49 protein-coding genes and 1 riboswitch (2 of these 50 cut by a window edge) are annotated in these 57,671 nt (G+C 54.9%); of the genes, 20 read left to right on the top strand and 29 right to left on the bottom strand.

Translation table 11 applies throughout. From position 1 onward, the window contains the following. Positions 1-1,155: the 3' portion of a type II secretion system protein GspE gene (gene gspE, locus NMC31_RS06395; protein WP_253897343.1), read on the top strand. 231 nt of this gene lie to the left of the window's left edge; only the last 1,155 of its 1,386 coding nucleotides appear in the window; its start codon lies off the left edge, out of view; the stop codon is at positions 1,153-1,155. Continuing rightward, complete coding sequence (hofC, locus tag NMC31_RS06400; RefSeq protein ID WP_253897344.1) at positions 1,145-2,347, top strand: protein transport protein HofC; 1,203 nt, start codon at positions 1,145-1,147, stop codon at positions 2,345-2,347. Before gspE ends, hofC begins: the two co-directional genes overlap by 11 nt. A gap of 31 nt (positions 2,348-2,378) precedes the next feature. Here hofC and NMC31_RS06405 read toward each other — a convergent pair whose 3' ends face one another. Then, positions 2,379-3,422: a GMP reductase gene (locus NMC31_RS06405; RefSeq protein ID WP_253897345.1), complete on the bottom strand. Its 1,044-nt coding sequence runs from the start codon at positions 3,420-3,422 to the stop codon at positions 2,379-2,381. A 228-nt stretch (positions 3,423-3,650) separates the two neighbouring features. On the opposite strand from NMC31_RS06405, the gene coaE reads away from it, so the two are divergent. From coaE to yacG, 3 genes are read left to right on the top strand one after another with little or no spacing between them, the layout of a single operon-like run. Beyond that, positions 3,651-4,271: a dephospho-CoA kinase gene (coaE, locus tag NMC31_RS06410; protein ID WP_253897346.1), complete on the top strand. Its 621-nt coding sequence runs from the start codon at positions 3,651-3,653 to the stop codon at positions 4,269-4,271. Then, the gene (zapD, locus tag NMC31_RS06415; protein ID WP_149463113.1) at positions 4,271-5,014 is read left to right on the top strand and encodes a cell division protein ZapD; all 744 of its coding nucleotides are present in this window, start codon (positions 4,271-4,273) and stop codon (positions 5,012-5,014) included. The genes coaE and zapD overlap by 1 nt, the downstream gene beginning before the upstream one ends. 9 nt (positions 5,015-5,023) lie before the next feature. Then, positions 5,024-5,218 (top strand): DNA gyrase inhibitor YacG, encoded by a 195-nt coding sequence (gene yacG / locus NMC31_RS06420; protein ID WP_015965911.1) that lies wholly within the window; start codon positions 5,024-5,026, stop codon positions 5,216-5,218. 91 nt (positions 5,219-5,309) lie between these two features. Here the strand turns inward: yacG and mutT are convergent, their stop codons facing one another. The 23 genes from mutT to leuO all read right to left on the bottom strand — a co-directional run bounded on the left by mutT (position 5,310) and on the right by leuO (position 32,505). Continuing rightward, positions 5,310-5,702: an 8-oxo-dGTP diphosphatase MutT gene (mutT, locus tag NMC31_RS06425; RefSeq protein ID WP_253897347.1), complete on the bottom strand. Its 393-nt coding sequence runs from the start codon at positions 5,700-5,702 to the stop codon at positions 5,310-5,312. 58 nt (positions 5,703-5,760) lie between these two features. Beyond that, on the bottom strand, positions 5,761-8,466 hold the full coding sequence (gene secA / locus NMC31_RS06430) for a preprotein translocase subunit SecA (RefSeq protein ID WP_253897348.1): 2,706 nt from the start codon (positions 8,464-8,466) through the stop codon (positions 5,761-5,763). A gap of 60 nt (positions 8,467-8,526) precedes the next feature. Then, complete coding sequence (gene secM / locus NMC31_RS06435) at positions 8,527-9,039, bottom strand: secA translation cis-regulator SecM (RefSeq protein WP_149463110.1); 513 nt, start codon at positions 9,037-9,039, stop codon at positions 8,527-8,529. 214 nt (positions 9,040-9,253) lie between these two features. After that, positions 9,254-10,171, bottom strand: coding sequence for a UDP-3-O-acyl-N-acetylglucosamine deacetylase (gene lpxC, locus NMC31_RS06440; RefSeq protein ID WP_015965915.1), 918 nt, complete (start codon positions 10,169-10,171; stop codon positions 9,254-9,256). A 100-nt stretch (positions 10,172-10,271) separates the two neighbouring features. Continuing rightward, on the bottom strand, positions 10,272-11,423 hold the full coding sequence (gene ftsZ, locus NMC31_RS06445; RefSeq protein ID WP_015965916.1) for a cell division protein FtsZ: 1,152 nt from the start codon (positions 11,421-11,423) through the stop codon (positions 10,272-10,274). 115 nt (positions 11,424-11,538) lie between these two features. Then, on the bottom strand, positions 11,539-12,801 hold the full coding sequence (gene ftsA, locus NMC31_RS06450) for a cell division protein FtsA (protein WP_015965917.1): 1,263 nt from the start codon (positions 12,799-12,801) through the stop codon (positions 11,539-11,541). Next, positions 12,798-13,631: a cell division protein FtsQ gene (gene ftsQ / locus NMC31_RS06455; protein ID WP_149463109.1), complete on the bottom strand. Its 834-nt coding sequence runs from the start codon at positions 13,629-13,631 to the stop codon at positions 12,798-12,800. The genes ftsA and ftsQ overlap by 4 nt, the downstream gene beginning before the upstream one ends. A gap of 1 nt (position 13,632) precedes the next feature. After that, a complete protein-coding gene (locus tag NMC31_RS06460; RefSeq protein ID WP_253897349.1) occupies positions 13,633-14,553 on the bottom strand; it encodes a D-alanine--D-alanine ligase in 921 nt (306 codons plus the stop codon). Then, the gene (gene murC, locus NMC31_RS06465; protein WP_149463107.1) at positions 14,546-16,021 is read right to left on the bottom strand and encodes a UDP-N-acetylmuramate--L-alanine ligase; all 1,476 of its coding nucleotides are present in this window, start codon (positions 16,019-16,021) and stop codon (positions 14,546-14,548) included. Before murC ends, NMC31_RS06460 begins: the two co-directional genes overlap by 8 nt. A gap of 55 nt (positions 16,022-16,076) precedes the next feature. Continuing rightward, positions 16,077-17,144: an undecaprenyldiphospho-muramoylpentapeptide beta-N-acetylglucosaminyltransferase gene (gene murG, locus NMC31_RS06470; protein WP_149463106.1), complete on the bottom strand. Its 1,068-nt coding sequence runs from the start codon at positions 17,142-17,144 to the stop codon at positions 16,077-16,079. Then, positions 17,141-18,385 (bottom strand): cell division protein FtsW, encoded by a 1,245-nt coding sequence (gene ftsW, locus NMC31_RS06475; RefSeq protein WP_149463105.1) that lies wholly within the window; start codon positions 18,383-18,385, stop codon positions 17,141-17,143. The genes murG and ftsW overlap by 4 nt, the downstream gene beginning before the upstream one ends. Next, positions 18,385-19,701 (bottom strand): UDP-N-acetylmuramoyl-L-alanine--D-glutamate ligase, encoded by a 1,317-nt coding sequence (gene murD, locus NMC31_RS06480; protein ID WP_253897350.1) that lies wholly within the window; start codon positions 19,699-19,701, stop codon positions 18,385-18,387. Before murD ends, ftsW begins: the two co-directional genes overlap by 1 nt. A gap of 2 nt (positions 19,702-19,703) precedes the next feature. Next, the gene (gene mraY, locus NMC31_RS06485; RefSeq protein WP_015965924.1) at positions 19,704-20,786 is read right to left on the bottom strand and encodes a phospho-N-acetylmuramoyl-pentapeptide-transferase; all 1,083 of its coding nucleotides are present in this window, start codon (positions 20,784-20,786) and stop codon (positions 19,704-19,706) included. Continuing rightward, on the bottom strand, positions 20,780-22,138 hold the full coding sequence (gene murF, locus NMC31_RS06490) for a UDP-N-acetylmuramoyl-tripeptide--D-alanyl-D-alanine ligase (protein WP_253897351.1): 1,359 nt from the start codon (positions 22,136-22,138) through the stop codon (positions 20,780-20,782). The genes mraY and murF overlap by 7 nt, the downstream gene beginning before the upstream one ends. Then, positions 22,135-23,622: a UDP-N-acetylmuramoyl-L-alanyl-D-glutamate--2,6-diaminopimelate ligase gene (gene murE, locus NMC31_RS06495; protein WP_253897352.1), complete on the bottom strand. Its 1,488-nt coding sequence runs from the start codon at positions 23,620-23,622 to the stop codon at positions 22,135-22,137. Before murE ends, murF begins: the two co-directional genes overlap by 4 nt. Further along, positions 23,609-25,375 carry a peptidoglycan glycosyltransferase FtsI gene (ftsI, locus tag NMC31_RS06500; protein ID WP_149463100.1) on the bottom strand — a complete coding sequence of 589 codons (1,767 nt, stop codon included), beginning with the start codon at positions 25,373-25,375 and terminating at the stop codon, positions 23,609-23,611. Before ftsI ends, murE begins: the two co-directional genes overlap by 14 nt. Before the next feature lie 15 nt (positions 25,376-25,390). Continuing rightward, positions 25,391-25,756: a cell division protein FtsL gene (gene ftsL, locus NMC31_RS06505; RefSeq protein ID WP_149463099.1), complete on the bottom strand. Its 366-nt coding sequence runs from the start codon at positions 25,754-25,756 to the stop codon at positions 25,391-25,393. Next, entirely contained in the window at positions 25,753-26,694 is a 942-nt protein-coding gene (rsmH, locus tag NMC31_RS06510; protein ID WP_149463098.1) for a 16S rRNA (cytosine(1402)-N(4))-methyltransferase RsmH, read from the bottom strand. Before rsmH ends, ftsL begins: the two co-directional genes overlap by 4 nt. A 1-nt stretch (position 26,695) precedes the next feature. Then, positions 26,696-27,154: a division/cell wall cluster transcriptional repressor MraZ gene (gene mraZ / locus NMC31_RS06515; protein WP_149463213.1), complete on the bottom strand. Its 459-nt coding sequence runs from the start codon at positions 27,152-27,154 to the stop codon at positions 26,696-26,698. Between the two features lie 591 nt (positions 27,155-27,745). Then, on the bottom strand, positions 27,746-28,750 hold the full coding sequence (cra, locus tag NMC31_RS06520; RefSeq protein WP_015965931.1) for a catabolite repressor/activator: 1,005 nt from the start codon (positions 28,748-28,750) through the stop codon (positions 27,746-27,748). A gap of 177 nt (positions 28,751-28,927) precedes the next feature. Further along, entirely contained in the window at positions 28,928-29,419 is a 492-nt protein-coding gene (ilvN, locus tag NMC31_RS06525; protein ID WP_149463097.1) for an acetolactate synthase small subunit, read from the bottom strand. A gap of 2 nt (positions 29,420-29,421) precedes the next feature. Beyond that, entirely contained in the window at positions 29,422-31,146 is a 1,725-nt protein-coding gene (gene ilvI, locus NMC31_RS06530) for an acetolactate synthase 3 large subunit (protein WP_253897353.1), read from the bottom strand. 387 nt (positions 31,147-31,533) lie between these two features. Beyond that, a complete protein-coding gene (gene leuO / locus NMC31_RS06535; RefSeq protein WP_253897354.1) occupies positions 31,534-32,505 on the bottom strand; it encodes a transcriptional regulator LeuO in 972 nt (323 codons plus the stop codon). A 600-nt stretch (positions 32,506-33,105) separates the two neighbouring features. On the opposite strand from leuO, the gene leuL reads away from it, so the two are divergent. The 5 genes from leuL to leuD all read left to right on the top strand — a co-directional run bounded on the left by leuL (position 33,106) and on the right by leuD (position 37,966). Further along, complete coding sequence (gene leuL / locus NMC31_RS26150; RefSeq protein ID WP_366938216.1) at positions 33,106-33,192, top strand: leu operon leader peptide; 87 nt, start codon at positions 33,106-33,108, stop codon at positions 33,190-33,192. A 92-nt stretch (positions 33,193-33,284) separates the two neighbouring features. After that, positions 33,285-34,856 (top strand): 2-isopropylmalate synthase, encoded by a 1,572-nt coding sequence (gene leuA / locus NMC31_RS06540; RefSeq protein ID WP_149463094.1) that lies wholly within the window; start codon positions 33,285-33,287, stop codon positions 34,854-34,856. Next, positions 34,856-35,947 (top strand): 3-isopropylmalate dehydrogenase, encoded by a 1,092-nt coding sequence (gene leuB / locus NMC31_RS06545; protein WP_015965936.1) that lies wholly within the window; start codon positions 34,856-34,858, stop codon positions 35,945-35,947. Before leuA ends, leuB begins: the two co-directional genes overlap by 1 nt. 2 nt (positions 35,948-35,949) lie before the next feature. Further along, positions 35,950-37,350, top strand: coding sequence for a 3-isopropylmalate dehydratase large subunit (gene leuC, locus NMC31_RS06550; protein ID WP_149463093.1), 1,401 nt, complete (start codon positions 35,950-35,952; stop codon positions 37,348-37,350). Between the two features lie 10 nt (positions 37,351-37,360). Further along, a complete protein-coding gene (gene leuD / locus NMC31_RS06555; protein WP_253897355.1) occupies positions 37,361-37,966 on the top strand; it encodes a 3-isopropylmalate dehydratase small subunit in 606 nt (201 codons plus the stop codon). 221 nt (positions 37,967-38,187) lie between these two features. Here the strand turns inward: leuD and NMC31_RS06560 are convergent, their stop codons facing one another. From NMC31_RS06560 to sgrT, 3 genes are all read right to left on the bottom strand, one after another. Beyond that, complete coding sequence (locus NMC31_RS06560; protein ID WP_253897356.1) at positions 38,188-38,469, bottom strand: DUF5339 domain-containing protein; 282 nt, start codon at positions 38,467-38,469, stop codon at positions 38,188-38,190. 308 nt (positions 38,470-38,777) lie between these two features. After that, positions 38,778-39,956, bottom strand: a complete 1,179-nt coding sequence (locus NMC31_RS06565; RefSeq protein WP_149463090.1) for a sugar efflux transporter — start codon at positions 39,954-39,956, stop codon at positions 38,778-38,780. 85 nt (positions 39,957-40,041) lie between these two features. Next, positions 40,042-40,194 (bottom strand): glucose uptake inhibitor SgrT, encoded by a 153-nt coding sequence (gene sgrT / locus NMC31_RS06570; RefSeq protein ID WP_149463089.1) that lies wholly within the window; start codon positions 40,192-40,194, stop codon positions 40,042-40,044. An 87-nt stretch (positions 40,195-40,281) separates the two neighbouring features. Here sgrT and sgrR point away from each other — a divergent pair, with 87 nt between their 5' ends. From sgrR to thiQ, 4 genes are all read left to right on the top strand, one after another. After that, positions 40,282-41,937 (top strand): HTH-type transcriptional regulator SgrR, encoded by a 1,656-nt coding sequence (sgrR, locus tag NMC31_RS06575; protein WP_149463088.1) that lies wholly within the window; start codon positions 40,282-40,284, stop codon positions 41,935-41,937. A gap of 36 nt (positions 41,938-41,973) precedes the next feature. Next, positions 41,974-42,066, top strand: a riboswitch (TPP riboswitch). Between the two features lie 30 nt (positions 42,067-42,096). Beyond that, positions 42,097-43,080 (top strand): thiamine ABC transporter substrate binding subunit, encoded by a 984-nt coding sequence (thiB, locus tag NMC31_RS06580; RefSeq protein ID WP_253897357.1) that lies wholly within the window; start codon positions 42,097-42,099, stop codon positions 43,078-43,080. Then, entirely contained in the window at positions 43,056-44,663 is a 1,608-nt protein-coding gene (thiP, locus tag NMC31_RS06585; protein WP_253897358.1) for a thiamine/thiamine pyrophosphate ABC transporter permease ThiP, read from the top strand. Before thiB ends, thiP begins: the two co-directional genes overlap by 25 nt. Further along, a complete protein-coding gene (gene thiQ / locus NMC31_RS06590) occupies positions 44,650-45,396 on the top strand; it encodes a thiamine ABC transporter ATP-binding protein ThiQ (RefSeq protein WP_253897359.1) in 747 nt (248 codons plus the stop codon). The genes thiP and thiQ overlap by 14 nt, the downstream gene beginning before the upstream one ends. 39 nt (positions 45,397-45,435) lie before the next feature. Here thiQ and NMC31_RS06595 read toward each other — a convergent pair whose 3' ends face one another. Together NMC31_RS06595 and araC are read right to left on the bottom strand one after the other, a co-directional pair. After that, positions 45,436-46,203 carry a DedA family protein gene (locus tag NMC31_RS06595; protein ID WP_253897360.1) on the bottom strand — a complete coding sequence of 256 codons (768 nt, stop codon included), beginning with the start codon at positions 46,201-46,203 and terminating at the stop codon, positions 45,436-45,438. Positions 46,204-46,332: 129 nt separating this feature from the next. Then, the gene (gene araC / locus NMC31_RS06600; RefSeq protein ID WP_015965945.1) at positions 46,333-47,178 is read right to left on the bottom strand and encodes an arabinose operon transcriptional regulator AraC; all 846 of its coding nucleotides are present in this window, start codon (positions 47,176-47,178) and stop codon (positions 46,333-46,335) included. A 338-nt stretch (positions 47,179-47,516) separates the two neighbouring features. Here araC and araB point away from each other — a divergent pair, with 338 nt between their 5' ends. The 6 genes from araB to rapA form a co-directional block, all read left to right on the top strand. Further along, a complete protein-coding gene (araB, locus tag NMC31_RS06605; RefSeq protein ID WP_253897361.1) occupies positions 47,517-49,226 on the top strand; it encodes a ribulokinase in 1,710 nt (569 codons plus the stop codon). Between the two features lie 10 nt (positions 49,227-49,236). Next, on the top strand, positions 49,237-50,739 hold the full coding sequence (gene araA, locus NMC31_RS06610; protein WP_253897362.1) for an L-arabinose isomerase: 1,503 nt from the start codon (positions 49,237-49,239) through the stop codon (positions 50,737-50,739). 120 nt (positions 50,740-50,859) lie between these two features. After that, on the top strand, positions 50,860-51,555 hold the full coding sequence (gene araD, locus NMC31_RS06615; RefSeq protein WP_253897363.1) for an L-ribulose-5-phosphate 4-epimerase: 696 nt from the start codon (positions 50,860-50,862) through the stop codon (positions 51,553-51,555). A 142-nt stretch (positions 51,556-51,697) separates the two neighbouring features. Continuing rightward, positions 51,698-52,210 carry a hypothetical protein gene (locus tag NMC31_RS06620; protein WP_253897364.1) on the top strand — a complete coding sequence of 171 codons (513 nt, stop codon included), beginning with the start codon at positions 51,698-51,700 and terminating at the stop codon, positions 52,208-52,210. An 81-nt stretch (positions 52,211-52,291) separates the two neighbouring features. After that, the gene (polB, locus tag NMC31_RS06625; protein ID WP_253897365.1) at positions 52,292-54,649 is read left to right on the top strand and encodes a DNA polymerase II; all 2,358 of its coding nucleotides are present in this window, start codon (positions 52,292-52,294) and stop codon (positions 54,647-54,649) included. Between the two features lie 132 nt (positions 54,650-54,781). Next, positions 54,782-57,671 carry the 5' portion of an RNA polymerase-associated protein RapA gene (gene rapA / locus NMC31_RS06630; protein ID WP_149463077.1) on the top strand. 17 nt of this gene lie beyond the right edge of the window, so the window shows 2,890 of its 2,907 coding nt (coding positions 1-2,890); the start codon lies at positions 54,782-54,784; its stop codon lies off the right edge, out of view.

Here is a 57,671-nt window from a genome sequence, read left to right on the forward strand (position 1 = left end):
TCTCGCAGCGCGGTTGATCTGCTGAACCGCTCGCTGGAGCAGGCGTTGCTACAGCGGGCATCAGATATCCATTTTGAACCCGATGCGCATCACCTGCGTCTCAGGCTACGCGTAGACGGCGTACTCCATGTTTTTTCTACGCTACCGCTTTCGCTGGCGGCAACGCTCACCGCACGTTTAAAGGTACTGGGTAATCTCGATATTGCCGAACGTCGCATACCGCAGGATGGTCAATTTACCGTGGAGATCGCCGGCCAGTCCGTCTCTTTTCGTATCGCGACGCTGCCGTGTCGTTACGGTGAAAAGGTGGTTCTGCGCCTGTTGCACAACGTTGAGCAGGCGCTGGATATCACTCAACTCGGCATGAACGACGATCAACTGGCGCTGTTTGGCGATGCGCTCAATCAACCTCAGGGGCTGATCCTTGTGACCGGGCCGACGGGCAGCGGTAAAACCGTAACGCTGTATAGCGCCCTGCAACGCCGTAATCACAGCGACGTTAATATTTGCAGCGTGGAAGACCCGATTGAAATTCCCATCGAAGGGCTGAATCAAACGCAAATCAACCCGCGCGCCGGACTGACGTTTCAGAGCGTTCTGCGCGCCCTGCTGCGGCAGGACCCGGATATTGTGATGGTTGGTGAGATTCGCGATGGCGAAACAGCAGAAATTGCCATCAAAGCCGCGCAAACCGGACACCTGGTGCTCTCTACGCTGCACACCAACTCAACCGTTGAAACGCTGGTGCGCCTGGAACAAATGGGCGTGGCGCGCTGGATGATCTCATCGGCGCTCCAGCTTGTCGTCGCCCAGCGGCTGGTGCGTAAGCTGTGCCCGCACTGCCGGGAGAAAAACGGCATGGAAGCGCCACTGCCACAATCGCTCTGGCCCCGTGCATTGCCACACTGGCTGGCAGCAGGTTGCCAGCATTGCTATCACGGTTATCTTGGTCGGGCGGCGATCTTCGAGATCCTGCCACTTAACAACGATCTCCGCCACGCCATTGCCGCCGGTCGCGGGACCGTAGAACTGGTGCAGAAAGCGCGTCTGGCGGGAATGACTACCCTGTTTGAGAACGGCTGTATGGCCGTGGAACGCGGGCTTACCACGCAGGAAGAGTTACTGCGCGTGATGGGGCTTGCGCATGGCGACTAATCAACTCTGGCGCTGGCGCGGCCTGACGCTTCACGCCGAAGAACGGCACGGCACGCTATGGGCACTTAATCGTCCGGAAGCGCTGATGTCCTTGCAGCAGCAGGGCATCACCGCCCTGTCGCTACGCTGCTGTACCGTCAGGGCCGCCTACTGGCATTCAAACTGGCGCTGCGAAATTATCGAACAGTTGGCGACACTGCTGCATGCCGGGCTCACGCTCTCGGATGGGCTGGAGATGCTTGCTAGCCAGCATCCTGTTCCACAGTGGCAGGCGCTGCTCGCCACGCTCTCTCAACGGCTGGCGGAAGGCGTTTCGCTTTCCGACTCGTTGCGACAGTGGCCGGAAGCCTTTCCGCCGCTCTATCTGGCGATGATTCGCACCGGGGAGGTAACGGGCAAGCTGGATATCTGCTGCCGCGCACTGGCACAACAGCAAAAAGCGCAGCAGGCTATGATGCAGAAAGTGAAAAAAGCGCTGCGCTATCCGTGCATCATTTTGCTGCTGGCTATCGCGGTGGTAGTGGCAATGCTGGGTTTTGTGCTGCCCGAATTCACGGCAATTTACCGCACCTTTAATACGCCGCTGCCCCTGCTCACGCAGGTCGTGATGAACATGGCGGATGCCGTGAAATTGCATTACGGGCTGATTGCGCTGTTCCTGACGCTACCTGTTCTTCCCGGAATATTGCTGAAAAAAAATCCGCGCTGGCAGCGGCTTCAGGCTCGGGTAGCACTGTCACTGCCGGTGATGGGCACTCTTGTTCGCGGGCAAATGCTGAGCCACATTTTTACCGTGCTTTCACTGACGCAAAGCGCAGGCATCGCCTTCCTGCAGGGGCTGGAAACCGTCGAGGAAACCTTCGCTCAGCCGTTCTGGCGGGAAGTCATTAGCAGGCTTCATCATGACATTTCGCAGGGAAGCCCCATCTGGCAGGCGATGGAAAATGGCCAGGTTTTCACGCCGCTGTGTATTCAACTGGTACGAACCGGGGAAGCGTCCGGCGCGCTGGACCAGATGCTGCAAAATCTGGCGGGCTACCACAGTGAGAAGACGCACCAGTTGGCGGAAAATCTGACATCACTGCTGGAACCCATGTTACTGGTGGTGACAGGCGTCATCATCGGCACGCTGGTTGTCGCGATGTATCTGCCGATATTTCATTTGGGGGATGCAATTAGCGGAGCGGGATAAGCGCTGGCGCAGGAAGCGCCAGCGCGAAACATTACAGGCTGTTGAACACGCGGTTCTCTTGTTCCTGCACGCGGATAAAGGTGGTGCGTTTGGTCAGTTCTTTCAGGCGAGAAGCACCGACGTAGGTGCACGCTGAACGCAGGCCGCCAAGGATGTCGCGCGCGGTGTTATCTACCGGGCCACGCAGCGGCAGCTTAACGGTTTTCCCTTCTGCTGCGCGATACTGAGCAACGCCGCCAACGTGACGATTCATCGCAGATTCAGAGCTCATGCCGTAGAAGAGCATGAATTTTTCACCGTTCTCTTCAACCACAGTGCCGCCGCTCTCTTCGTGGCCTGCCAGCATGCCACCGAGCATCACGAAGTCTGCGCCGCCGCCAAAGGCTTTCGCCACATCGCCAGGAACCGTACAACCGCCATCGCTGACGATTTGACCGCCCAGGCCGTGCGCGGCATCAGCACACTCAATCACAGCGGAAAGCTGCGGATAACCGACACCGGTTTTTACACGCGTGGTGCAAACGGAACCCGGGCCAATGCCCACTTTTACGATATCCGCACCGGAAAGAATCAGCTCTTCGCACATCTCGCCGGTTACCACGTTACCCGCGCAGATAGTTTTGGTCGGCCAGGCCTGACGTGCTTTCGCCACGAACTGAACGAAGTGCTCAGAGTAGCCGTTTGCGACGTCGATGCACACGAAGTTCAGCATCGGGTGCAGCGCCAGAATCTGTTTGGTTTTCTCGAAATCGGCGTCAGAGGTACCAGTCGACACCATCACGTGTTTCAGAACCTCTTCAGATTCGTTCTGAGCGAAAACTTTCCAGTCTTCAACGGTATAGTGTTTATGCACTGCTGTCAGAATATCGAAAGACGCCAGCGCTTTTGCCATTGCGAAGGTCCCCACGGAATCCATATTCGCGGCGATAACCGGCACACCGGACCAGCGTTGGCCAGAATGTTTAAAGGTGAATTCGCGTTCCAGTTCAACATCGGAACGGCTTTTAAGAGTAGAGCGTTTAGGGCGGATAAGAACGTCTTTGAAACCTAACTTCAGATCTTCTTCGATACGCATGTGCGGATTCCTGGGGTTAATGGCATTAATTATAAGAGCACAACTCCAGTAACGTTATCATACGCACTAATCAGGGCTTCGCAAGACTGCGATTTTCACTTTTTTTACGCTACAATCCTATAAATTTACCATTAGTTCGGTGAACATGAGCGCACGCAAACAGGCGCTGAAGTGTTTTGTTTTTAACCAATTGATTTATCTAATCAATTCTTATCAGGATTCACAGGAATGGCATATACCGTAGCGTTAACGGGTGGCATTGGCAGTGGCAAAAGTACCGTCGCTGATGCATTTTCTCACCTGGGAATTAACGTTATTGATGCCGATATCCTCGCCCGTCAGGTTGTCGAACCGGGAACCCCGGCTTTACATGCTATTGTGGAACACTTTGGCCCTCAAACCCTGACGCCGGATGGCGCTCTTAATCGCCGCGTGTTACGCGAACGCATTTTCGCAAACCCTGATGAAAAAGCCTGGCTTAACGCCTTGCTTCACCCGCTTATTCAGCGCGAAACCCAGCAACAAATGCGGCAGGCCACTTCGCCGTACGTTCTGTGGGTGGTCCCCCTGCTGGTGGAAAACAATCTCGCCTCTCGCGCCGATCGCGTGCTGGTGGTGGATGTTACACGCGATACGCAAATTCTTCGTACCATGCAGCGCGACCGCGTGTCGCGAGAGCATGCTGAGCACATACTTGCCGCCCAGGCGACGCGCGAACAGCGGCTTGCGGTGGCTGATGACGTCATTGATAACAACGGCACACCAGAAGCGATTACTTCGGATGTTGCCCGCCTTCACGCACGCTATCTTGAACTCGCGGCGCAGGCTGTATCACAGGAAAAACCTTAATGCACACCCACATCCTTTTTGAGCACCCCCTGAACGAAAAAATGCGTACCTGGCTGCGTATTGAATTTCTCAACCAGCAGCTTCGCACTCAGCTGCCCATCACGGATCACGCCAGCGCATTACACTTTTTTCGTAATTTAGGGGATTTACTCGATGTGTTTGAACGTGGCGATGTTCGCACTGAGATGCTCAAAGAGCTGGAACGGCAACAACGTAAATTGCAGGCCTGGAATGAAGTGCCGGGCGTTGACCAGGGTCGCATTGACGCGGTGCGTCAGCAACTGAAAAACAGCGGCAGCATTCTGATGGCCGCGCCACGCATCGGTCAGTTTCTGCGCGAAGATCGCCTGATTGCCCTTGTGCGTCAGCGTTTAAGTATTCCCGGCGGCTGTTGCAGTTTCGATCTGCCGACGCTGCATATGTGGTTGCATGCGCCACAACAGCAGCGCGATGCGCAGGTAGAAATCTGGCTTGCCAGCCTCGAGCCGCTGAATCAGGCGCTGGATCTGATCCTCGATTTGATTCGTAACTCCGCGCCTTTCCGCAAGCAGACCAGCCTGAACGGTTTCTACCAGGATAACGGCGAAGATGCCGATCTGCTGCGCTTACAGCTGGATCTCTCCTCGCAGCTTTACCCGCAAATTTCCGGGCATAAAAGCCGCTTTGCCATCCGCTTTGTGCCGCTGGACAGCGAGAATGGCGTCATTCCTGAACGTCTGGATTTCGAACTGGCTTGTTGCTAAGGAGACACTATGTCTGAAGAAACTATCGTGAACTGCCCCACCTGCCAGAAGCCGGTCGTCTGGGGCGAACAAAGCCCGTACCGTCCGTTTTGCTCTAAACGCTGCCAGTTGATTGATTTAGGTGAATGGGCGGCAGAAGAGAAGCGTATTCCGAGCGCGGGAGATTTATCCGATAGCGACGACTGGAGTGAAACCCCGCAGTAATTCTGCGCACTTAACTGTAGGTCGGATAAGGCGCTTGCGCCGCATCCGACACTTAACGCGCACAATGCCTGATGCGCTTCGCTTATCAGGCCTACAGGTTTTGCACTAATTTTTCGATAACCGGTGCATTCGCCGGGGGAAATTCATCGGCAATCAGCGCATTCTGCGCCACCCATCGTCCCGGTTGCCCCTCTTTTCCCCACGGCTCACCCTGCCAGCTTTCCACCAGCCAGAACCACAGCGTGATATGGCGATCGGGAAATTCATACTCCAGCTTATCAAAAAGCTGCGGCTCACTGGCGGTAATGCCAACTTCTTCCTCAAGCTCGCGGATCATCGCCTCTTCAGCTGTTTCACCCGCTTCGATTTTACCGCCCGGAAATTCCCATTTATTTGCCATGTGGGCATCAGCGGCGCGTTGGGTAATGTAAATCTCCCCCGCGTCGTTGCGAATAATGCCGACGGCGATTTGCAGTATTTTCATAATGTCTCATCCAAAAAAAAGGCGCAGAGATCTGCGCCTTTTGCTCTTTTATCAGACCTTAGCTCAGACGGCCATGGCACTGTTTGTATTTTTTACCGGAACCACATGGGCACGGATCGTTACGGCCGATTTTACGTTCGCCCGTTTGCGCTGCCAGTTCCTGCGCGGCAGCAGTATTTTCGTCCTGATGGCTAAGCTGCTGCATCTGTGCAAGGCGCTCGGCCTCTTCACGACGCTGCTGTTCCATCTCTTCCACTTCTTCCGGCATGCGAACCTGTACTTTGCTCAGGGTGCTGATCACTTCATATTTCAGTGATTCCAGCATCGCCGCGAACATAGAGAAGGATTCGCGTTTGTACTCCTGCTTCGGATCCTTCTGCGCATAGCCACGCAGATGGATACCCTGACGCAGGTAGTCCATCGCCGCCAGGTGTTCTTTCCACAGGGAGTCGAGGGTTTGCAGCATCACGCCTTTTTCGAAGTGGCGCATCATCTCAGCACCAACCACTTCTTCTTTACGCTGGTAGACTTCAATTGCGCTCTGCAGAATACGCTCGCGCAGAGTTTCTTCATGCAGTTCCGGCTCTTTGTCCAGCCATTCGGAGATCGGCAGTTCAAGGTCGAAGTCGTTTTTCAGACGTTCCTGCAACCCTGGCACGTCCCACATCTCTTCCAGCGACTGCGGCGGAATGTGCGCATCAATGGTCGCTTTAAAGACATCTTCACGAATGCTGTTGATGGTTTCGCTTACGTCGCTCACATCCAGCAGTTCGTTACGCTGGGTGTAAATAGCGCGACGCTGGTCGTTGGCAACGTCATCGTATTCCAGCAATTGCTTACGAATATCGAAGTTGCGGCTTTCCACTTTACGCTGTGCGTTGGCAATCGCTTTGGTCACCCATGGGTGTTCAATGGCTTCGCCTTCTTTCATACCCAGTTTACGCATCATGCCGGAAACGCGGTCAGAGGCAAAAATACGCATCAGCGCATCTTCCATCGACAGGTAGAAACGGGAAGAACCGGCATCACCCTGACGACCAGAACGGCCACGCAGCTGGTTATCGATACGGCGAGATTCGTGTCGTTCGGTACCGATGATATGCAGCCCGCCTGCCGCCAGTACTGCGTCATGACGTACCTGCCAGTCAGCTTTGATCTGCGCAATTTGCTCTTCAGTTGGGTTTTCAAGCGCGGCAACTTCTGCCTGCCAGCTACCACCAAGCATAATATCGGTACCACGGCCGGCCATGTTGGTCGCGATGGTTACCGCTGCCGGATAACCCGCCTGTGCAACAATCGCCGCTTCGTTGGCGTGGAATTTGGCGTTCAGAACGTTATGCTTGATGCCCGCTTTTACCAGCTCGTTAGAAACCACTTCGGATTTCTCGATGGAGATAGTACCTACCAGCACCGGCTGGCCATTGGCAGTACGCTCTTTAATATCGCCAATGATAGCCTGAATTTTTTCCGCTTCAGTCATGTAGACCAGGTCCGGCATATCTTTACGGATCATCGGACGGTTGGTCGGTACTACCACGGTATCAAGCTTGTAGATGGAGCTGAATTCGAAGGCTTCGGTGTCTGCGGTACCAGTCATACCGGCCAGTTTTTCGTACAGACGGAAGTAGTTCTGGAAGGTGATGGAAGCCAGCGTCTGGTTCTCGTTCTGGATTTCCACGCCTTCTTTGGCTTCCACGGCCTGGTGCAGACCATCGGACCAGCGGCGCCCCTGCATGGTACGGCCCGTATGTTCATCGACGATGATGACTTCGCCATCTTTCACGATGTAATCAACGTCGCGGGTGAACAGCACGTGCGCACGCAGCGCAGCAGTAACGTGGTGCATCATCATGATGTTGCCTGGTGAATACAGCGACTCACCTTCTTCCATGATGCCTTCTTTAACCAGCAACTCTTCAATCAGAACCAGGCCGCGTTCTGTCAGGTTGACCTGACGTGCTTTCTCATCAACAGAGAAGTGGCCTTCGCCCTGGAAAGTGTCGGAGTCTTCTTTCTCCTGACGCACCAGATGCGGAATAATTTTGTTCATTTTCTTATACATTTCCGAGCTGTCTTCAGCCGGGCCGGAAATGATAAGCGGAGTACGGGCTTCATCGATAAGAATGGAGTCGACCTCATCCACCAGCGCATAGTGCAGTTTACGCTGTACGCGCTCTTCAGGGCTGAATGCCATGTTGTCACGCAGGTAGTCAAAGCCGTATTCGTTGTTGGTGCCGTAGGTGATATCTGCCGCATATGCCTCGCGTTTTGCCGGAGCCGGCAGGCCAGACATGTTGATCCCCACGGTCATGCCGAGGAATTCGAACAGCGGACGGTTGTTTTCGGCGTCACGTTGCGCCAGATAGTCGTTGACGGTCACGACGTGAACGCCTTTTCCGGTCAGCGCATTCAGATACGCCGGCAGAGTTGCGGTCAGAGTTTTACCTTCACCGGTACGCATTTCCGCGATGCAACGATCGTTAAGCACCATACCGCCGAGAAGCTGCACGTCGAAGTGACGCATGCCAAAGACGCGTTTGCTGGCCTCACGGACCACCGCGAACGCTTCCGGGAGCAGGCTTTCCAGGCTGGCGCCTTTTTCCAGGCGAGCGCGGAACTCCGCGGTTTTGCTTTTCAGCTCGTCGTCGGAGAGTTTTTCCATCTCCGGTTCCATCGCGTTAATGACGGTAACAGCTTTGCGCATACGGCGCAGGGTACGGTCGTTACGACTACCAAATACTTTCGTTAATAAATTGATTAGCATAATAAAATCTCAAACGCCCCGCTTTGCGGAGTCAGGAAAATAAAAGAAAGACGACTATTTTCAGACGAGGCGCTGCGGCCCGGCGCGAATGCCCTGAACCTGGCTCACCCACGCAGGGATGCTAAATACGGAAGGTGCGACCGACGGGACAACGGCTGCCTGGCGCACAATGGCCGGCGGCTTGCTTTCAACCGTGAGTAACGCATTAAGTGTGTCCAGCAAAGCAAGGTGCTGGGCGGCCTGCAATGGCGTGGTGGCCGTCGCTTCAGCAACGGGCAGCGCTTGTGGCGCCATGGCAAACGAGAGGTGGCGAATCACCGTGCGGATGGCATGCTGATGCCAGTAATCCACGCTAAACGATGGGCGACGATTCGCTTCCAGCAGGGCCAACTGCGTGAAATTGACTTTCGTGGCAGGGTTATGGTTACTGGACGTCTCGCGGGCAGGCGAAGCAGGCTCGGCGTTATTTGCGAGCGCAGGCAGGCCGAAACTGGCAGCAACCATCCCCAACAGGAGATGCGGCCAGAAATAGCGTCTACCTAACTGTCGCCAACGCGTCAGTAACCCACTCACGTAATGTCTACCCCAGAGATTATTATTTTTCGCGCACAGATATTACCATTATTGCTGGACGTCGACAGCATCAATGAAGGGATCGTCGCTGAAAAGTGCGCAAGAAAAAAGCATTTGCACAAAAACAGGAATTTTCGAGGGGAAATAAAAAACGACTGGTTCCCTGACCGGAGAGAGTGCCAGGTTGCCAGTCGAATTTATGAAATGGTCAGGCTTATGCCAGAACCATTGTCGGTGCTTTGAACGCCAGCGGCAGTTCGGCGTCGTCTTCGAAGGTCACATATTCCCAGGCTTCCTGTTTTGCCAGGACCGCCTGCAGAAGTTTGTTATTCAGTGCATGACCGGATTTAAACGCGGTAAATGCACCAATAATGTTGTGACCACACATGAACAAGTCACCGATCGCATCCAGCATTTTGTGACGAACGAATTCATCTTCAAAACGCAGACCGTCTTCGTTCAGTACGCGATAATCGTCAACAACGATGGCACAATCGAAGCTACCGCCCAGGCACAGGCCACGGGACTGCAGATATTCGATATCACGCATGAAACCGAAGGTACGTGCACGACTAATCTGGCGCATAAATGCGTCGGCAGAGAAGTTCATTGCATAGCGCTGGGTACTGGCATCAATCGCCGGATGGTTAAAGTCGATGGTAAAGTCCAACGAAAAACCATTGTACGGTTTGAATTCAGCCCATTTATCGCCATCTTCGACACGTACGGTCTCTTTGATGCGAACAAATTTCTTCGCACAGTTCAGTTCATCAATGCCGGCATCCAGCAGCAGATAAACGAACGGTGCAGCACTGCCGTCCATAATTGGGATTTCTGGCGCATCGACTTCAACAACGATGTTGTCGATACCCAGCCCCGCCAATGCGGCGTTGAGGTGCTCTACGGTCGAAATCCGCACGTCATGCTCGTTCACCAGACAAGTACAGAGCATTGTATCACGCACAGATTTGGCATCGGCCGGAAAATCTACCGGTGGATTCAAGTCGGTGCGACGATAGATGACCCCGGTATTGGCCGGCGCAGGGCGTAAGGTCAGTGTGACTTTCTTGCCGGTGTGTAAACCGACGCCAGTCGCCTGAACGATACGTTTAAGTGTCCTTTGTTTGATCATCGTATAATCTCGCCAAATTAACTATCCAACCGAAGTGTACTATACATTCGGACGGCCAGTTTAGCACAAAGAGCGGGGATTCCCAACTTTGAGCTAATTCTTAATCAGCCTGCTTACGTAAAAACGCCGGGATATCCAGGTAATCTGGTTCCTTGGTGGTCTGCGGCGTATTGTCGTTAACCACTTTAGCGGCTGGTTTCTGCTCCTGCGTCAGCGGCGTCATACCGTGCTGCTGGTAGCGATCCATAACCGGCTGCTGAGTCTGCTTGTTGGTCACCAGGGTAATTTCCGGACGTTTGTCCATACCGATACCGGTTGCAACAACAGTCACGCGCAGTTCGTCGTTCATATCCGGGTCGAGAGAAGTACCGATAACCACGGTCGCGTTATCCGAGGCAAATGCACGGATGGTGTTACCCACAGTTTCGAACTCATCCAGACGCAGGTCAAAGCCAGCGGTGATGTTGACCAGCACGCCACGAGCGCCAGACAGATCGATATCTTCCAGAAGCGGAGAAGAGATCGCCATTTCAGCCGCTTCTTCAGCACGGTCTTCACCGCTTGCCAGGCCAGAGCCCATCATGGCATAGCCCATTTCTGACATCACAGTACGCACGTCAGCAAAGTCGACGTTCATCAGGCCCGGGCGAGTAATCAGCTCGGCGATACCCTGAACCGCGCCCTTCAGTACGTCGTTTGCCGCGCCGAAAGCGTCGAGCAGAGAGATACCGCGACCCAGCACTTTCAGCAGCTTGTCGTTCGGGATGGTGATCAGGGAGTCCACGTGTTTGGACAGTTCAGTGATACCCTGTTCCGCGAATGCCATACGCTTTTTGCCTTCGAAGTTGAAAGGCTTAGTCACGACAGCAACGGTCAGAATACCTAAATCTTTTGCCACTTCAGCCACAACCGGCGCCGCACCCGTACCGGTGCCGCCACCCATGCCTGCAGCGATAAAGACCATGTCTGCGCCATCTAAAGCAGCGCGCAGTGCTTCGCGGTCTTCATCAGCAGCGTTACGGCCCACTTCCGGGTTTGCACCCGCACCCAGACCTTTGGTAATACCGCTACCGATCTGGATAGTCTGGCCAACAGCAGTTTTACGTAACGCCTGAGCGTCAGTATTCACTGCGAAAAATTCAACACCTTCGATGCGCTCGCGCACCATGTGCTCAACGGCATTACCGCCGCCGCCACCGACGCCGATGACTTTAATCACCGCGTCGTTGGTCAGTTCCATAGGTTCAAACATAGTCTCTCTCCGTTTTATACACTTTTTCAATCAGACCGCTCTACCACAGCCTGAAAGACATCGTGTATGTGCCTGTCGCCTGAAAGCGCTAATTTTCTGCGCTCTCTTAAAAAAATTAAAACTCTTTTCGCAGCCAGCTGTTCAATCGCTTAATCCATGAACCAACCGATGCGGTCACACGCTTGTCTACCTCTGCTTCACCACTCAAGTGGGACTCTTTCCCGTAGTGCAGCAGGCCCACTGCCGTTGAGTAATACGGCTCCTGGGCGTAATCCGTCAAACCGGTGATATTCAGCGGTGCGCCAATACGTACCTGCGTATGGAACACACGCTGGGCGCAGGCCGCGAGGCCTTCAATTTGCGCCGCACCACCGGTGAGTACAATCCCCGCCGCAAGATGGTGCTTAACCCCTTGCTGGCGAAGCTGTTCCTGTAACTGCAAAATTTCTTCGTTGACCAGATTGAGCAACTCGGTATAGCGCGGCTCAATGACTTCTGCCAACGTCTGGCGCTGCAGGCTGCGCGGCGGACGCCCACCCACGCTCGGCACTTCAACGCTCTCATCTTTGCCCACGATGGAGCCCAGTGCACAACCATGGCGCACTTTAATCGCTTCGGCATCGCTCGGTGGCGTACCGAAGGCGTAAGCGATATCGCTGGTGACCACGTTCCCCGCATAAGGGATGACTTTGGTGTGACGCAACGCCCCGCCAGTATAAACGGCGATGTCCATTGTACCACCCCCGATATCCACTACGCAGACACCCAGCTCACGTTCATCTTCCGTCAGGACCGAATAACTGGCAGCCAGACCGGCAAATATCAGTTGGTCAACTTTCAGGCCACAACGTTCCACGGCTTTAACAATGTTTTTCGCCATATCGTTGTGGCAGGTAATCAGATGGACCTTGGCCTGCATACGCACGCCAGACAAGCCGACCGGATTTTTGATGCCTTCCTGGTAATCAATCGCGTATTCCTGCGGAATAACGTGCAAAACACGGTGCTCATCGCGGACGCGAACGGATTTCGCCGTATGCACCACGTTTTCGACATCTTCCTGCGTCACTTCTTCTTCTGAGATAGGCACCATGCCAATCTCATTTTGACAGCTTATGTGTTTGCCGGAAAGCGCCAGATATACAGAGGAGATCTGGCAATCCGCCATCAATTCAGCCTGGTCGATAGCGCGCTGTACGCATTTCACTACCGACTCGAGGTCATTTACCCCGCCTTTGTCCATACCTCGCGATGGGCAACTGCCCACGCCGATGATATTGACCATGCCGTCGGGCAGAACTTCCCCTACTAAAGCGGCGACCTTCGCGGTGCCAATCTCCAGTCCAACTACCAGTTTTCTGTCCGTCGCCTTGATCATTGTTGTTCTGCCTGTGCCTGATTCTGTTGTTGACTGGTTTCTTCGACAGGGGCAGGCTCCCAACCTACTGACGCCCCTGAGTCATAGCGCAAATCAACGTAGCTAATCCGATTACCTTCTGTTTGCGCCTGCTGCTGAAGAACCGGATACAGTTCTAAAAAGCGCTCAAGCCGCTTCATGGTGTCACCCCGTCCCAGGTTGAGCTTGATACCATCGCCCAACGTCAACTGCCAGGAACGGCGCGCCGTCATTGCCGCCACTTTTAATGTGAACTTCCCTTTCGCCAGCACGGCCCCCATGTCGCGGTATCCCTGCAAGACTTCGCTTTCGCTGCCTTCAGGGCCGTACAACATGGGCAAACTCTGCTTGTTGGCGCGATCGGCGGGTACGCTGAAGGAGTTGCCTTCGGCATCCACCATATGCTGATCATTCCAACGTGCAATCGGCACATATTCAACCAGATGAATCTTCAATTCGTCTGGCCACTGCTTTCTTACGCTCGCCTGTTTAATCCACGGCAAGCGTTCAATTTGCCCCTGAACGATATTCACGTCCTGAGTCATAAAGGTTCCTGGCGATCCCAGCGCCAGAATAGACTGGCGGATGTCGTCGTTGCGCGTATAGTGCCGCTCGCCGGTGACCACCAGTTTCGAGATAGGCAAACGCTGCGCATCTTCCATCCAGCCCAGCACGACCCAGCCGCTAATCAACACGGTCAACAACACCGCCAGCAGGAAGACAATTCCTGCAAGACGCGTTCCATTATTGCGCCGCGAAGAATTGTACTCTTCTTCTTCACGGTTCCGCGTATTCAGCGCAGCCTGCGACATATCACCCCGCCAGGTCCAGAATTCGTACTACCAGTTGCGAGAAGCTCATTCCCGCCTGACGCGCCGCCATCGGCACCAGACTGTGGCTGGTCATCCCCGGAGACGTATTCGCTTCCAGCAGATAAAGCTGACCATCACGGTCTTGCATCACGTCAATTCGCCCCCAGCCACGACAGCCAAGAACAGTCCACGCTTTTAACACCAGAGACTGCATTGCGGCTTCCTGGACGTTATCTTCACAACCTGGACAGAAATACTTCGTCTCATCAGAGAGATACTTCGCATCATAATCATAGAAGGTTCCGGCAGGTTGGATGCGAATCGACGGTAAAATTTCTTCGCCAAGCACCGCAACGGTGAATTCGGGGCCACTGAGCCATTTCTCCACCAGAACTTCTTCATCATGTTGAAACGCCAGCGTTAACGCCTGGGTCAATTCACCACTCTCGTTAACTTTTGACATCCCAACGCTTGAGCCTTCACGGCTCGGCTTGACGATAAGCGGCAAACCAAGTTCGGTAAGCTGCTGTTTTACTTCGTCATTCAGCCCTAATTCAAATTCTTTGCGCGTGATCGCCACCCATGGTGCGACAGGTAAACCCGCGCCCTGCCACAGTAGTTTGCTGCGCAGTTTATCCATTGAAATGGCTGATGCCATCACGCCGCTGCCGGTGTAGGGCAGTTTTAGCAGTTCCAGTAATCCCTGTAACGTGCCATCTTCCCCGCCTCGACCATGGAGTGCAATAAACGCTTTCTGAAAACCCATATTTTTCAGCTGGGTAACATCGACCTCTTTCGGGTCGACCGGATGCGCATCGACACCCGCCTCACGCAGGCCAGCCAGCACGGCGGCCCCGGAGTTCAGCGAAACCTCACGCTCTGCGGAGGTGCCCCCCAGAAGGACAGCGATTTTATCAGCCATGACGCTCTTCCTCCTGAGTTTGCGGCTTGAGTTTGATTTCAGCTAAGTTACGCGCGATTTTGCCAATATTTCCAGCGCCCTGAATCAACACCAGGTCGTTACCCGTCAGTACCGGCGCCAGCATTTCAGCGACCTGAGCCGGGTCGGAGACCAGAATCGGGTCAACTTTACCGCGACCGCGGATCGTGCGGCACAGCGAGCGGCTGTCTGCGCCCGGAATCGGTGCTTCGCCAGCCGGGTACACATCCAGCATCAGTAACGCGTCAACCTGCGTCAGTACGTTGGCAAAATCATCGTACAGATCGCGCGTGCGAGTATAACGGTGCGGCTGGAACACCATTACCAGATTTTTATCCGGCCAGCCCGCGCGTGCGGCTTTAATGGTGGCGTCCACTTCCGTTGGGTGATGGCCATAGTCATCAACCAGCATCGCAGTACCCGCTTTGCCATTCACCTCGTCCAGCGGATATTCGCCCAGGAAATCGAAGCGGCGGCCTGTGCCCTGGAAGCTTTCCAGCGCGCGCAGAATCGCGTCGTCTTCAATACCCTCTTCTGTGGCGACCGCAACGGCGGCGGCGGCGTTCAGCGCATTATGACGCCCCGGCGCATTCAGCGTAACGTGCAGATTTTCTTTATCCTGACGCACCAGCGTGAAGTGCCCCTGCGGACCCACCTGCTGATAGTCTTCAACGCGCACATCCGCATCATCGCTAAAACCATAAGTGGTGGTTTGACGGCCTACGCGCGGCAGCAGCTCGCGGATCACCGGATCATCCACACACATCACTGCACGACCGTAAAACGGCAGGTTGTGCAGGAAGTTGATAAACGTCTGCTTCAAATTCTCGAAGTCGCCCTGGTAGGTATCCATGTGGTCGGCTTCAATGTTGGTGACAATCGCCACCATCGGCTGCAGATGCAGGAACGACGCATCGCTCTCATCCGCTTCCGCAATCAAGTAACGGCTGTGGCCCAGACGCGCATGCACGCCTGCGGCTTTTACCAGACCGCCGTTAACGAAAGTCGGGTCCAGCCCGGCTTCCGCGTAAATACTGGAGACCATCGCGGTGGTGGTCGTTTTACCGTGTGTCCCGGCGATGGCGATGCCGTGACGAAAACGCATCAGTTCAGCCAGCATTTCGGCGCGGCGGATCACCGGGATACGCGCTTCATGTGCAGCAACAATTTCCGGGTTATCGGCGGCAATCGCCGTCGATACCACAACCACGCTCGCATCGCGGACGTTTTCCGGGCGATGGTTGAAATAGATAGTGGCGCCGAGTTGCGACAATTGCTGCGTCACCGGGTTCGGTGCCAAATCGGAACCGCTGATCTGATAACCTTCGTTGGCCAGAACTTCGGCGATACCGCCCATACCGGCACCGCCGATACCCACAAAGTGAATGTGCCGGACGCGACGCATCTCGGGCACAATGGAACGCAGTTTCGCCAGTTGTTGTGTATTCATTCTCTCAACGCCATCGACTTCTAAAATTCGTGCAGCGCAACGCGCGCCGCGAGGGTTAAGCCTGAGCTGCCAGGCTTACTGCTTTTGCTACTCGCTCGGTCGCATCCGGGATTGCCGTCGCGCGTGCGCGCTCTGCCATTTCCAGCAGGGTTTTGCGATCCCAGAGTTCGAGCGTCGTGGCAACCGCTTCAGCGGTAAACTGCGGTTGCTCATAAATCTTCGCTGCACCAGCTTGTTCCAGCGGCAGCGCATTCCAGTACTGCTGACGGTCTTTATGCTGGAACGGCACAAAGATAGCCGGCAGACCGGCCGCCGCGATTTCGCTGACGGTCAGCGCGCCGGAACGGCACACCACCACATCAGCCCAGGCATACGCGGCAGCCATATCATCGATAAATTCGGTGACTTTATGCTGCGGCTCGCCCGCGTCTTCATACGCCTGCTCGACGGTTTGCTGCGCGCCTTTACCGCTCTGATGCCAGATGGTAATGGTTTCACCCAGCTTCGACGCCACCTGCGGCATGGTCTGGTTCAGGATGCGCGCACCCTGCGAACCGCCAACCACCAGAACGCGAACCGGGCCTTCGCGACCCGCCAGACGCTGTTCCGGCAACGGCAGCGCCAGCACATCGACGCGAACCGGGTTACCTACCACTTCCGCGTTTGGGAATGCACCGGGAAACGCCTGCATCACAGTCTTCGCGATCTTCGCCAGCCATTTGTTGGTCAGGCCAGCAATGCCGTTCTGTTCGTGCAGCACGACAGGAATTCCCAGCGACCACGCCGCCAGACCGCCAGGGCCAGACACATAGCCGCCCATCCCTAGCACCACGTCTGGCTTAAAGCGCTTCATGATAGCGCGTGCCTGACGCCAGGCATTAAAGATACGCAGCGGCGCGAGCAGCAAGGCTTTTACACCTTTGCCACGCAAGCCAGAAATACGAATAAAGTCGATCTCGATACCGTGTTTCGGCACGAGATCCGCTTCCATACGATCAGCGGTACCCAGCCAGCGTACTTGCCAGCCCTGGTCCATTAAATGGTGCGCAACCGCCAGCCCGGGGAACACATGCCCGCCGGTACCGCCTGCCATCACCATTAACCGCTTCGTTTCACCGCTCATCTGGAACCTCGGGTAAACGCCTGGGCTTTTTCCAGACGTGTTTCATAATCTATACGTAACAGGAACATAATCGCCGTCGACATAATCAGCAGACTGGAACCACCGTAACTGATAAGCGGCAGTGTCAGACCTTTGGTCGGCAGCATACCGGCCGCCGCGCCGACGTTAACCAGCGCCTGGAAACTGAACCACACGCCAATGGCGCAGGCCAGAAAACCGGCGAATCGCTGGTTGAGTTCCAGCGCTTTCCGCCCGATGGACATCGCGCGGAAAGCGACGAAGAATACCATTAAAAGCGCCAGTACCACACCGATATAACCGAGTTCCTCGCCGATAATAGCGAAGATGAAGTCGGTATGCGCTTCCGGCAGATACTCCAGTTTTTGCACCGAATTACCCAGCCCTTGCCCCCACATTTCCCCGCGACCAAAAGCCATCAGGGATTGGGTAAGCTGGTAACCGCTACCAAACGGATCTTCCCACGGGTTCCAGAACGAGGTCACACGACGAATACGGTATGGCTCGGCGAGGATCAACAGCACCACCGCTGAAATCCCCATGCCGATAATGGCGATGAACTGCCACAGCTTCGCCCCCGCAAGGAACAGCATCGCAAGCGTAGTGACGAACAGCACCACAACCGTACCGAGGTCCGGCTGCGCCAGGAGTAAAATCGCCAGCACGAAAATAACGCCCATCGGCTTTAAGAAGCCGCGCAGGTTGTTACGCACTTCGTCGGCTTTACGCACCAGATAGTTGGCGATGTAGCAAAACAGCGACAGCTTGGTGAACTCCGCTGGCTGAATACGTAGTGGGCCGAAGGCGATCCAACGCGATGCCCCGTTAACCGAGCTACCCACAACCAGTACAATCAATAGCATGACGATAGACGCAATCAGCATTGAAGTGCTGTAGCGCTGCCAGAACTCCATCGGCAGTCGCAGGGTGATCATCGCCAGCGCAAACGCCAGCACGATATAGAGACCATCACGTTTGGCGAACAGGAAAGGATCGTTCGCCAGACGCTGACCAACCGGCATGGATGCCGAGGTCACCATGATGAAACCGATCGCCGCCAGGCCGAAGGTCAGCCACAGCAGGGTGCGATCGTACATCACCAGACTGTCGTTATCCTGTGCCCGGGAGCCCATCACCCAGCCTTTCAGCGCAGCAAATACCCATGCCAGGATAGCAAACCCTGGCAGGCGAGGCATTTTCAGGCGCGGGAGGGATAAACGCATCAACCTAACTCCTTCGCCAGTCGCGCAAACACGTCGCCACGTTGCTCAAAGCTTTTAAACTGATCAAGGCTGGCGCAGGCCGGTGACAGCAGCACCATATCGCCCGTTTTCAGCTGCGGCGCAATGGCGCGCATCGCCTGTTCCATCGTCTCCGTTTCGGTGGCGATTTCCGGGCGTAACGCGGCAAGCTCGCTGCCGTCGCGGCCAAAGCAGTAAAGACGAATATTATCGCCATTCAGATAGCGCGCAAGCGGGCTGAAATCGGCGGATTTCCCGTCACCGCCCAGCAGCAGCCAGAGCGTGCCATCAACGTGTAAACCGTTGAGCGCTGCTTCCGTACTGCCGACGTTGGTTGCTTTTGAGTCGTTGATCCAACGGACGCCATTGTGATTCAGCACCACCTGGAAGCGATGAGCCAACCCGGCGAAGGTGGTCAATGCCTTCAGGCTGCTGGCGCGCGGCAGGCCTACGGCATCCGCCAGCGCCAGCGCCGCCAGCGCATTACTGTAGTTGTGCTGCCCGGTGAGGGTCATCTCTTTGACGTTGAGGATCTTTTCACCTTTCACACGCAGCCAGGTTTCCCCCTGCTGGCGGTTAAGGTGGTAATCACCGACATCAACACCAAAGCTCACACAGCGCTCATCGGCTCCGCGGATCGGCATGGTCAACGCATCATCAGCGTTCACCACACAGGTTTTAGCATTTTCATAGACGCGCAGTTTGGCAGCACGATACTGCTGCAGGCCAAACGGATAGCGGTCCATATGATCTTCAGTGACGTTAAGAATGGTTGCCGCCGCAGCCTTTAAGCTGGAGGTGGTTTCCAGCTGGAAGCTGGAGAGTTCCAGAACATAGAGTTCGCGCGTCGGGTCGAGTAGCATCAGCGCAGGCAGGCCAATATTGCCGCCAACACCAACATTCACCCCCGCCGCTTTAGCCATTTCACCGACCAGCGTGGTGACGGTACTTTTCCCGTTGGAACCGGTGATCGCCACGATTGGCGCCTGCGCTTCGCGGCAGAAGAGTTCGATATCGCCGACAATCTCGACGCCGGCATCAGCCGCTGCGCTCAGCGACGGATGCGCCAGCGCGATGCCGGGGCTTGCCACAATCAAATCCGCACTCAGCAACCAGTCATCATTTAGACTACCAACGTAACGCTCAACCTCTTCCGGCAGTTTATCCAGCCCAGGGGGAGTGGCTCGCGTATCCATCACGCGCGGCGTTACACCACGCGCCATGAAGAAATCGACGCAGGAGAGCCCGGTCAAACCAAGACCGATAATGACAACATTTTTACCCTGGTAATCTGCCATGATTAACGTACCTTCAGCGTAGCCAGGCCAATCAGCACCAGCATCAGCGAAATAATCCAGAAGCGCACAATGACGCGCGGTTCCGGCCAGCCTTTCAGTTCATAGTGGTGGTGAATCGGCGCCATACGGAAGATGCGCTGACCGCGCAGCTTGAAGGAACCGACCTGCAAAATCACCGACAGCGTTTCAACCACGAATACGCCGCCCATAATCACCAGCAGGAACTCCTGACGCAGCAGCACGGCGATAATGCCCAATGCGCCGCCCAGCGCCAGCGAACCGACATCGCCCATAAAGACTTGTGCCGGATAGGTGTTAAACCACAGGAAGCCCAGCCCTGCCCCGACAATCGCGGTGCAAACAATGACCAGTTCACCTGCGTGCCGCAGATACGGAATATGCAGATAGTTAGCGAAGTTCATGTTACCCGTCGCCCAGGCGACCAGGGCAAAACCCCCGGCAACGAAGACGGTTGGCATAATCGCTAAGCCGTCCAGACCATCGGTCAGGTTCACTGCATTACCGGTACCGACAACAACAAAATAGGCCAACAGAATGTAGAACAGACCCAGTTGAGGCATCACGTCTTTAAAGAACGGCACCACCAGCTGCGTCGCTGGCGTATCTTTACCCGCCAGATAGAGCGCGAACGCCACGCCCAGTGCAATCACCGACATCCAGAAATATTTCCAGCGCGCGATCAGGCCCTTGGTGTCCTTACGGACAACTTTGCGATAGTCATCGACAAAACCAATAATGCCGTAGCCGACCAGCACCACCAGCACGCACCAGACGTACGGGTTGGACGGATAAGCCCACAGCAACACGGAAACCACAATCGCGGTGAGGATCATGATCCCGCCCATTGTCGGCGTACCGCGTTTGCTGAAGTGCGATTCCGGACCGTCGTTACGTACTACCTGACCGAAAGAGAGTTTCTGTAAATGGGCGATCATGCGCGGGCCCATCCACAATGAGATGAACAGCGCGGTCAGCAGGCTGACGATGGCGCGAAACGTCAGATAGGAAAAGACGTTAAAGCCGGAATAATATTTGACCAAATGTTCGGCCAGCCAAACTAACATGTCCCGTTCTCCTGTAATGCGCGTACTACCTCTTCCATGGCGGCACTACGTGATCCTTTCACCAGAATGGTGAGGGTTTGCTGTTCATTAATGAGCGTTTTAAGACGCGCAATGGCTGCTGCTTTGTCGGTGAAATGTTCGCCGACGCCGCTGGCAGAACTGATTGCCTGGCTTAATTTACCTACGCTTAATACTTTATCGATGCCCGCCACTTTCGCAGCTTCGCCAACCTGAATGTGGCAGGATTCGCTTTCTGCACCCAGTTCTGCCATATCGCCAACGACCAGCACCCGATAACCTGGCATCTCTTCGAGCACCTGCACCGCGGCGGTCATCGAACCGACGTTGGCGTTATAGGAGTCGTCGAGCAGCAGTTGGGTGTCGCTCAGGTGAATCGGGAACAAACGCCCCGGAACGGAGGTCAGCTTCGCCAGCCCGCCTTTCACCGCGGTTAAGTCTGCACCCACCGCCATCGCCAGTGCCGTCGCGGCCAGCGCGTTAGCAATGTTGTGGCGACCCGGCAGCGGCAGCAATACGTCTATGTCGCCGGTTGGCGTTTGCAGCGTAAATTCGGTGCCATGGCTGGTAATGTGAATGTTGGTGGCGGTGAAATCACTGTTCGCCGCATTCGGCGAGAAGCGCCACACTTTGCGCGAGCCAATAATCGCTTGCCAGTTCAGCCAGTCGTTATTGTCGGCATTCAGGATCGCGATGCCGTTTAGCGGAAGGCCAGTGAAAATCTCACCTTTGGCTTTTGCCACGCCCGCCAGCGATCCGAACCCTTCCAGATGCGCCGCCGCAAGGTTGTTCACCAGCGCCGCTTCCGGGCGAGTCAGGCTCACCGTCCAGGCGATTTCGCCCTGATGGTTGGCGCCCAGTTCAATCACCGCGTATTCGTGTTCTTTCGTCAGGCGCAGCAATGTCATCGGCACACCGATATCATTATTAAGATTGCCTGCGGTATAAAGCGTATTGCCGCACTGACCCAGAATGGAGGCGGTCATCTCTTTCACCGACGTTTTACCGGAGGAGCCCGTCAGGGCAACCACGCGAGTGGGCACCTGCTGGCGAACCCATGCTGCCAGTTCACCGAACGCCAGACGGGTATCTTTCACCACCAGTTGCGGCAGGTCGATATCCAGTTTACGGCTGACTAACAGTGCACCCGCTCCCCCCTCTTTCGCTTTTTCAACGAAATCATGGGCATCGAAACGCTCGCCTTTCAGGGCCACAAACAGGCAACCCGGCGTTAATTTACGCGTATCGGTGGTGACATCGTCGATACGCAGGTCAGCACCGTTCAGTTCACCGTGCAGGATGCCAGCCAGTTCGCTAAGCGTTACGCTAATCATGCGATCACTCCCAGCAGACGCGCTGCGGTTACACGGTCGGAATAGTCGAGACGTTGAGTGCCGACAATTTGATAATCTTCATGACCTTTACCGGCCAGCAGCACCAGGTCATCAGGCTTCGCCTGCATGATGGCGTTAGTAACCGCTTGCGCACGTCCTTCCACTACTTTGGCGCGGCCGGCGTCAAGCATGCCCGCCAGGATGTCGTTGATGATGGCACGCGGCTCTTCGGTACGCGGGTTGTCATCGGTAACCACGGCGATATCCGCAAACTGCTCGGCAATCGCGCCCATCAGCGGGCGTTTACCTTTATCACGGTCACCGCCGCAGCCAAAGACGCACCACAGTTTGCCTGCGCAGTGCAGACGCGCCGCTTCGAGCGCTTTTTCCAGCGCATCCGGCGTATGAGCGTAATCGACAACGACCGTCGGTTTACCCGGCGCGCTAAACACTTCCATACGGCCACAAACCGGTTGCAGGCGGGAAGCGGTTTTCAGCAGATCCGCCAGCGGATAACCAAGCGCCAGCAGTGTGGCCAGCGCCAGTAACAAGTTGCTGACGTTGAACGCGCCCATGAGACGGCTTTCGATTTCGCCGTCGCCCCAGGTCGAGCTGAAACGGATGGTTGCACCGCTGTCGTGATAATTCACCTCGGTCGCTTTTAACCAGCGTCCGTGGCAGTTCGGATTGATGTGATCTTCCATTGACACCGCAACCGCGTCCGGCAGTTTTGCCAGCCAGCGACGGCCCACTTCATCGTCGGCGTTTACAATCGCCTGGCCGCAGTGGTGCGTGGAGTACAGCAGCCATTTCGCCGCTTCGTAATGTTCCATATCACCATGATAATCAAGGTGATCGCGGCTCAGGTTGGTAAACACGGAAGCCACAAATTTCAGTGCCGCCACGCGGTGCTGTACCAGCCCGTGGGAAGAGACCTCCATTGCCGCCAGCGTCGCGCCCTGGTCTACCAGGCCGGACAGCACGTGCTGAACATCAACCGCTGAACCGGTAGTATTTTCTGTTGGGATCACTTTACCCAGCAGGCCGTTACCGACCGTTCCCATCACCGCGCTGGTTTCGCCAAGCAATTGCCCCCACTGTGCGAGCAGTTGGGTGGTGGTGGTTTTACCGTTGGTGCCGGTTACGCCCACGAGGCGCAAACGGTCAGACGGTTCATGGTAGAAGCGCCCGGCCAGTGCCGATAAGCGTTCATTCAACTGGCTGAGGTAGATAACCGGGACGCCGTGCATTTCACGGATTTCGCCATCGGTCGCTTCATCTTTTGCCTCGGCTATAATGGCAGCTACACCTTGCGCAATTGCCTGCGGGATATAACGACGCCCGTCCGCCTGATGACCAACCACCGCTACGAAGAGATCGCCCGAGGCAGCCACACGGCTGTCGAGTGTCATCTCTCGCAGTGCTCGCTCCGGCGCATTTGGCACCCACGGAGCGAGAAGGTCGCGCAAATTACGATCTGCCACCTGTTCCCTCGCCTTGATTAATCACAAATTCACTTTTTTCGCCCGTTGCCAGCGCATCCGGTTCGATGTTCATGGTGCGCAGAACGCCGCCCATGATGGCACCGAAGACCGGCGCGGAAACGGCGCCGCCGTAGTATTTACCTGCCTGCGGGTCGTTGATGACCACCACCAGCGCAAAACGCGGCTGGCTGGCTGGCGCAACGCCCGCGGTGTAAGCAATATATTTGTTGATGTAACGCCCGTCTGGCCCCACTTTTTTCGCCGTACCGGTTTTGATGGCGATGCGATAGCCTTTGATCGCCGCTTTCACGCCGCCGCCGCCAGGCAGCGCCACGCTTTCCATCATGTGAACCACGGTACGTACGATGGATTCCGGGAAGATACGTTCGCCAGGAACCGGAGGGTCAACTTTGGTTATCGACAGCGGTCGGTAAACCCCGTAGCTGCCTATCGTTGCGTAGACTCGCGCTAACTGTAACGGCGTTACCATTAGCCCGTAGCCGAAAGAGAAGGTGGCCCTCTCTATGTCAGACCACCGTTGTTTTTGAGGATATAAGCCACTGCGTTCTCCGACCAACCCCAAATTGGTCGCTTTTCCCAATCCAAAACGTGAGTAAGTCTCTACTAACGCTGAGGACGGCATCGCTAACGCCAGCTTGGAAACACCGACGTTACTCGACTTCTGTAGTACCCCGGTCAGGGTCAATTCGCTGTAGCGCGCCACGTCTTTAATTTCGTGGCCGTTAATACGGTAAGGAATAGTATTCAGGACGGTATTTTCGCGCACCACGCCCCGCTGCAGGGCGGTCATCACGACCATCGGTTTAACCGTTGAACCGGGTTCAAACACGTCAGTGATGGCGCGGTTACGCATGGTGTCTTTTGCCGTGCCGGAGAAGTTATTCGGGTTATAAGACGGGCTGTTCGCCATCGCCAGCACTTCGCCGGTATTCACATCCACCAGCACCGCACTGCCCGATTCCGCTTTGTTAAACGCCACGGCGTTGTTCAGTTCGCGGTACACCAGCGCCTGTAAGCGCTCATCGATACTCAGCGCAAGGTTGTGCGCCGCCTGGCTGTCCGTTGAGGAGATATCCTCGATAACGCGCCCGTAGCGGTCTTTACGTACAATACGTTCGCCCGGTTGGCCGGTTAGCCACTTATCAAAGCTCTTCTCGACGCCTTCGATCCCCTGGCTATCGACGTTAGTAAAGCCGATGAGGTGAGAGGTGACTTCGCCTGACGGATAGTAACGGCGCGACTCTTCACGCAGATGAATACCCGGCAGTTTGAGTTTTTTGATGTAGTCCGCCATGTCAGGGTTAACCTGGCGAGCAAGATAGATAAAGCGCCCTTTCGGGTTCGCATTGATACGGTTTGCCAGCTGATCCAGCGGCAGATTCAGCGCGGTGGAGAGCGCGTTCCAGCGATCGCCTACGCTCACGCCGCCCGCATCATGCACTTCTTTCGGGTCGGCCCAGATGGCTTTTACCGGTACGCTCACCGCCAGTGGGCGGCCAGAGCGGTCGGTGATCATCCCACGAGACGTGGATACTTCCTGAACACGCAGGGAGCGCATATCACCCTGACGCACCAGCATATCCGGGTTGATTATCTGCAACCAGGCAACACGCCCCAGCAGAAAGCCGAGAGCCACCAGAATACAGCCGCACAGCAACGCAAAACGCCAACTGATAAAGTTGGCCTGTTCTTCCTGACGTTTTGGTTTAAGCGTCTTTCCCGCTGCTTTCATGCGTTGCGATAATCCTTATTTCTGTACAACTATGTTTTCTTTTGACGGATCAACATGTTGCATTTGCAACTTTTCCGTAGCGATACGCTCAACCCGGCTATGATCGCCGAGGGCGTTCTCTTCTAAAATCAGGTTGCGCCATTCGATATCCAGCGCATCACGTTCCAGCACCAGTTGCTCGCGTTGGGCGGTTAACAGACGGGTATGGTGCGCCGTCGTCACCACCGTGACAGCCGTAACAATGATGCAAATGAACAGGCAGAGTGGCAGCTTCCCAAACCGCAAAAGATCGTCTCCGATGACGCCAGGCAAGGCATGGCGCTCGTTACTTCCAATCGATCCCTTAACTTTGCTTAGGGCTTCTGACACTCTGCTGATCATGCGTTCGTCCTCTCTGCGATACGCAGCACTGAACTACGGGCACGTGGATTTTCAGCCACTTCTTCTTCGCCCGGCATCAACTTGCCTAGCGCTCGTAAATGACGGCCACCCAGCTTCCTGAGTTGCTCTTCAGTCATCGGTAACCCTGCCGGAACCTGCGGACCGCGGCTTTGCTCACGCATGAAGCGTTTTACAATACGGTCTTCCAGCGAGTGGAAACTGATAACCGACAGCCGCCCACTCGGGGCCAGCACGTCGATCGAGCCTTTTAGCGCCTGCTCTATCTCCTCCAGTTCACTGTTTACCCAGATGCGCACCGCCTGGAAGGTACGGGTCGCGGGATGTTTGAATTTGTCTTTCACCGGCATCGCCGCCGCCACCACTTCCGCCAGTTCTTTGGTGCGGGTCATGGGCTCAATGCGGTTACGCTCAACGATGGCGCGGGCAATACGCTTGCCGAAACGCTCTTCGCCATAGGTTTTAATCACCCAGGCGATATCCGCTTCGTCAGCTGTTTGCAGCCATTCGGCGGCAGACTGGCCGCGCGTCGGGTCCATACGCATATCGAGCGGCCCGTCGCGCATGAAAGAGAAACCGCGTTCAGCATCATCAAGCTGTGGTGAAGAGACACCAAGATCGAGCAGAATGCCGTCGATCTTGCCTGTAAGTTCGCGCTCACTAACATAGTCAGCCAACGCGGAGAAAGGACCATGAATGATGGAGAAGCGAGGATCATCAATGGTGTTTGCTACGGCAATAGCCTGCGGGTCGCGATCGATAGCCAGCAGTCGCCCCTGCTCGCCAAGCTGCGAGAGGATAAGACGCGAGTGGCCACCGCGACCAAAAGTACCATCGATGTAGATACCATCCGGGCGAATATTCAGGCCGTTGACGGCCTCGTCCAGCAGTACCGTTTTATGTTTAAAAGTTTCCATCATTTTATAAGGACAAATCCTGCAACCGTTCCGAAAGCGCGTCTGAAGCGGTTTGCTCAGCGTCGATATCTTCCCTGACCCGTTGATACCAGGTCGTTTCATCCCACAGTTCAAATTTGTTGAACTGCCCAACCAGCATCACTTCTTTTGTCAATCCGGCATGTTGCCGTAAAACTGGCGCGATCAAGAGTCGCCCCGCGTTATCCATTTGGCATTCGCTGGCATGCCCTAACAACAAGCGCTGTACGCGGCGCTCTGCGGGATTCATGCTCGACAAACGCGAGAGTTTTTGCTCGATGATTTCCCATTCGGGCAGGGGGTAAAGCAGCAGGCATGGGTGATGGATGTCAATGGTGCACACCATTTGACCGGTAGCGTTCTCAATCAGCGAATCCCGATACCGGGTAGGGACGGCTAAACGCCCCTTGCTGTCGAGATTGACTAACGTTGCCCCCCGGAACATGCCAGCTTCACCCCTTCTCGCCACTTTAACCCACAAATTCCCACCTGAAGGAGTTTACGGAGCAGAGGAAAAGCTTGTCAAGCCAGCATCTATGCCAACGGAGCTGAAAAACCCACTCTTTGCGGCCATTAATAGCCCCGATTAAATTCCGTACTACTGTCGAGGCAAATTAACGTCATGAATATGTGTAAGAAAAAAACTCAACAGATTCGTAACATTTTAAGGTCACTAAATATCGTCAATAGAATATATAAAGTGTCAGTTTGCGACGCGGACGGCATTTTAGGACATTCTGATGCCCGTTAACAGTCCTTGTTATGTCCGTTATCGGTATTTAAAAGGCTTGTCTGGCGCGGCGCGGAGCGGGGTCGGGAGAAGTGGCTGTTATTTCAGCATTCATGAATGTGAATGTAACAAAATAATTCATAACTGAGTTAATTTTACTTTCTATTTACTTAATTGACGCCGGATCAAACGGATAATGCGGTGAGTGGAATAAAAATCTTAAAAAAATGAGGATTATTCTGAATAATATAAGCCAGCTAATGATCTGGCGATAAAGTCAATATAGATGCTCTATCGCCAGCAGACTTATCGACGGCTCAGACTGCCCCGACGGTAAAGATTACGACGAATGCGGCTCAGGCCTGGCTTTGGTTTGCGCGGTTCATCGAGACTCGCCAGCACAATTTCCAGCACGCGTTCAGCGACATCGCGGTGACGCTGCGCCACTGCCAGCACCGGGCATTGCAGGAAATCGAGCAGTTCATTATCGCCGAAGGTGGCAATCGCCAGTTCAGAAGGCAGTTTCCCTTCGCGGCGCAGAGTTACATCCATCACGCCCTGCAACAAGGCAAATGACGTCGTGAACAGCGCATCCGGCATCGGGTGGGTTTCCAGCCATTTCTCGAACAGTACCGCCGCGGCTTCACGTTCATAACTATTGGCGTAGAGATAATGAACTTCGCGAGGGTCATCTTTCCACGCGGTACGGAAGCCCTGCTCACGCAGGAAGCTCACGGAGAGTTCCGGTAAGGCGCCTAAATAGAGAACCGTTTCTGCCGGGAACTTACGCAACTCTTCCGCCAGCATTTCGGCATCGTCCTGATCGGCCCCGACGACGCTGGTGAAATGTTCGCGATCCAGCGCGCGGTCCAGCGCGACGATGGGGAATGAATCATTTGCCCAACGCTGATAGAAAGGATGTTCCGGTGGCAGAGAAGTAGAAACGATGATGGCATCGACCTGGCGTTGCAGCAGATGCTCAATACAGCGCATCTCGTTGTCGGGCTGATCTTCTGAACAGGCGATCAACAGTTGATAGCCACGCTGACGCGCCTGACGCTCAAGATAGTTCGCAATACGGGTATAGCTGGTGTTTTCCAGGTCAGGGATCACCAACCCAATAGAACGCGTGCGTCCCGCACGTAAGCCGGCAGCGACGGCGTTAGGATGGTAGTTATGCTCACGCACCACGGCCATCACTTTTTCGACTGTTTTATCGCTGACGCGATACTGCTTGGCCTTACCGTTAATCACATAGCTGGCGGTGGTTCGCGACACACCGGCGAGCCGGGCGATTTCATCCAGTTTCACAATTGCCCCTTGCTTCAATAGTACAATCCATAACCATTGTTAAATTATGGAATAAAATTTATAACATCTAACCGCAGATTCCTGGCAGCGGCAATAGCTTTTGTTCGCAGTTATTGCCCGATTCGCAAAAAAAAGCCCAACGCGACGTTGGGCTACGTAAAATGCATCAGTTCTGCGCTACCGCATGATCTTATCGCCGCGCGACAGCCCCACAATGCCCGAGCGCGCCACTTCCACGATTCGGGCAACATCCCGTAACGACGCGAGGAAGGCATCCAGCTTGTCGCTGGTGCCCGCGAGTTGAACGGTGTAAATAGAGGGCGTCACATCGATAATTTGCCCACGGAAGATTTCCGTGTTGCGTTTCACTTCGTCGCGCCCGTAACCGCTGGCCTGCACTTTAACCAGCATGATTTCACGCTCAACGTACGCGCCCTGGCCGATTTCATTCACCCGCAACACATCCACCAGCTTATGTAATTGCTTTTCAATCTGCTCGATGGCTTTGTCATCGCCGACCGTTTGAATAGTCATACGCGAGAGAGTGGGATCGTCGGTGGGTGCAACGGTCAGGCTCTCAATGTTGTAGCCACGCTGTGAGAAAAGACCAATCACGCGTGACAACGCGCCCGATTCGTTTTCCAGTAATACAGATAATATCCGGCGCATAATCAGGTTCTCTCCGTTTTACTCAACCACATCTCGTCCATTCCGCCACCGCGAATATGCATCGGATAGACATGCTCACTGCCATCAACCGCCACATCGACAAACACCAGGCGGTTATTGCGCACCTGCTCCAGCGCCTGCGACAGTTTGCTTTCCAGCTCGTCAGGTGAAGTGATGCGTATTCCCACGTGACCATAGGCTTCAGCCAGACGCACGAAATCCGGCAACGACTGCATATAGGATTGCGAGTGGCGGCCGGAATAAATCATGTCCTGCCACTGCTTCACCATACCGAGATATCCGTTATTCAGGTTCAGCACCAGCACCGGCAGGTTGTACTGCAAGGCGGTGGAGAGTTCCTGAATGTTCATCTGGATACTGCCATCGCCGGTCACGCAGACGACGGTTTCCTCCGGCAGCGCCATTTTCACGCCCAGCGCAGCAGGCAGACCAAAGCCCATCGTGCCAAGACCACCGGAGTTGATCCAACGGCGTGGTTTGGCAAACGGATAATAGAGCGCAGCAAACATCTGATGCTGTCCCACGTCAGAGGTGACGTAAGCCTCGCCTTCCGTCAGACGCCAGATCGTTTCAATGACTGCCTGTGGCTTGATTTGATCGCTGTTTTTGTCGTAGCTCAGGCAATGACGCGCGCGCCATTGCGCGATCTGCTGCCACCAGTCGCGGATCTCATCGAGCGGCTGCGATGTCTCTTCTTGCTCCAGCAGTTCCAGCATCTGCTCCAGCACCAGCCGCGCATCGCCGACGATCGGAATATCCGCCGCAACGGTTTTCGAGATCGACGTCGGATCGATATCAATATGCAGCACGGTGGCATCCGGACAGTACTTCGCAAGATTATTGGTCGTACGATCGTCAAAACGAACGCCAACGGCGAAGATCACATCGGAATGGTGCATCGTCATGTTGGCTTCGTACGTGCCGTGCATGCCCAGCATTCCCAGCGCCAGCTGATGCGTGGCCGGGAATGCGCCAAGCCCCATCAGCGATGACGCCACCGGTAGATTGAGTTTTTCAATCAGCGTGCGTAATTGTTCATGGCACTCTGCGTTGACCGCCCCGCCACCGACGTAAACTACCGGTTTTTTGGCTGCCACCAGCGTTTGCAGCGCGCGCTTAATTTGCCCTTTGTGGCCGGTGGTGGTCGGGTTATAGGAACGCATGCTGACCGATTCGGGATAGTGATACGGCAGCTTATTCGCCGGGTTGAGAATATCCTTCGGCAGATCCACGACCACCGGGCCAGGGCGACCGCTGGCCGCCAGCCAGAACGCTTTTTTCAGTACACCCGGAATATCTTCCGTTTGCTTCACCAGGAAGCTGTGCTTCACGACCGGGCGGGAGATCCCCACCATGTCGCACTCCTGGAAGGCGTCATAGCCAATCAGGGAGGTCGCCACCTGACCGGAAAGCACCACCAACGGGATGGAGTCCATATAAGCGGTTGCAATACCTGTAATCGCGTTCGTCGCGCCCGGCCCGGATGTCACCAGCACCACGCCAACTTCGCCAGTTGCACGTGCAAGGCCATCTGCCATATGTACCGCCGCCTGCTCATGGCGCACCAGCACATGATCGATTCCGCCAACGGTATGCAGCGCATCGTAGATATCGAGGACCGCGCCCCCGGGATAGCCAAAGACCTGCTTCACGCCCTGATCGATTAACGACCGGACGACCATCTCGGCGCCAGACAACATCTCCATGGTTTGCCTCCAGGCTGATATTTTGATGATGGCAGAATTCATTTCCGCGCAATCATGCCGCACGGTCAGCCAACTGACCGCGCATGCTTATGTCATTACCCTAAAGAAACAACATAACCGCTCAGCATCAGGCAGGCAATCGGCGTAACTACGGAGTCTTAAAGGGGAAAAAGTAGAAAAGAAAGTAAACAACAATAAAGGTGGTGGAATAATTCAACGATAAGAAAAGCGTTTGTCAGATACTCGGAGGAATACGCGTTTCGTAGCAAAACCTCCATTTTTTATCACTCGACGACAAATCGTCACGGCCGACAACAGAATAAAATTCTTGTTTTTACCTTTCATGCAAAATAAACCGGATGCTTTCGCATCCGGCTAAATTTTATATTACTGATGACGGCAAACGCTCACCAGCAGCTCTTCCATCCACTGATGACCGCGGTCTCTGCCAGCGGCTTCATGCCAGGAAAGATAACAAGTCCGGCTATTTACTTTCATTGGCAGCGGCAGAACTTGCAGCGCCAGCTTCTCGGAAAACTCTTCCGCCAGCCAGCGTGGCGCAATAGCGACAAGATTTGTTTGCGATACTACATTCAATACGCTGATTAGCGCCATGCCCTGATAGGCAATGCGACTTTGTTTATCCGGCGTGTCATACCACGGCTGGCTAAATGACGCGTAACGATCCAGCGCCACAACGGCATGTTCTTCCTGATACACCGTATTTTCGGTTAACGGCCCATTGATGCGCGGATGTTTTTTGCTGGCAACCAACACCATCTCATCATTAAATAACGGTACGCAGGCAAATTCCGGGCGACGGAACTCTTCATATCCCAGAACGAATTCAATTTCCTGGTAGCGCAACTGATGTTCGGTATTCTGATTTAAGGATGACTTAAACACTAAATGGATATTGGGTGCTATTTCTGCAACACGATTAAAGATAATCGACGTTAAATAGTTATCCAGTGGGCTACAAACGCAAAGATTAAATACGCGTTCACTGCTAACGGGTTCAAAACCCGATCCTGGCAGTTCATTTTGTACCAGTTGTAAAGCCTGGCGAACAGAACCGAAAAGCTGGAATGCACGCGCGGTGGGTTGAATACCACGACCATAACGCACAAATAGCTCATCATTAAACATGACCTTCAAACGCGCCACCGCGTTACTCACCGCAGGCTGCGACATACCCAACATATGGGCGGCACGAGTAATGTTTTGTTCCTGCATCACGGCGTCAAACACGGTCAGCAAATTAAGGTCAACCATTCTAAGCTGAGGTTTACCAGTTTCATGAAGGTTACCGCTACGTTGTTCCGCTTTCATTACTACACTTTCTGACTCCACTGTCATGCTAAACTCCCTTTGCAAAATCGCAGAAATATATTATGACAATATGATTTACCATGCATATAAGATCCAAAAAAGAGAAATTGATAAAATTAGGAATTCATAAAGGCACTGAAGAGCCGGGTCCACAGATACCAGAAGGGGAATTCATATCACAAAAACTAATTGTATATAGTTTACTCATAGATTTGATAAATAAACAACAGCACTAATAATTAATAATACTTTAAGTTTTATTAAACTGTTATATTCCCCATTGATATTTATTAACGTTTTCTTAGCAATCTCCCTTCCCATACATTCACAATAGAAATGTTTAACAAAAATAAACACTATTGAATCAGCGTGATAAGCCAACGACTCTGGCTCTCTAACATCGTAAGTAACTGCCAATAAATATTTTAATTTGCGACAAAATATAAAAATGATTACCAGCCCAAAAAATGATCCTCTGCATTTTGTGACATCCGTCAGCACAATTAGCTAATTTAAACCCTCTCCAGGGAGGCCATTAACCTAAGCTTTTAACCAACAAGTGTTGACATCAATCATCATATCCAGTACCACTAAAAGCATATCGAATTCATCTGGAGCATGACGACAATGATCCTCACCTCTCGTTTCAACGGTCTACTACTACTAAACGCCTCTTCTGTGCGCGGTAGACTGCTGGACGACGTTAAGCGTTAAGTCATCATCCAGTAAGAATCAGAACCCGCGCCGTTGCGCGGGTTTTTTTTCGCTCGTAGCAAGGCGCCCCAAGTGAACTAAGGACCTCAAACATGAGCCAACAAGTCATTATCTTCGATACCACCTTACGTGACGGCGAACAGGCGTTACAGGCAAGCCTGAGTGTGAAAGAAAAACTGCAGATTGCCTTCGCCCTTGAGCGTATGGGCGTCGATGTGATGGAAGTCGGTTTTCCGGTCTCTTCACCAGGCGACTTCGAATCCGTACAGACTATCGCGCGTAACATCAAAAACAGCCGCGTCTGCGCACTGGCACGTTGCGTCGAGCACGACATTGATGTGGCAGCCGAGTCCCTGAAAGTGGCGGAAGCATTCCGTATTCATACCTTTATCGCCACTTCACCGATGCACATTGCCACCAAGCTGCGCAGCACGCTGGACGACGTGATTGAGCGCGCGGTGTATATGGTCAAACGCGCCCGTAACTACACTGACGACGTTGAGTTTTCCTGCGAAGATGCCGGCCGCACCCCAATTGATCAGTTAGCGCGCGTGGTAGAAGCGGCCATTAACGCGGGCGCCACCACCATCAATATCCCGGACACCGTGGGCTACACCATGCCGTTCGAATTCGGCAATATCATTACCGGCCTGTATGAGCGCGTACCGAATATCGATAAAGCGATTATCTCCGTTCACACCCATGACGATTTAGGCCTGGCCGTTGGCAACTCCATTGCCGCAGTCCATGCCGGTGCCCGTCAGGTTGAAGGCGCGATGAACGGTATCGGCGAGCGCGCCGGTAACTGCTCGCTGGAAGAAGTCATCATGGCGATTAAGGTGCGCAAAGACATCATGAATCTGCACACCAACATCAACCACAACGAAATCTGGCGTACCAGCCAGACCGTCAGCCAGATCTGCAACATGCCGATTCCGGCGAACAAAGCGATCATTGGCAGCGGCGCCTTCGCGCACTCCTCCGGTATTCACCAGGACGGCGTGCTGAAAAACCGCGAAAACTACGAAATCATGACCCCGGAATCCATTGGCCTGAATCAGGTACAGCTGAACCTGACCTCTCGCTCTGGCCGTGCGGCGGTGAAACACCGCATGGACGAGATGGGCTATAAAGAGTCCGATTACAGCATGGATCAGCTGTACGACGCCTTCCTGAAGCTGGCAGACAAAAAAGGCCAGGTCTTCGATTACGACCTGGAAGCGCTGGCGTTCATCAACAAACAGCAGGAAGAGCCAGAGCATTTCCGTCTGGACTATTTCAGCGTGCAGTCAGGCTCCAGCGATATCGCGACCGCCTCGGTCAAACTGGCCTGCGGCGATGAAGTGAAAGCTGAAGCCGCCAACGGTAACGGCCCGGTCGATGCCATTTACCACGCGATTAACCGTATCACGCAATACGACATCGAACTGGTGAAATACGGCCTGAGCGCCAAAGGCCACGGTAAAGATGCGCTGGGCCAGGTGGATATCGTCGTTACCCATAACGGTCGTCGCTTCCACGGCGTTGGCCTGGCGACGGATATCGTTGAATCCTCAGCGAAAGCGATGGTTCACGTCCTGAATAACATCTGGCGCGCCGCCGAAGTTGAAAAAGAGTTGCAACGCAAAGCTCAGAATAACGAGAACAAAAAGGAAACCGTGTAATGTCGAAGAATTACCATATTGCTGTGTTACCAGGTGACGGTATTGGCCCGGAAGTGATGACACAGGCTTTGAAAGTACTGGAAGCGATTCGTCAACGTTTCGATATGCGTATCACCACCAGCCACTACGATGTGGGCGGAATCGCGATTGATAATCACGGTACCCCGCTGCCGAAAGCGACCGTAGAAGGCTGTGAGCAAGCAGACGCCGTGCTGTTTGGCTCCGTGGGCGGCCCGAAATGGGAACATCTGCCGCCGAACGATCAACCTGAGCGCGGCGCGCTGCTGCCGCTGCGTAAGCACTTCAAACTGTTCAGCAACCTGCGTCCGGCCAAACTGTACCAGGGGCTCGAAGAGTTCTGCCCACTGCGCGCCGATATCGCCGCCAACGGTTTCGACATTCTGTGCGTGCGTGAATTGACCGGCGGTATCTACTTCGGCCAGCCGAAAGGCCGCGAAGGCAGCGGTCAGTACGAAAAAGCGTTTGATACCGAGGTGTATCACCGTTTCGAAATCGAGCGTATTGCCCGTATCGCGTTTGAATCGGCGCGTAAACGCCGTCACAAAGTGACCTCGATTGATAAGTCCAACGTGTTGCAGTCCTCCATTCTGTGGCGTGAAATCGTTACCGAAATTGGCCGGGAATATGCGGACGTTGAACTGAACCATATGTATATCGACAACGCCACCATGCAGATGATCAAAGATCCGTCGCAGTTTGACGTGGTGCTGTGCTCCAACCTGTTCGGCGACATTCTCTCTGACGAATGCGCGATGATCACCGGCTCAATGGGCATGCTGCCTTCCGCCAGCCTGAATGAGCAAGGTTTTGGCCTGTATGAACCGGCGGGCGGCTCTGCGCCGGATATCGCCGGGAAAAACATCGCCAACCCGATCGCTCAGATTCTGTCGCTGGCGCTGCTGCTGCGCTATAGCCTGGACGCGAACGACGCGGCCGATGCCATTGAAAACGCGATCAACCGCGCGCTGGAAGAAGGTATCCGTACCGGCGATTTAGCACGCGGCGGCGCGGCGGTCAGTACTGATGAAATGGGTGATATCGTGGCCCGCTATATCGCTGAAGGGGTGTAATCATGGCAAAGACGTTGTATGAAAAATTGTTCGATGCCCACGTGGTTTATGAAGCGCCCAGCGAAACGCCGCTGTTGTACATCGACCGCCATCTGGTGCACGAAGTCACGTCTCCTCAGGCGTTTGATGGCCTGCGTGCGCACAATCGCCCGGTACGTCAGCCAGGTAAAACCTTCGCCACCATGGACCATAACGTTTCAACGCAAACCAAAGATATCAACGCGTCCGGCGAGATGGCCCGCATTCAAATGCAGGAATTGATTAAAAACTGCAACGCGTTCGGTGTTGAGTTGTACGACCTGAACCACCCCTATCAGGGCATCGTGCACGTGATGGGGCCGGAACAGGGTATCACCCTGCCGGGCATGACCATCGTCTGCGGCGACTCGCACACCGCCACCCACGGCGCATTCGGCGCGCTGGCGTTCGGCATCGGCACCTCCGAAGTGGAGCACGTGCTGGCGACGCAAACCCTGAAACAGGGCCGCGCCAAAACCATGAAGATTGAAGTTAAAGGCACCGCCGCACCAGGCATCACCGCGAAAGACATCGTACTGGCGATTATCGGTAAAACCGGCAGCGCAGGCGGCACCGGATATGTGGTTGAATTCTGTGGTGACGCAATCCGCGCGCTGAGCATGGAAGGCCGCATGACCCTGTGCAACATGGCGATTGAAATGGGCGCGAAAGCCGGTCTGGTTGCCCCTGACGACACCACATTCAATTACGTGAAAGGTCGTCTGCACGCGCCGAAAGACAAAGATTTCGACGATGCGGTCGCCTACTGGAAGACCCTGCATACGGATGAAGGCGCGAAATTTGACGCAACCGTCACCTTACAGGCCGAAGAGATTGCTCCGCAGGTGACCTGGGGCACCAACCCGGGCCAGGTTATCTCCGTTAATGACAACATCCCTGATCCTGCTTCGTTTACCGATCCAGTTGAACGCGCATCCGCGGAAAAAGCGCTGGCCTATATGGGCCTGAAATCGGGCGTACCGCTGACGGAAGTGGCGATCGATAAAGTGTTTATTGGGTCCTGTACTAACTCGCGCATCGAAGATTTGCGCGCGGCGGCTGAAATCGCCAAAGGGCGTAAAGTCGCACCTGGCGTGCAGGCGCTGGTTGTGCCGGGTTCCGGCCCGGTAAAAGCGCAGGCAGAAGCGGAAGGTCTGGATAAGATCTTTATCGAAGCAGGCTTTGAGTGGCGCTTACCGGGCTGCTCCATGTGCCTGGCGATGAACAACGACCGCCTGAACCCAGGCGAACGCTGCGCATCCACCAGCAACCGTAACTTTGAAGGCCGTCAGGGCCGTGGCGGACGGACGCATCTGGTCAGCCCGGCAATGGCCGCCGCCGCCGCCGTTAGCGGTCATTTCGCCGATATTCGCAGTCTGAAATAAGGAAACCATCATGGCAGAGAAATTTACCCAACATACCGGGCTGGTGGTTCCGCTGGACGCGGCGAACGTCGATACCGACGCCATCATTCCAAAGCAGTTTTTACAGAAGGTAACGCGCACGGGTTTTGGCGCGCACCTGTTCAACGACTGGCGCTTCCTGGACGATAAAGGCGAGCAACCGAACCCGGAATTCGTGCTGAACTTCCCGGTTTACAAAGGCGCGTCGATTCTGCTGGCGCGAGAAAACTTTGGCTGCGGCTCTTCGCGTGAACACGCGCCGTGGGCATTGACCGATTACGGCTTTAAAGTGGTCATTGCCCCAAGCTTCGCCGATATTTTCTACGGCAACAGCTTCAATAATCAGTTGCTGCCGGTGACGCTCAGCGATGCCCAGGTTGATGAACTGTTTGCGCTGGTGCAGGCGAATCCGGGTATCAGCTTTGAGGTGGATCTGGAAGCGCAGGTGGTGAAGGCAGGGGATAAGTCTTACAGCTTTAAGATTGATGATTTCCGCCGCCACTGCATGCTGAACGGCCTGGACAGCATCGGCCTGACGCTGCAACACGAAGATGCCATTTCGGCGTATGAGAATAAGCAGCCAGCGTTTATGCGCTAGTATTATGCTATTTATTATTAGCCCGAAAACTTCTTCCGGGCTAATTTATTTTCGCAACAAATACACCATAAATATTTTTATTGCCGAACCGAATACTGAACCATTGGTATGAACATCAGTTTTCGAGATTAATCCAGAGAAGCATTCTCAGTAATTAACGCAGTTAATACACTGGTATTTGACAGAGAATGATCTTTTTACAGATTAATACACACTACGTATTATTTAATTCCCAGGGCCTTTTTCATTTGTGCCAATGCCTGCATGCCCTGCTGGCAACCTTTGTCCTGATCGGCGTCTGGCAACCCTTCCAGTTGCTTACGCGCAGCATCAAGTTGAGGCTTAACCGCGTCCATTTGTTGCTTGGCCTGATCGCTGGTTTTTGCTGCCTGTTCAACAAGCGCATCGACATCTTTAAAATAATTCTGACAAGTATCTGTCAGAGCAGCAAATGAAAATTGAGATGTCATCAGTAAAACAGACAATAAAAAAAGCTTTTTCACGTAATCCTTCCTCGATTATTAATCCATGTGCAGTAATGAATGATGCGAGGAAGATAGTAATATACAAGAAGTTATAAATCTGCACCCGGCAAAATTATTCGGAATTCATTTAGTTTTCATCGTAACAAATCAATTAATAGCAAATGAACCAGCATTCACATGAATACATTCAATCAATACCAACACGCCTCTGGTGAGAGACTCAATCATCCCAGTCATGTAGATCGGTACATGGCTGGGATGAGTCGTCAGGCGGCACTGCGACGGATGAAGAGAGACACGCATGCCATACGCATAGTCACTATCAACTAGACATCCTTCACCCGGCTGGTCATAAACAGCGTCACCAGCGAAATACCGGCAATCACCCAGTACACCATCGCGTGTCCATAGCTTTGCGCAATGGCCCCCTGAATCACCCCGGCAAGGATCACGCCCGTTGAAATACTGTTGGTAAACAACGTCGTCGCTGACCCCGCACGGCCCGGCATCAGGTCCTGGAACCACAGCATGCCAATCCCGGCGACAATCCCGATAAACACCGCGTTAAACAGTTGCAAAATCAGCAGCGCCGTTTCGCTGTGGAACAGAATCAACCCGATATAAAACAGCACGCCAAAGGCCACCGATGTCACCATCATACGACGCTTGCCAAAGCGTTTAACGTAATACCCCGCGAGGATCATCGCCGGAATTTCCAGCCCGGCGGCGGTCCCCATCAGGATCCCCGCCAGTTTATCCGGCAGGCCGAGATCGCTGCTGATCCACAACGGCATGTCGATGATATACATGGTGTTGCAGGTCCACATCAGCGTTGAGGCGATAAACAGCATCCGCACGTTAGGGTCATTCCAGCCGCTGACCTGGGTAATTTCAACGTCCGCCGCCTGCTCAATTCGCGCCACTGAAGGCAACATTAGCGCAATCATCGCCAGGCTAATGGCAAAAATCCCGGCGGCGATGGCGAACATCATCGTAAAGCCGTAATTCAGCGCCAGCATAAACGCCAGCGGTGGTCCAATGACCCATGCCAGCGAGAGCTGGGCACGCATCACCGAGCTGAACATCACCACTTCTCGCGCCGAACTGTCGGCATATTCGCGGGCCAATGCAAACAGTTGCGGCATCGCGGCGTTGGCAATAGACGCGAGCAAAACGCCGCAGGTGATCAGTGTTAAATAATGGCGATTAAACGCAAACAACAGCGCGTTACCCACCGCCATCAGGCAGCAGAACATAATGAGCTTGCGACGATCGCCCTGGCTGTCAGAGCGTTTCGCCAGCCACAGGCTGACCAGTATCCCGGCGATGGCGTTCACCGTGTAAAACAGCCCCACCCAAAACGGCTGAGCGCCGACTTCCCGGCTGAGAAACAGGCTCAGCGTAGGCGCCTGCAGCGCCCCCGCTACGCCCATCATAAATGCCACCAGCATAAAGGCCGCGTAGACACCGTTGAGACGTCGTCCCATCGTCATAATCCAGAGCATGAGAAATCCTTTAGCGCGCGAGAAATAAAAAAAGCCAGCAGATAATACCTGCTGGCAAATACTCAGTCACACATGATTTGGCGATTTAGTGTTCAGAGGTCGAGCGCGTAACCTCCCACTGCATCAGGTTATCAAGCATTTTGTACCGCATCCCTGCCATCTGGCGGGCCAGCCAGGAAACATGACGTGTTGCGTAAAAATAGCGCTGATAAAACTGACCTGTGGTTGACCTCATCATATTCACCTCCTCACTTCATCGAAGAAGATTATTGGCTTAATATAGGGATTAATAAATTGCTGAGTTTTTATCAGGAGTTCCCCTTTTATGCCTTCTGGTCGACTGCAACAACAATTCATCCGTCTGTGGCAATGCTGCGACGGCAAAGCGCAGGAAACGACGCTGAACGAACTGGCGGAGCTGCTGAGCTGCTCGCGTCGCCATATGCGAACCCTGTTAAACACCATGGAAGCGCGCGGCTGGCTGACCTGGGAAGCCGAGGCCGGGCGGGGTAAACGTTCGCGTTTAACCTTCCTTTATACCGGTCTGGCATTGCAGCAGCAGCGTGCGGAAGACCTGCTGGAGCAAGACAGAATCGACCAACTGGTACAACTGGTGGGCGACAAATCGACAGTGCGACAGATGCTGGTTTCTCATCTGGGGCGCAGCTTTCGCCAGGGGCGGCACATTCTGCGTGTGCTCTACTATCGCCCGATGCAAAATCTGTTGCCCGGTACGGCGTTACGTCGATCTGAAACCCATATCGCGCGACAAATTTTCAGTGCCCTGACGCGCATAAATGAGGAAAACGGGGAACTGGAAGCCGATATTGCGCATCACTGGAAGGAAATATCCCCTTTGCACTGGCGCTTTTATTTGCGTCCAGGTATTCATTTTCATAATGGTCGCGAACTGGAGATGGAAGACGTCATCCATTCTCTGGAACGCATTAACAGGCTGCCCCTTTATTCTCACATCACTCAAATCGTGTCGCCGACCGCATGGACGCTGGATATTCATCTTTCCCACGCGGACCGCTGGCTACCGTGGCTGCTCGGTCATACTCCGGCAATGATCCTGCCGCACGAGTGGTCATCCATGCCACATTTCTCCCGCCAGCCGGTAGGAACTGGCCCTTATGCGGTTGTGCGCAACAACCAGAATCAGCTCAAGATCCACGCTTTTGAGGAGTACTTCGGTTTTCGCGCACTTATTGATGAGGTAAATGTCTGGGTGCTGCCGGATGTCGCGGAAGATGTTAGCTGTGGGCTGACGTTACAAGGCACGACGCAGAGTGAACAGGCCGTTGAGAGCCGTCTTGAAGAGGGCTGTTATTATCTGCTATTTGACGCTCGCGCCCCGCGCGGCGCCAACCTCAGGGTTCGTCAGTGGTTAAGCCACGTGCTCTCTCCAGCCAACCTTCTCTACCACGCCAGCGAGCAGTATCAGCAATACTGGTTCCCCGCTTACGGATTGCTGCCACGCTGGCACCATGCGCACAGTAAAACCAGCGAAAAACCGGCTGGCCTGGAGCGGGTCACCCTCGGCTTTTACCGCGATCACGTTGAGCATCGGGTCATAGCCGAAATAATGCGAAAACTGCTGGCAGAACACCATGTTACGCTTGATATAAACGAAGTCGATTACGATCAATGGCACAGCGGAGAGGTGGTTAGCGATGTGTGGCTGAACAGCGCTAACTTTACCCTGCCGCTCGATTTCTCGCTGTTTGCGCATCTTTGCGAAGTGCCGCTGCTCCAACACTGCATCGTGCGCGACTGGCAGGCAGATATCCGGCAGTGGCATGCGGGGGAACTGGATCTCCCCACCTGGTGTAAACAGTTGCTGGAACATCAGGCCATTGTGCCACTCATCCACCACTGGTTGCGCATTCAGGGGCAACGGAGTATGCGCGGCGTGCGTATGAACACCCTGGGCTGGTTCGACTTTAAATCCGCATGGTTCGCCCCTCCGGATCCATAGCGCTTTTGATTTATTCACGTAATCATTACAATAGCGAGCTACTCAACGGGGTGCAGAAGTCTGCTGAGATTAAACCCGTCGAACCTGATCCGGATAACGCCGGCGGAGGGATTTGAGGCCAACTCAAAATCCTTTGCCACCTGCTTACTGAGGTGCAAAGTGTTAAAAAAATGTCTGCCGCTGCTGGCGCTTCTCGCCATGCCAGCTTTCGCCAAACCGGTGCTCACGGTTTACACCTACGACTCTTTCGCCGCCGACTGGGGCCCTGGCCCGGTGGTGAAAAAAGCCTTTGAAGCCGACTGTGACTGCGAGCTGAAATTTGTGGCGCTGGAAGATGGCGTTTCACTGCTCAATCGCCTGCGTATGGAAGGGAAAAAAAGCAAAGCCGACGTGGTGCTGGGCCTTGATAACAATTTGTTGCAAGCCGCCAGCCAGACAAAACTGTTCGCCAAAAGCGGCGTTCCGGCTAGCGCCGTCACCGTTCCTGGCGGCTGGAAAGATGACACCTTTGTTCCCTTCGACTACGGCTATTTCGCTTTTGTTTATGACAAAAACAAACTGAAAAATCCGCCGAAAAGCCTGAAAGAACTGGTCGAGAGCGACCAGAAATGGCGCGTGATCTATCAGGACCCGCGCACCAGCACACCGGGCCTGGGCCTGCTGCTGTGGATGCAAAAAGTGTATGGCGATAAAGCTCCTGAAGCCTGGCAGAAACTGGCGGCGAAAACCGTCACCGTGACCAAGGGCTGGAGCGAAGCGTATGGTTTATTCCTGAAAGGGGAAAGCGACCTGGTGCTGAGCTACACCACCTCTCCGGCGTATCACATTATCGAAGAGAAAAAAGATAACTACGCCGCCGCCTCCTTTGCCGAAGGGCACTACCTACAGGTAGAAGTGGCCGCGCGTACCGCTGCCAGTAAACAGCCTGAACTGGCTGAAAAATTCCTCAAGTTTATGGTTTCCCCGGCGTTCCAGCAGGCCATTCCGACGGGTAACTGGATGTATCCGGTGGCTGACGTGACGCTGCCCGCAGGCTTTGATGCGCTCGCTAAACCGAAAACCGCACTGGAATTTACCCCGCAGGACGTCGCCGCACAGCGTCAGAACTGGATTGCGACATGGCAACGCGCCGTCAGCCGTTAATTCCCGGCTGGATTTGGCCTGGCACAACGGCGGCGACGCTTATCGTCGCCGTGGCGCTGGCCGCCTTTCTGGCGCTTTGGTTTAGCGCCCCGGAGGCCAGCGGGAAGATGCTGCTGGCGGATAGCTATCTCTGGCACGTCGTGCGCTTCTCCTTCTGGCAGGCGTTTCTCTCCGCTCTACTGTCAGTAGTGCCCGCGATTTTCCTCGCCCGCGCGCTCTATCGCCGTCGTTTCCCTGGCCGCGAAATTTTGCTGCGCCTGTGCGCCATGACGCTGATTTTGCCCGTGCTGGTCGCGGTATTCGGCATCCTCAGCGTCTACGGGCGTCAGGGCTGGCTGGCGCAGATATTCACATCACTGGGGCTGGAGTGGCATTTCTCGCCTTATGGATTACAGGGAATCCTGCTGGCGCACGTCTTCTTCAATATGCCAATGGCGACCCGCCTGCTGCTTCAGGCGCTGGAGCAAATCCCCGGCGAGCAGCGCCAGCTTGCCGCTCAGCTTGGGATGCGTGGGTTTAGCTTCTTTCGTTTCGTGGAATGGCCCTGGCTGCGTCGGCAAATTCTGCCCATCAGCACGCTTATTTTTATGCTTTGTTTTGCCAGCTTTGCCACCGTGTTATCGCTGGGCGGCGGGCCGAAAGCCACGACGATTGAACTGGCGATTTATCAGGCGCTCAATTTTGATTATGACCCGGCGCGGGCGGCGATGCTGGCGCTGATCCAGATGGCGTGCTGCCTGACACTGGTGTTAATTAGCCAACGTCTGAGCAAAGCAATTGCCGTCGGTAATACGCAAATGCAGGGCTGGCGCGACCCGGACGATCGTTTACACAGCCGCCTTAGCGATGGCCTGCTGATTACGCTAGCGCTGCTGTTGATGCTGCCGCCGCTGCTGGCGGTACTGGTCGATGGCATCAACCCGGCGATGCTCAACGCCCTGCTACAACCGCCGCTCTGGCAGGCATTGTTGACCTCACTACGCATCGCCGTCGCCGCTGGCGTACTCAGCGTGGTGTTGACCATGATGCTGCTGTGGAGCAGCCGCGAGCTGCGCGCGCGTAATGCGCAGCTCGCCGGACAAACGCTGGAACTGAGCGGCATGTTGATTCTTGCCATGCCGGGGATTGTGCTGGCGACCGGCTTTTTCCTGCTGCTGAACAACACCGTCGGCCTGCCCGATTCCGCCGATGGCATTGTGATTTTCGCCAATGCGCTGATGGCCATCCCCTACGCATTAAAGGTGCTGGAAACGCCGATGCGCGATATTACCGCGCGTTATACACCGTTGTGTGAGTCGCTGGGGCTGGCCGGTTTTAATCGTCTGAAGGTGGTGGAACTGCGCGCGCTAAAACGCCCTCTGGCTCAGGCGCTGGCTTTCGCCTGCGTCCTGTCGATTGGCGATTTCGGTGTGGTGGCGCTGTTTGGCAATGATGATTTCCGCACACTGCCGTTTTATCTTTACCAGCAAATAGGCTCTTATCGCAGCCAGGATGGCGCGGTGACCGCCCTGCTTCTGCTGCTGCTCTGTTTCCTGCTTTTTACCGTGATTGAAAAACTCCCGGGACGCCATGCTAAAACTTAATGATGTTACCTGGCTTTATCAGCATTTACCGATGCGTTTTAGTCTCTCCGTGGCGCAGGGCGAAACCCTCGCCATTCTTGGGCCGAGCGGGGCGGGGAAAAGTACGCTGCTGAATCTGGTTGCCGGATTTCTGACGCCAGCCAGTGGTGAAATTGTGATCAACGGCGAGGCATATACCCGCACGCCACCCGCGCGTCGCCCGGTATCAATGTTGTTTCAGGAAAACAACCTGTTCAGCCACCTGAACGTGCAACAAAATATCGGGCTGGGGATGTTGCCTTCGCTGAAACTGAACGACACGCAAAAACAGACGTTGCAGGCTATCGCCCAACAGATGGGCCTTGAGTCCTTGCTGACGCGCCTGCCCGGTGAGCTTTCCGGCGGTCAGCGTCAACGCGTGGCGCTGGCGCGTTGTTTGGTCCGTCAGCAGCCGATTTTGCTGCTGGATGAACCTTTTTCCGCCCTCGACCCGGCGCTACGTCAGGAGATGTTGCAACTGGTGAAAGCGGTATGTGAACGTGAGCAGATGACGTTGTTGATGGTGTCGCATAGCGTGGAAGATGCGGCGCGGATTGCGCCACGCGCGATAGTGGTTGCCGACGGACGCATTGCGTGGGATGGCGAAACGACGGCGCTGCTGAGCGGGCACGCCAGCGCGTCGCATTTACTCGGCATCGCTGCGCCGGATGGCGCTTCGCTTATCCGGCCTACTGGTTCGCATCTATTTTTGTAGGCCGGATAAGGCGTTTACGCCGCCATCCGGCAAACTATGCTATAGCCCAACCACCTTGCATAAAATTTCAATGTAAACAGGCATTAACGGATGCCGGATAGCCGCCACCAGCGCCACCACACCAATGCCAAGCATTAACGGGGCCACCCACAGTAAACGCTGGCGCGGAAGATAGTCGGACAAACGATCTTTCGCTGCTTTTCCGCTACGCCATAAGCGCCAGCAAAGCCACGCAGCGACCCACAGCAGCAGCGCCGTACCCAGCAGCAACCACTTAAAGCCGCCGCTTTGCATATCCGCAGGAATATCAATCGCGGCACCCGCCAGAATCCCCGGCAGGAAGTAAATCGGCGGCCAGAGCAGGCAACCAATAATGTTCGGCGGAATAAACTTCGATACCGGCAGGTCGAGCATTCCGGCAACCATCGGGACCACCGGGCGCGTCGGCCCGACAAAGCGCCCGACCAGAATGGTGAACATGCTGTGCTGATGCAGCGCGTGCTCGGTTTTATCCAGTAGCGCCTTGTTCTTTTTCATAAACGACCAGCGATGCAGCGGTTTCTTAAAGCGCCAGCCAAGCCAGAAGGAGATCCAGTCGCCCAGCAAACACCCCACAATACCGACCAGCCACGCCTGCCAGAAATTAAGCTCACCGCTGCCAATCAGCGCCCCGAGGCCCGCCATCATCACCGTACCCGGCAAAATCAGACCGACCAGCGCTAATGATTCGAGAAAAGCCACCAGCGCGACCGCGACAAGTGAATAGGTCGTGGACTGGGTAATAAAGTGTTCCAGCAGTGCTTGCATAGTGTGTCCGGTTTGAAAACGAATCGGGGATTCTGGTCATCACCCCGACTTTCGTCAAGCCATCAATTGTCTGAATAGTTTACTGGCAATGACGCTTTCCGACACACCGCCTTTCCTTTTCTTTACTTTTTATTCACACCCTGCACGGAATTCACTCGGGCTGGCACCGGTACATTTCTTGAAAACGCGAGAAAAATAGAGCTGATCTTCAAAACCTACGTTACGCCCCACGGTAGCAATCGGCATACGCGTGGTGCTGAGCAGCAACTTCGCCTGGCTGATGCGTTGATCTTCACGCCAGCTCAACACGCTGACACCAAGCTGCTGACGAAACAAATGCGACAGACGCGACGGCGACAGGCAAACATGCTGAGCTACGCTTGCGATATCAAAATGGCTATCAGCCAGGTGATCGCTGATGTACTGGCAGGCATCGCGTACCCGGTTATCCATCGGCGGATGCAGCGATTCATTGATAGCCTCCATACGTCGCAGCAGAAGCTGCTCCAGCAGGTTGATCGCCAGCAACTCGGAGTAACGCCCAACGCCCTGCCCGGCATCAATAATTTGCCCAAACAGCGCGGAAATCGACGCCTGATGCGCTTCATCAGGGCGGAAAAAACCGGTTTGCGCATGAATGGTCGGCCAGTTCAGCCATTCATGCCAGTAGGCGCGGGGGCGGAAATAAACCCACTGGTGATACCATTCGCTGGCGTCAGGATGACGCCCGTAGTGATGAATTTCGCCTGGCGGAAAGAGCAGCATATCGCCTTCGCGACAAATAAACTGCTGCCCCTGATTTTCAATCACTCCCTCCCCTTTCACCGTCAGGTTAAGAATAAACCCCTTCATGCCCAGCGGCCGGTCGATAAAAAAATCGAGATAACCTCCGGCATCAATCGGCGTCAGCCCGGCGACCAGGTGCGCGTTAAAGGAGTAACCCGGCAGCAGGGGATCGTTTTGCAATTCAGGCATTTTCAGTCTGCTCTCCGCATGTTGTGAAGAAACCAATTATCCATATTCACGTTTTCACCCTTCCCGGCGACCTGTGCAAACCATCACCGCTCACGATAAACATTTAACCCCGCGACAAGCCGCGATTTTGATAACAATTCCGCGAGAGATACGGTTTATGGCGTGTAACAGAAGTGTCTATAAAGACGGCAGAAAAGTCCACATTGAATATTTGCACAGCGTCACACTTTGGGATGTGACAGCAAAATTATCCATAAGATTAGCGGTTCCTGCCTGACGATTTTTCCGGGCGATCGCTAGTGTTAACTCATCCTGTTTTATTACGATGGAGTGACACGATGGCAATCGCAATTGGCCTCGATTTTGGCAGCGACTCGGTTCGCGCCCTGGCAGTGGAGTGCGCGAATGGCGAAGAGATCGCCACCAGCGTTGAATGGTATCCGCGCTGGCAGGAGGGCCGCTTCTGCGACGCCCCGAATAACCGTTTTCGCCACCACCCGCGCGACTATATTGAGTCAATGGAAGCCGCGCTGAAGAGCGTGCTGGCACAGCTTACCGATAGTCAACGGGCCGACGTGGTCGGGATTGGCGTTGACAGCACCGGTTCAACCCCTGCGCCGATTGACGCCGACGGCAACGTACTGGCGCTGCGCGACGAGTTCGCCGAAAACCCGAACGCCATGTTCGTGCTGTGGAAAGACCACACCGCCGTGGAAGAAGCCGAAGCCATCACTCGCCTGTGCCATCAGCCGGGTAAAGAAGACTACTCGCGCTACATTGGCGGTATCTACTCCAGCGAATGGTTCTGGGCCAAAATTCTGCACGTCACTCGCGAAGATAGCGCGGTCGCACAGGCTGCTGCATCGTGGATTGAGCTGTGCGACTGGGTTCCGGCCCTGCTTTCCGGCACCACGCGCCCGCAGGATATTCGCCGTGGCCGCTGTAGCGCCGGGCATAAATCCTTGTGGCATGAAAGCTGGGGCGGCCTGCCACCGGCGTCGTTCTTCGATGAACTCGACCCTATCCTCAATCAGCACCTTCCCTGCCCGTTGTTTACCGACACCCTGACCGCCGATGTTCCGGTGGGCACGCTCACCGCGGAATGGGCACAGCGTTTGGGGCTTTCCGAAAAAGTGGTGATTTCCGGCGGCGCATTTGACTGCCATATGGGCGCAGTCGGCGCGGGCGCACAGCCTAACGCGCTGGTGAAAGTCATCGGGACCTCCACCTGCGACATTCTTGTCGCCGAGAAAGAGAGCGTGGGCGATCGCACAGTGAAAGGTATTTGCGGCCAGGTTGACGGAAGCGTAGTACCTGATTTTATCGGCATGGAAGCGGGCCAGTCGGCGTTCGGCGACATCTACGCCTGGTTTGGTCGCGTGCTGGGCTGGCCGCTGGAACAACTCGCCGCACAGCATCCTGAACTGAAAACGCAAATTAAAGAGAGTCAGAAGCAGCTACTGCCAGCCCTGACTGACGCCTGGGCGAAGAATCCGTCTCTCGATCATCTGCCAGTGGTACTCGACTGGTTTAACGGTCGCCGCACGCCGAACGCCAATCAGCGTCTGAAGGGCGTGATTACTGATTTGAATCTCGCTACCGACGCGCCAGCCTTATTTGGCGGGCTGATCGCCGCCACCGCCTTTGGCGCGCGCGCCATTATGGAGTGCTTCACCCGCCAGGGTATCCCGGTCAATAACGTGATGGCGCTGGGCGGCATTGCGCGTAAAAACCGCGTCATCATGCAGGCCTGCTGCGATGTACTCAATCGCCCGTTACAGATTGTCGCCTCTGACCAGTGCTGTGCGCTGGGCGCGGCCATCTTTGTTGCCGTCGCCGCCGGCGTTTACCGCGATATCCCCGCCGCACAGTTACTGATGGCCAGCCGTGTCGAAAGCACGCTCCAGCCCGATCCGCAACAGGCGAAACGCTTTGAACAACTCTATCAACGCTACCAGCAATGGGCGTTGAGCGCCGAACAACACTATCTCCCTGCCGCTGCGCCATCGGCTACCACGCCGTCCACCACAGCAGCGCTGACTCATTAAGGATACGACGATGACCATTTTTAATAATTATGAAATCTGGTTTGTGATTGGCAGCCAGCACCTTTACGGCCCGGAAGCCCTGCGCCAGGTGACACAGCACGCGGAACAGGTGGTTAATGCCCTTAACGCAGAAGCGAAACTGCCGTGCAAACTGGTGCTGAAACCACTGGGCACGCGCCCGGATGAGATCACCGCCATCTGCCGTGATGCCAACTACGACGATAAATGTGCAGGCATGGTGGTGTGGCTGCACACCTTCTCACCGGCGAAAATGTGGATCAACGGCCTGACTATCCTCAATAAACCGCTGCTGCAATTCCATACCCAGTTCAATGCCTCCCTGCCGTGGGACAGCATCGATATGGACTTTATGAACCTGAACCAGACCGCGCACGGCGGCCGCGAGTTCGGCTTTATCGGCGCGCGTATGCGCCAGCAGCACAGCGTGGTGACCGGCCACTGGCAGGATAAAAACGCCCACGAACGCATCGGCTCGTGGATGCGTCAGGCGGTATCGAAGCAGGATACCCGTCACCTGAAAGTGTGCCGCTTTGGCGACAACATGCGCGAAGTGGCGGTCACTGACGGCGATAAAGTCGCGGCGCAAATCAAATTCGGGTTCTCCGTCAACACCTGGGCGGTAGGCGACCTGGTGCAGGTGGTCAACGCGGTGAGCGAGGGCGATATCAACGCGCTGGTCGACGAATACGAAAGCAGCTACCGCCTGACGCCTGCTGCGCAAATCAACGGCAACAAACGCCAGAACGTGCTGGATGCCGCACGCATCGAACTGGGGATGAAACGCTTCCTCGAAGAGGGCGGGTTCCATGCATTTACCACCACATTTGAAGATCTTCACGGCCTGAAACAGCTTCCGGGCCTGGCGGTACAACGTCTGATGCAGCAGGGCTACGGCTTTGCAGGCGAAGGCGACTGGAAAACCGCCGCCCTGCTTCGCATCATGAAGGTGATGTCAACCGGTCTGCAGGGCGGCACCTCCTTTATGGAGGATTACACCTACCACTTCGATAACGGCAACGACCTGGTGCTCGGCTCGCACATGCTGGAAGTGTGTCCGTCGATCGCCGTGGAAGAGAAACCGATCCTCGACGTACAGCCGCTGGGTATTGGTGGCAAGGCCGATCCGGCACGTTTGATCTTCAATACTCAAACCGGCCCGGCGATTGTCGCAAGCCTGGTGGATCTGGGCGATCGCTTCCGTCTGCTGGTCAACACCATCGAAACGGTAGCAACCCCACATGATTTGCCGAAGCTGCCAGTCGCCAATGCGCTGTGGAAAGCGCAGCCGGATCTGGCCACCGCCTCCGAAGCGTGGATCATCGGTGGCGGCGCGCACCACACCGTCTTCAGCCACGCCCTGACGCTGGACGATATGCGCCAGTTCGCTGAACTGCATGGTATCGAGATTACGGTTATCGACAACGACACCCGCCTGTCCGCGTTTAAAGACGCGCTGCGCTGGAACGAGGTTTATTACGGGTTACGTCGTTAACACCCTCACCCCGGCCCTCTCCCTGAGGGAGAGGGTGAAAACCCAACACCCGCACAGTTAGTCCCCTCTCCCTCAGAGAGAGGGTTAGGGTGAGGGTAAAAGGCATTATCTGGAGCCAACATGCTAGAAGATCTCAAACGCCAGGTGCTCGACGCCAACCTGGCGCTGCCAAAACACAACCTGGTCACCCTCACCTGGGGCAACGTCAGCGCCGTTGACCGGGAGAAAGGCGTTTTTGTGATTAAACCCTCCGGTGTCGATTACAGCGTGATGACCGCCGACGATATGGTGGTGGTCAGCATCGCGACCGGCGAGGTGGTGGAAGGCCGCAAAAAACCCTCCTCCGATACGCCCACCCACCGCCTGCTCTATCAGGCATTCCCGACCATTGGCGGCATCGTGCATACCCATTCCCGCCACGCCACCATCTGGGCGCAGGCGGGGCAAGCTATTCCTGCGACCGGCACCACGCACGCTGACTATTTCTACGGTACCATTCCCTGCACGCGCAAAATGACCGATGCGGAAATCAACGACGAGTACGAATGGGAAACGGGTAACGTGATTGTCGAAACCTTTGAGAAACAAGGTATCGACGCCGCGCAAATGCCGGGCGTGCTGGTGCACTCTCACGGCCCGTTCGCGTGGGGGAAAAACGCGGAAGATGCGGTACACAACGCTATCGTGCTGGAAGAAGTGGCCTATATGGGTATCTTCTGTCGCCAGCTTGCCCCGCAGTTGCCGGATATGCAGCAAACGCTGCTGGATAAGCACTATCTGCGTAAGCATGGCGCGAAGGCGTATTACGGACAGTAACAAGAAGAGGGTCTGGAAACAGACCTTCTTTTATTTTTATTCTGCTTCAAGCCTCTCTTTAACTTTATTTAAAGGCACGCTATTTTATCCATCATTAAAAACAAGTATTCATTCATATTAAGAATGAATCAGGATTAATAACGTGCCTCCTGAAATTAAATATTCCCTGAATAAAAAAATAATCTCACGTATCGTTCTCGAAGATAACTTTTTTATTGTGGCAACCATTCCCGCCAGCCTGCTGATTCTCCTCATTTTTTCAATGTTTATCGGCGTACCGTTTCTCTCAATGGCGCTGGGTGCGCTTGGCGTAACACTGATTGCAGAGCTTCTGCTGGCGCTGGCCATCTTTGTTTATTCTCACTGGATTAAATCAAGAACGCCGGCGCAAATCGTTCTCACCGCTGATGCCATCACGATAGATAATAAAACCTGGCAATGGAAAAACATTGAGACCATAAAACTCACACCAAATATTTTTCCCATGAATAAAAAATACCACCTGGCGATCGCTGACAACACAGGACAAAAAACCACCTGGTTTCTGGGATATGGCCACGGCACAAAGTGGGTCATTTTTTCCGACTACCAGTCGCTGTGTGAGCAGGTGGCGTTTTACTGCGAAGGCGAACCGGGGAAATTTCAATCGTATTGAAAACGCACCTGTACAAAAAACCAGTTAATAACCTCTAAACCAGGTTATAATCAGCGCTTATTCATCAGGTGAGAAACGCGTGTGGCGCAGGCGCAAGCTGGCTTTATCTTAACCCGCCACTGGCGGGACACTCCCCAGGGGACAGAAGTCACCTTCTGGCTGGCGACAGATGCAGGCCCGCTTGCCGTGACGCTGCCGCCGCAGGAGTCCGTCGCCTTCATCCCGGAAGCGCAGCGTGCGCAGACGGAACGTCTGTTAAAGGGTGAGCGCGATGCTCGCCTGGCCCCGCTCGCCTTAAAAGATTTTCACCGCCAACCGGTATTTGGCCTCTATTGCCGTTCTCATCGCCAGTTGATGCGCCTCGATAAACTGCTGCGCGAAAACGGTATCACCGTTTATGAAGCGGATATACGCCCGCCAGAACGCTATCTGATGGAGCGATTTATCACCGCGCCGGTGTGGTTTGACGGCGACGCGCGTGGTAATGGGCTGGTGAATGCGCGTCTAAAACCCCATGACACCTATCGCCCTGCGCTAAAGTGGGCCTCTATTGATATCGAAACCACCCGCCACGGCGAACTGTACTGTATCGGCATTGAAGGCTGTGGCCAGCGCGTGGTTTACATGCTCGGCCCGGCTAATGGCGATGCATCAACGCTGGATTTTGAGCTGGAATACGTCGCCAGCCGCCCGCAGCTTTTAGAAAAACTTAACGCCTGGTTTGCGCTACACGACCCGGATGTGATTATCGGCTGGAACGTGGTGCAGTTCGATTTACGCGTGCTGCAAAAACACGCCGAACGTTACCGCATTCCACTGATGCTGGGGCGCGGCAACAGCGAGCTGGAGTGGCGCGAGCATGGGTTTAAGAATGGCGTATTCTTCGCCCAGGCAAACGGGCGGCTGATTCTCGACGGCATTGAAGCGCTGAAATCCGCATTCTGGAATTTCTCTTCGTTTTCGCTGGAAACGGTGGCGCAGGAGCTACTGGGGGAAGGTAAAGCGATTGATAACCCGTGGGACAGAATGGACGAAATTGACCGCCGTTTCGCCGAAGATAAACCCGCGCTGGCGAAATACAACCTTAAAGATTGCGAACTGGTGACGCAGATTTTCCACAAAACGGAGATCATGCCATTCCTGCTGGAACGCGCCACGGTTAACGGGCTGGCGGTTGACCGTCACGGTGGCTCGGTTGCCGCCTTCGGCCACCTCTATTTTCCGCGTATGCATCGCCTGGGTTATGTTGCGCCTAATTTAGGCGAAGTGCCGCCGCAGGCGAGCCCTGGCGGCTACGTGATGGACTCTCGCCCTGGCTTGTATGATTCGGTTCTGGTGCTGGATTATAAAAGCCTGTATCCATCAATCATCCGCTCGTTTTTGATTGACCCGGTGGGGCTGGTTGAAGGAATGAGCCAGCCGGATGCGGAGCACAGCACCGAAGGTTTTCTCGGCGCCTGGTTCTCACGCGATAAACACTGCCTGCCGGGGATCGTCGGCCAAATCTGGCACGCTCGTGATGAAGCTAAAAAGCATAAAAACAAACCACTTTCACAGGCGCTGAAGATCATCATGAATGCGTTTTACGGCGTGCTTGGCACCAGCGCGTGCCGCTTTTTCGATCCGCGCCTTGCGTCGTCGATCACCATGCGCGGACACGCGATCATGCGCCAGACCAAAGCGCTTATCGAATCCAAAGGTTACGACGTCATCTATGGCGATACGGACTCTACCTTTGTATGGCTTAAGAAAGCGCATGATGAAGACGCTGCGGCGAAAATTGGCCGTGAGCTCGTCATATTTGTTAACCAGTGGTGGGCCGACGAGCTACAAAAATCGGGCTTAACCAGCGCGCTGGAACTGGAATTTGAAACCCACTTTTGTCGCTTCCTGATGCCGACCATTCGCGGCGCCGATACGGGCAGTAAAAAACGCTACGCCGGGATGATTCAGGAAGGTACGGAACAAAGAATGCTTTATAAAGGTCTCGAAACGGTTCGCACCGACTGGACACCGCTGGCGCAACAGTTCCAGCAGGAGCTCTATCTGCGCATCTTCCGCAACGAGCCTTACCGCGACTACATTCTTGAAACCATCGATAACCTGATGGCAGGTAAGCTCGACAGTAAACTGGTCTATCGCAAGCGCCTGCGCCGTCCGCTGGCTGAATATCAGCGCAACGTGCCGCCACATGTGCGCGCGGCGCGTCTGGCGGACGAACACAACGCACGTCTGGGCCGCCCGCTGCAGTATCAGCAACGCGGCAGCATCAAATATGTCAGGACCACCAGCGGCCCGGAACCGCTGGATTATCAACAGTCACCGCTTGATTACGAGCATTACCTGACGAAACAATTAGCGCCCGTTGCTGAAGGAATTCTCCCCTTTGTCGACGACGATTTTGCTACAATAGTGACAGGGCAACTGGGGCTATTTTGACAGGTGACTAACGCCGCGCCATCCAGTACCATAGCGCCCTTTCCATTCCTGGACCTCATTCATTCGCCGCCTCTCCTTCAGGCGGTGGATGGGTATTGCCTGCAATTTACAAAGAGATAGAGCCGAACACTTATGCCTTTTACACTTGGTCAACGCTGGATCAGCGATACAGAAAGCGAACTGGGACTTGGTACTGTTGTTGCAATGGATGCACGCACCGTCACCCTGCTCTTTCCGGCTACCGGAGAGAACCGTCTGTATGCCCGAAGCGACTCCCCCGTGACCCGCGTGATGTTCAATCCTGGCGACACGATCACAAGCCATGATGGCTGGCAGTTGCACGTTGATGAAGTTATTGAAGAAAAAGGCCTGTTGGCCTATGTCGGCACCCGTCTGGATACGGAAGAAGCCAATGTCGTGCTGCGCGAAGTGCTGCTCGACAGCAAACTGGTTTTCAGCAAACCACAAGACCGCCTGTTTGCCGGGCAAATCGACCGTATGGATCGCTTTGCCCTGCGTTACCGTGCGCGTAAATATCAGAGCGAGCAGTACCGCATGCCGTACAGCGGCCTGCGTGGTCAGCGTACCAGCCTGATCCCTCACCAGCTCAACATCGCCCACGATGTGGGTCGTCGCCACGCGCCGCGCGTGCTGCTGGCCGATGAAGTCGGTTTAGGTAAAACCATCGAAGCCGGGATGATCCTGCATCAGCAGTTGCTTTCTGGCGCGGCCCAGCGCGTGTTGATCATTGTGCCGGAAACCCTCCAGCACCAGTGGCTGGTTGAGATGCTGCGCCGCTTCAACCTGCGCTTTGCGCTGTTTGACGATGAGCGTTATGCCGAAGCGCAGCACGACGCCTATAACCCGTTTGAAACCGAACAGCTGGTCATTTGCTCGCTGGACTTCGTGCGTCGTAACAAGCAGCGTCTGGAGCATTTGTGCGATGCCGAATGGGACATCATGGTGGTCGATGAAGCCCATCACCTGGTGTGGAGCGAAGAGGCGCCAAGCCGTGAATATCAGTGCATCGAACAGTTGGCGGAACGCGTGCCGGGCGTCCTGCTGCTGACCGCGACGCCGGAACAGCTGGGGATGGAGAGCCACTTTGCGCGTCTGCGCCTGCTCGACCCGAACCGCTTCCACGATTTTGAGCAGTTTGTCGAAGAACAGAAAAACTATCGCCCGGTGGCCGACGCGGTCGCGCTGCTGCTGGCGGGCAACAAACTCAGCAACGACGAGCTGAACACCCTGGGCGAGTTGATTGGCGAGCAGGATATCGAAGCCCTGCTGCAAACGGCGAACAGCGACCGCGATGGCGCAGAAGCCGCACGCCAGGAGCTGATCAGCATGTTGATGGACCGCCACGGCACCAGCCGCGTGCTGTTCCGCAATACCCGTAACGGTGTGAAAGGGTTCCCGAAACGCGAGCTGCACACCATCAAACTGCCGCTGCCGACGCAGTATCAAACCGCGATTAAAGTCTCCGGCATTATGGGCGCGCGTAAGAGTGCGGAAGAACGCGCTCGCGACATGCTTTATCCGGAGCAGATTTATCAGGAATTTGAAGGCGATACCGGCACCTGGTGGAACTTCGACCCGCGCGTGGAATGGCTGATGGGTTACCTGACCAGCCACCGCTCACAGAAAGTGCTGGTGATTTGCGCCAAAGCCGCCACCGCGCTGCAACTGGAACAGGTTCTGCGCGAGCGCGAGGGTATCCGCGCCGCCGTGTTCCATGAAGGGATGTCGATCATCGAACGCGACCGCGCAGCGGCCTGGTTTGGTGAAGAAGACAGCGGCGCGCAGGTGCTGCTGTGTTCTGAAATCGGTTCTGAAGGGCGTAACTTCCAGTTTGCCAGCAACCTGGTGATGTTTGACCTGCCGTTCAACCCGGACCTGCTGGAGCAGCGTATTGGTCGTCTGGACCGTATCGGTCAGGCGCACGATATTCAAATCCACGTGCCCTATCTGGAACGCACCGCGCAGTCCGTGCTGGTTCGCTGGTTCCATGAAGGTCTCGACGCGTTCGAGCACACCTGCCCGACCGGTCGCACCATCTATGACAGCGTGCACGATCAGTTAATCAACTACTTAGCCGCGCCGGAAAACAGCGAAGGCTTTGATGAACTGATAAAAACCTGTCGCGAACAGCACGATGCGCTGAAAGCGCAGCTGGAACAGGGCCGTGACCGTCTACTGGAAATCCACTCCAACGGCGGAGAGAAAGCGCAGGCGCTCGCCGAAAGTATTGAAGAGCAGGATGACGACACTAACCTGATCGCCTTCGCCATGAACCTGTTTGATATCGTCGGTATCAACCAGGACGATCGTGGCGAGAACCTGATTGTCCTGACGCCATCTGACCATATGCTGGTCCCTGACTTCCCGGGCCTGCCGGAAGATGGCTGCACAGTGACCTTCGAGCGTGATATTGCGCTGTCCCGTGAAGACGCGCAGTTCCTCACCTGGGAACACCCGATTATCCACAATGGTCTGGATCTTATCCTCTCCGGCGATACGGGCAGCAGCACAATTTCCCTGCTGAAAAACAAAGCGCTTCCGGTCGGTACGCTGCTGGTCGAACTGATTTACGTCGTGGAAGCCAATGCGCCGAAACAACTGCAGCTCAACCGCTTCCTGCCGCCAACGCCGGTGCGCATGCTGCTGGATAAAAACGGCACCAACCTGGCGGCACAGGTGGAATTTGAAACCTTCAACCGCCAGTTGAGCGCGGTAAACCGCCACACGGGCAGCAAGCTGGTTAACGCCGTACAGCAGGACGTTCACGCGATTCTGCAACTGGGTGAAGGCCAGATTGCCAAAGCCGCGCAGGCGCTGATCGATTCTGCTCGCAGTGAAGCCGATGAAAAACTGAGTGCCGAACTGTCGCGTCTGGAAGCCCTGAAAGCGGTGAACCCGAACATTCGTGATGACGAGCTTTCCGCTATTGAAAGCAACCGCCAGCAGGTGATGGAAAGCCTGTCGCAGGCTGGCTGGCGTCTGGATGCGTTGCGTCTGATCG

The organism is Pseudocitrobacter vendiensis (genome assembly GCF_943590815.1).
Classification (GTDB): domain Bacteria; phylum Pseudomonadota; class Gammaproteobacteria; order Enterobacterales; family Enterobacteriaceae; genus Pseudocitrobacter; species Pseudocitrobacter vendiensis.

Excerpts from the sequence above, each read along its gene's own strand:
- hofC (WP_253897344.1), top strand. The coding sequence starts at position 1,145 with ATGGCGACTAATCAACTCTGGCGCTGGCGCGGCCTGACGCTTCACGCC.
- NMC31_RS06405 (WP_253897345.1), bottom strand. The coding sequence starts at position 3,422 with ATGCGTATCGAAGAAGATCTGAAGTTAGGTTTCAAAGACGTTCTTATC.
- coaE (WP_253897346.1), top strand. The coding sequence starts at position 3,651 with ATGGCATATACCGTAGCGTTAACGGGTGGCATTGGCAGTGGCAAAAGT.
- zapD (WP_149463113.1), top strand. The coding sequence starts at position 4,271 with ATGCACACCCACATCCTTTTTGAGCACCCCCTGAACGAAAAAATGCGT.
- yacG (WP_015965911.1), top strand. The coding sequence starts at position 5,024 with ATGTCTGAAGAAACTATCGTGAACTGCCCCACCTGCCAGAAGCCGGTC.
- mutT (WP_253897347.1), bottom strand. The coding sequence starts at position 5,702 with ATGAAAATACTGCAAATCGCCGTCGGCATTATTCGCAACGACGCGGGG.
- secA (WP_253897348.1), bottom strand. The coding sequence starts at position 8,466 with ATGCTAATCAATTTATTAACGAAAGTATTTGGTAGTCGTAACGACCGT.
- lpxC (WP_015965915.1), bottom strand. The coding sequence starts at position 10,171 with ATGATCAAACAAAGGACACTTAAACGTATCGTTCAGGCGACTGGCGTC.
- ftsZ (WP_015965916.1), bottom strand. The coding sequence starts at position 11,423 with ATGTTTGAACCTATGGAACTGACCAACGACGCGGTGATTAAAGTCATC.
- ftsA (WP_015965917.1), bottom strand. The coding sequence starts at position 12,801 with ATGATCAAGGCGACGGACAGAAAACTGGTAGTTGGACTGGAGATTGGC.
- ftsQ (WP_149463109.1), bottom strand. The coding sequence starts at position 13,631 with ATGTCGCAGGCTGCGCTGAATACGCGGAACCGTGAAGAAGAAGAGTAC.
- NMC31_RS06460 (WP_253897349.1), bottom strand. The coding sequence starts at position 14,553 with ATGGCTGATAAAATCGCTGTCCTTCTGGGGGGCACCTCCGCAGAGCGT.
- murC (WP_149463107.1), bottom strand. The coding sequence starts at position 16,021 with ATGAATACACAACAACTGGCGAAACTGCGTTCCATTGTGCCCGAGATG.
- murG (WP_149463106.1), bottom strand. The coding sequence starts at position 17,144 with ATGAGCGGTGAAACGAAGCGGTTAATGGTGATGGCAGGCGGTACCGGC.
- ftsW (WP_149463105.1), bottom strand. The coding sequence starts at position 18,385 with ATGCGTTTATCCCTCCCGCGCCTGAAAATGCCTCGCCTGCCAGGGTTT.
- murD (WP_253897350.1), bottom strand. The coding sequence starts at position 19,701 with ATGGCAGATTACCAGGGTAAAAATGTTGTCATTATCGGTCTTGGTTTG.
- mraY (WP_015965924.1), bottom strand. The coding sequence starts at position 20,786 with ATGTTAGTTTGGCTGGCCGAACATTTGGTCAAATATTATTCCGGCTTT.
- murF (WP_253897351.1), bottom strand. The coding sequence starts at position 22,138 with ATGATTAGCGTAACGCTTAGCGAACTGGCTGGCATCCTGCACGGTGAA.
- ftsI (WP_149463100.1), bottom strand. The coding sequence starts at position 25,375 with ATGAAAGCAGCGGGAAAGACGCTTAAACCAAAACGTCAGGAAGAACAG.
- ftsL (WP_149463099.1), bottom strand. The coding sequence starts at position 25,756 with ATGATCAGCAGAGTGTCAGAAGCCCTAAGCAAAGTTAAGGGATCGATT.
- rsmH (WP_149463098.1), bottom strand. The coding sequence starts at position 26,694 with ATGATGGAAACTTTTAAACATAAAACGGTACTGCTGGACGAGGCCGTC.
- mraZ (WP_149463213.1), bottom strand. The coding sequence starts at position 27,154 with ATGTTCCGGGGGGCAACGTTAGTCAATCTCGACAGCAAGGGGCGTTTA.
- ilvN (WP_149463097.1), bottom strand. The coding sequence starts at position 29,419 with ATGCGCCGGATATTATCTGTATTACTGGAAAACGAATCGGGCGCGTTG.
- ilvI (WP_253897353.1), bottom strand. The coding sequence starts at position 31,146 with ATGGAGATGTTGTCTGGCGCCGAGATGGTCGTCCGGTCGTTAATCGAT.
- leuO (WP_253897354.1), bottom strand. The coding sequence starts at position 32,505 with ATGACAGTGGAGTCAGAAAGTGTAGTAATGAAAGCGGAACAACGTAGC.
- leuL (WP_366938216.1), top strand. The coding sequence starts at position 33,106 with ATGATCCTCACCTCTCGTTTCAACGGTCTACTACTACTAAACGCCTCT.
- leuA (WP_149463094.1), top strand. The coding sequence starts at position 33,285 with ATGAGCCAACAAGTCATTATCTTCGATACCACCTTACGTGACGGCGAA.
- leuB (WP_015965936.1), top strand. The coding sequence starts at position 34,856 with ATGTCGAAGAATTACCATATTGCTGTGTTACCAGGTGACGGTATTGGC.
- leuC (WP_149463093.1), top strand. The coding sequence starts at position 35,950 with ATGGCAAAGACGTTGTATGAAAAATTGTTCGATGCCCACGTGGTTTAT.
- leuD (WP_253897355.1), top strand. The coding sequence starts at position 37,361 with ATGGCAGAGAAATTTACCCAACATACCGGGCTGGTGGTTCCGCTGGAC.
- NMC31_RS06565 (WP_149463090.1), bottom strand. The coding sequence starts at position 39,956 with ATGCTCTGGATTATGACGATGGGACGACGTCTCAACGGTGTCTACGCG.
- sgrT (WP_149463089.1), bottom strand. The coding sequence starts at position 40,194 with ATGATGAGGTCAACCACAGGTCAGTTTTATCAGCGCTATTTTTACGCA.
- sgrR (WP_149463088.1), top strand. The coding sequence starts at position 40,282 with ATGCCTTCTGGTCGACTGCAACAACAATTCATCCGTCTGTGGCAATGC.
- thiP (WP_253897358.1), top strand. The coding sequence starts at position 43,056 with ATGGCAACGCGCCGTCAGCCGTTAATTCCCGGCTGGATTTGGCCTGGC.
- thiQ (WP_253897359.1), top strand. The coding sequence starts at position 44,650 with ATGCTAAAACTTAATGATGTTACCTGGCTTTATCAGCATTTACCGATG.
- NMC31_RS06595 (WP_253897360.1), bottom strand. The coding sequence starts at position 46,203 with ATGCAAGCACTGCTGGAACACTTTATTACCCAGTCCACGACCTATTCA.
- araC (WP_015965945.1), bottom strand. The coding sequence starts at position 47,178 with ATGCCTGAATTGCAAAACGATCCCCTGCTGCCGGGTTACTCCTTTAAC.
- araB (WP_253897361.1), top strand. The coding sequence starts at position 47,517 with ATGGCAATCGCAATTGGCCTCGATTTTGGCAGCGACTCGGTTCGCGCC.
- araA (WP_253897362.1), top strand. The coding sequence starts at position 49,237 with ATGACCATTTTTAATAATTATGAAATCTGGTTTGTGATTGGCAGCCAG.
- araD (WP_253897363.1), top strand. The coding sequence starts at position 50,860 with ATGCTAGAAGATCTCAAACGCCAGGTGCTCGACGCCAACCTGGCGCTG.